Genomic DNA, 53551 nt, shown 5'->3' on the forward strand with positions numbered 1-53551 from the left:
CGCCATCACCGCCTTCGGCCGGGAGATGGCGGTGTTGAAACCCCGGTAGGCGGTGAACATCAGCGCCGCGGGCAAGGCGACCGCCAGCGCCTGCAGGTAGGCCTGCACCTTCCCGGCGACCGCGGGCGATGCATGCGCCAGCGCGAGAAAGGGCTGCGGCATCAGCAGCAGGCCGGCACCGAACACGGTCATCATCAGCGCCAGCCAGATGGCCTGCTCCAGCTGCCGGCCGGCGGCCGGGCGATCCCCCGCGCCATAGAACCGGCCGGCGATGGGCGAGATGGCGAGCAGCACGCCCATCAGCCCGACGAACACGGTGACGTAGGCGGAGGCGCCGATGGCGAGCGCCGCCAGGTCCACCACGTCGTGGCGGGCCAGCAGCACCGTGTCCACCGTGCTGAAGCCCAGCACCGCCACCTGGCCCACCGTCACCGGCCAGGCGAGCGGGAAGATGCGGCGCGCGCTGCCCCGGAGCGAGCTTGGGTCTGTCAAGCGGCGGGTTCCAGCGCCTCCGGTGGAGGATGGTCGCGGCCGGTGGCCAGCCGGGCGCGCTCTGCATAGCGGTTGAAGCGCCAGGCGGTGCCCTCCAGCGTGATGCGGCGCCAGACCGCGCGTTTTTCAGCGGGCGTGAACACCGGCCAGTGCTGCACCTCGTCGAAGCGGCGGCCACAGCCCTTGCACACCGCGTCGCCCTGGGTGGTGGAGCAGATGGCGATGCAGGGCGCATCCGGCGTGCTGGCATACCAGGCCAGCCAGGCCTCGCGCGCCTTGGGCGGCATGCTCTCCTCGTCGCACTCGTCCTCGTGGTAGTACACCATCAGCGCATACACCTCGGCGAGTGCCAGCACCGGCTTGCAGGCGGTGATGCCGTCTGGCGAGGGCGAACGCTCGCGCCACCAGTTGATGGCGTTTTCGATGTCGGTGATGTGGATGCCTGCCACGGCCCGGTCGCGGTTCAGTAGTTCAGCCCCATCGCGGCGCGCACATCCTTCATGGTGGAGCGGGCCACGCTGCGCGCGCGCTCGGTGCCCACCTCGACGATCCAGTGCACGTGCTTGGGGTTCGTGAGGTAGGGCTCCGCACGCTCGCGCCAGGGCTGCTGCTCCTTGAGCACCGCGTCGATCACCGGCTGCTTGCAGTCCAGGCAGCCGATGCCGGCGGTGGTGCAGCCTTTCCAGGCCCAGTCCTTGGTCGGCTGGTCGGAATACACCTGGTGGAACTGCCACACCGGGCAGCGCTCCGGGTTGCCCGGGTCGGTGCGGCGCACGCGCGCCGGGTCGGTGGGCATCTTGCGCATCTTGTCCGTCACCACCGCCGGCTCCTCGCGCATGGCGATGGCGTTGCCGTAGCTCTTGCTCATCTTGGCGCCGTCCAGGCCGGGCAGCTTGGTCACCTCGGTGTGCAGCGCCTGCGGCTCCGAGAGGATGTTCTTGCCGGTGCCGCGCAGGTGGCCCAGCAGCAGCTCTTCGTCGTCCGCCGTCCACTCCGGGTTGGCGGTGGCCTTCTTCAGGATGAATTCGGCCTTGCCAACCGCCTCCTGCGAGCCGCCTTCCTGGAAGGCCTTGCGCTGCTTCTCGAAGTAGCGCGCGTCGTCCTTGCCCAGCTTGGCCAGCGCCGCCTGCACCTTCAAATCGAATCCCGGCACCTTGCCGTACAGGTGGTTGAAGCGCCGCGCCACTTCGCGTGTGAGCTCCACATGGGAGGCCTGGTCCTCGCCCACCGGCACGTAGGCCGCCTTGTAGATCAGGATGTCGGCGGCCTGCAGCAGCGGATAGCCGAGGAAGCCGTAGGTCGCGAGGTCGCGGTCCTTCAGCTTCTCGATCTGGTCCTTGTAGGTCGGCACACGCTCCAGCCAGCCCAGCGGCGTGCCCATCGCGAGCAGGGTGAACAGCTCGGCGTGCTCGGCCAGGCGGCTTTGCAAAAAGATGGTGCAGCGCTCCGGGTCCAGGCCGGCGGCCACCCAGTCGATCACCATGTCGTACACATAGCGCTCCATCACCTCGCGCTCTTCGTAGTGCGTGGTCAGCGCATGCCAGTCGGCCACGAAGTAGAAGCAGTCGTAGTCGTCCTGCAGCCGCACCCAGTTCTTGAGCGCGCCGTGGTAGTGGCCGAGGTGCAGGGCGCCGGTGGGGCGCATGCCGGACAGCACGCGCGATTTGGAGGTGCGCGGCGCGGGCGAAACGTCGGAGGTCATGGTGGGCTCTGAAAGTGAGGCGAGGATTGTAGGAGGGCAGGGCGCCGGAGGCGCCCATCTACACTTGCGCGCCATGACCCCGAAGCGCATCGTCATCCTGATTTCCGGACGCGGCTCCAACATGGAGGCGATCGTCGAAGCGGCGCAGCAAGAGGGCTGGAACGCCGAGGTCGTGGCGGTGCTGAGCAACCGGCCCGAAGCCGCCGGCCTGGCGTTTGCCGCCGCGCGGGGCATTGCGGCACAAGCCGTGGATCACAAGGCCCACGCCTCGCGCGAGGCATTCGACGCCGCGCTGGCCGAGGCGATCGACCGGCATGCGCCGGACCTGGTGGTGCTGGCCGGCTTCATGCGCATCCTGGGCGAGGCGTTTGTGCGGCGCTACGAAGGCCGCATGCTGAACATCCACCCTTCGCTGCTGCCGGCCTTCACCGGGCTGCACACCCATCGCCGCGCCATCGAGGCCGGCTGCAAGGTGGCCGGCGCGACGGTGCACTTCGTCACACCCGAGCTCGACCATGGGCCGATCGTGGCCCAGGCGGTGGTGCCGCTGCTGCCCGGCGACACCGAGGCCAGCCTGGCGCAGCGCGTGCTGGCGCGTGAACACCAGATGTACCCGCGCACGGTGTGCTGGTTCGTGCACGGCGAGCTGAATGTCAGCAACGGCGTGGTCAGCCACACCGGCGGCGAGTCCCAGCTTTTCTAGCCGGGGCGGACGCGGCTCTGGCGAGCCGGTGGCGGGCAGGGCGGGAAGGGATAATTCCGCGATGCATCCCAACGCCCTGCTGGACCTGTGCACCGAGTTGCTGCGCCAAGTCCTCCAATTCGACATGCCGGCCGACAGCGTGGTCTCGGCCTACTTCCGCAAGCACCGCGACCTCGGCCAGCGCGAGCGCCATACGCTGGCCGAAACGGTCTACAACGTGCTGCGCCGGCGCCTGCTGTTCCAGCATCTGGCGCAAGGCGGGCCCGGCTCTGCGGAGCGTCGGTTGGCCATCCTGGGCTGGCAAGGCGGCGAGGGTTTCCTGCGCGGGGCGCTGGCCGAACACGAGCAGCAGTGGCTCGCCAAGGCCCGCGCGGTCGATGTGGCTCAGCTGCAGCCCAAGCTGCGCCACAACCTGCCGGACTGGCTGGCGCAGCCGCTGCAGCAGGCGTTGCCCGCCGAGGAGTTTGACGCCCTCGCCGCCAGCCTCAACGAGCCGGCGCCGCTGGACCTGCGGGTGAACCTGCTCAAGGCCAAGCGGGACGAGGTCCAGGCCGCCCTGGCCGCCGCCGGCATCGACGCGCGTCCCACGCCCTACTCGCCCTGGGGTTTGCGGGTGGACGGCAAGCCGGCACTGAACAAGCTCGACGTGTTCAGCAAGGGCGAGGTGGAGGTGCAGGACGAAGGCAGCCAGTTGCTCGCGCTGCTGCTGGCGCCCAAGCGCAGCGAGATGGTGGTGGATTTCTGCGCCGGCGCCGGCGGCAAGACCCTGGCGCTGGGCGCGGCCATGCGCAACAGCGGTCGGCTGTACGCCTTTGACGTGTCCGGCCACCGGCTGGATGCGCTCAAGCCCCGCCTGGCGCGCAGCGGCCTGTCCAACGTGTATCCGGCGCAGATCGCGCACGAGCGCGACGAGCGCATCAAGCGGCTGGCCGGCAAGATCGACCGGGTGCTGGTGGACGCGCCGTGTTCCGGCCTGGGCACGCTGCGGCGCAATCCCGACCTGAAGTGGCGGCAGTCACCGGCAGCGATCGAGGAACTGCGCGAAAAACAAGGCGCCATCCTCGCCAGCGCGGCCCGGCTCCTCAAGCCAGGCGGCCGGCTGGTGTATGCCACCTGCAGCCTGCTGGCCAGCGAGAACGAGGCGATTGCGCAGGCCTTCGGCGCTGCCCATCCTGACTTCCAGCCGGTGCCCGCAGCCCAGGCGCTGGAGCGCGCCCAGGTGGCCGGTGCCGCCAACCTGGACACCGACGGCCACCTGCGGCTGTGGCCGCACCGGCATGGAACCGACGGGTTTTTTGCCGCCGTCTGGGAAAAGGGCTGATCCGAGCGGGGAACCGACCGGCTCGCCAGGGCTCCAATGCCCGCAGCACGCCGCCGTCTGGGCGGTAAAACGTGCATAAATTCCGGCTTGGCCCCAAACGCCGGTCTTTTACAATCCCTCATTGGCCCCGGTTGGGCTGCAAGGCAGGTATGAACGAACTTTCGATGGTGTGGGACGCGGCGATCCAATGGCTGGCCCACGGAGTGACTGACGCTTCGTGGTGGCAAATTGTGTTGTTCACGCTGGCGACCACCCATGTGACCATCGCTTCGGTCACCATCTTCCTCCACCGCGCCCAGGCCCACCGCGCGCTCGACCTGCACCCGATTCCCTCGCACTTCTTCCGCCTGTGGCTGTGGCTGGGCACCGGCATGGTCACCAAGGAATGGGTGGCCATCCACCGCAAGCACCACGCCAAGTGCGAGACGGAAGAAGACCCGCACAGCCCGCAGACCCGCGGCATCAAGGCCGTGCTGCTGACCGGCAGCGAGATGTACCGCGCCGAAGCCAAGAACCAGGAAACCCTGGCCAAGTTCGGTCACAACACGCCCAACGACTGGATCGAGCGCAACCTATACAGCCGCTTCACCTGGCAGGGCGTGGGCCTCACGCTGATCCTGGACCTGCTGCTGTTCGGCGGTGTCGGCCTCACCGTGTGGGCGGTGCAGATGCTGTGGATCCCGATCACCGCGGCCGGCATCATCAACGGCATCGGCCACTGGTGGGGCTACCGCAACTTCGAAGCGGCGGACGCCAGCACCAACGTGTCGCCCTGGGGCATCCTGATCGGCGGCGAAGAGCTGCACAACAACCACCACACCTACCCCACCAGCGCCAAGCTGTCGGTCAAGCCGTACGAGTTCGACATCGGCTGGATGTACATCCGCGGCCTGGAACTGCTGGGCCTGGCCAAGGTGCGCAAGACGCCGCCGATGCTCAAGCTGGGCAACGTGAAGCCGGTGGCCGACGACAAGACGCTGGAAGCGCTGATCGCCAACCGCTACGAGGTGATGGCGCACTACGCCAAGGAAATGAAGCGCACCTGCAAGGCCGAGCTGGCCCGCCTGAAGGCGCAGGGTGCCAAGAACACCGCCAAGTGGTCGGAGCTGCGCCTGGCCAAGCGCTGGCTGCACCGCGACGACGACAAGATCCCGCCGACCGTCAAGCCCACCATGGCCAATGCGCTGCAGCACAGCCCGCAGCTCGCCAAGCTGGTGCTGATGCGCGAAGAGCTGCGCCAGCTCTGGACCCGCACCAACGTGTCGGCCGATCAGCTGGTGCACGACCTGCAGGCCTGGTGCAGGAAGGCCGAGGAGAGCGGCATCGCCGCGCTGCAGGAGTTCTCGCTCAAGCTGCGGGCCGCGCACGCCTGACGCTCGATGCTTCATGTGAAAGGGCCTGCGATTGCAGGCCCTTTTTCTTTGCGCCGGCGCGTTGTGCCGCTCAGCGGGTGGCGCGGCGGCGCACGCAGTCGAGGTAGGCGTGCCCGTCCGGCGGCAGGCCGCTGCGTTGCGAGGCCCAGATCATCTCGCCCAGGCACTCCATCACCTCGTGCTGGGCATCGTGCATGGAGCCCCGCTTCGCGGCCAGCAGCTCCACCGCCTGCTTGATGCCGCGCGGCTGGTCGATGGACATCTGCTCTTCGATCGTGAGGTGCATGGACAGGTGCAGGAATGGGTTGCTCCTGCCGCCTTCGACCGTGTACTGGGCCGCGAGCGCCGCGTCCACGTCGGCCAGGTCATCGTGGTACTCCGGATGCTGTGCGATCCAGTCCGCCGCGATCGACTCCATCGGTGTCAGCGGCGTGCCTTGCCGGTGCTTGGCGAGGGTGTCGCAGAAGAAGCGGCGGACGTCGTTCTGGTTGGGAGCAAACATCGGACAATTCTCCGTCGCTTCCCAAAGACCCGCTGATGAACGTCACCACCGAACAACTCTTCACCGAGGCCCGCACGCAGAGCGGCTATCTGCCGGACCCGGTGGACGATGCCACCCTGCGCGCGCTGTACGACCTGATGAAGTGGGGCCCGACCTCGGCCAACTGCACGCCGGCGCGCGTCGCCTTCGTGCGCACGCCCGAGGCGAAGGCACGGCTGGTGGAGTGCATGGATGCCGGCAACGTGCGCAAGGTCCAGGAGGCGCCGGTCACGGCCATCATCGGCATGGACATGGCGTTCTACGAGCAGCTGCCGCGGCTGTTCCCGCACACCGATGCACGTTCCTGGTTTGCCGGCAAGCCGCAGAAGATCGAAGAGACCGCCTTGCGCAACAGCAGCCTGCAAGGCGGCTACTTCATCGTCGCCGCCCGTGCGCTCGGGCTGGACTGCGGGCCGATGAGCGGTTTCGACGCGGCCCGGATGGACGCTGCCTTCTGGGCCGGCACCACGGTGAAAAGCAACTTCGTCTGCACCCTCGGGCGCGGCGATGTGTCGCGGCTGCATGCGCGCAACCCGCGCCTGGCCTTCGAGGAAGCCTGCCGCCTGCTCTGACCCACGGCGGCCATGTGCCCCGCTGCGGTCGCCGTCGTGCTACTCCGCCGCGCTCGGTTCCTGCGAGGAGGGTTCGGTTGCGCGCTCGCCGTCGGGCACAGGGCGGTGCCAGCCGCCTCGCGTGAGTCCGCGCGCCGCCTCGGCGCGCTCCTGCGCCCACAACTCCTCCAGCTGCTGCCGCCCCTGCTTGGCCATCGCGATGAGCTTGGCTTCGTCGCGGAAGAACGGCGCCATGCGCTCCAGCTGCTCCACGTTGTGTTGCCTGAAGCGCAGCGCCTGCTGGCGCGCGGCATGGGGCTGCCAGCCCATGAGCTGCAGCACGCTGCGCCCGCTCATCAATGCCGAGTCCAGCGTTTCGCGTTCGACCAGCGTCACGCCCAGGTCGCGCAGCCGGTAGTAGTGGCGCACGTTGCGGGCGCGGGCCACCAGTGCCAGGTGCGGGAAGTGCTCGCGCGCCAGGCGGGCGACCTGCAGGCTCTGGTCGATGTCGTCGATCGCCAGCACCAGCACCTTGGCGCGCTCGGCGCCAGCGGTGCGCAGCAGGTCCAGCCGGGTGGCGTCGCCATAGAAGACCGGCCAGCCGAAGCGACGCACCGCCTCGATCTGCTCGGCGTCGTGCTCCAGCACGGTGGCCTGCAGGCCGTTGGCAAAGAGCAGGCGGCCGATGATCTGGCCGTAGCGGCCAAAGCCCGCGATGATGATGGGCGCATGCTGCGGCTGCTTCAGCTCGTCGGCCGGTTTGGCCGGCGTGCGGTTGGCCAGGCGCGGGGTCAGCCAGCGGTCGGTGACCAGCAGCAGCAGCGGTGTCAGCAGCATGGACAAGGCCACCGCGGCCACCAGCAGCGACGAGGTCGGCGCGTCGATCACCCGGGCCTGCGCCGCGGCCTGGAACACCACGAAGCCGAACTCGCCGCCCTGCGCCAGCAGGATGTTGAACACCGGTCGCTCGGCCAGCGGGATGGGCATGCGCCGCGCCATGGCCCACAGCACCAGCGCCTTCAGCGCCACGAAGGCGGCCACCACGCCGGCCACCACCGCCGGTTTGGCGAGCACCACGCCGAAGTCGATGCTCATGCCCACCGCGATGAAGAACAGGCCCAGCAGCAGGCCCTTGAACGGCTCCAGGTCGGTCTCCAGCTCGCGCCGGTATTCGCTTTCGGCCAGCAGCACGCCGGCGAGGAAGGCGCCCAGCGCCATCGACAGGCCCACGGCCTGCATCAACGCGGCGGTGGCCACCACCAGCAGCAAGGCGGCGGCGGTGAAGATCTCCGGCGTCTTGCTGCGCGCGATCCAGCGCAGCGCAGGGCGCAGCAGCAGGCGCCCGCCCAGCACGATGGTCGCGATGACACCCACCGCCTTGAGCGCGCCCATCCAGCCGTCGCCGTCGTGTTCAGCGGCGGCCACACCCAGCAAGGGAATCAGCGCGAGGATGGGGATGGCGGCGATGTCCTGCAGCAGCGCGACGCTGAGCACCCCCTGGCCGGCGGTGGTGCCCATCAGGTTGCGTTCGTTCAGCACGCCCAGCCCGATGGCGGTGGACGACAGCGCAAGGCCCAGGCCGGCCACCAGCGCCAGCCGCCAGGGCAGGCCGAGCGCCACGCCGGCGGCCAGGATGAGCAGGGCCGAACCCAGCAGCTGCGCGCTGCCCCAGCCGAAGATGGGCCGGCGCATCGCCCACAGGCGCCGCGGCTCCAGCTCGAGGCCCACCAGGAAGAGCATCAGCACCACACCGAATTCGGCGAAGTGCAGGATGTCGGCCGGGTCGGTCACCAGCTTCAGCACGCCCGGCCCGATCACGATGCCGGCGGCCAGGTAGCCAATGATGGAGCCCAGACCCAGCAGCCGGGCGATCGGCACGGCGAGCACGGCGGCGGCCAGGTAGACCAGGCTGGTGGTGATCCAGGGGGTGTGTTCCATCGGCTGGCCCTTCAGTCCACCGGCCGTTCGCCGGCCGGCACTTCGCACTGCACGCACTCGGGCAGCTGCTCGATCTCGGGCCAGTCGGGATAGCTGGCCAGCCGGGTGATAAAGGTGTCCACGTGGGCCTTCAGACCCGCCGCGTCCACCCGGTGCGCACCATGCAGCACCAACGGTGGCAGGAAGCGCATGCCGCACAGGGCGGCCGTCTGGTCGTAGGGCGGCAGGAAGGCGTCGAAGAAGTAGCGGTTGTAGCGGTCCGGGCGGTAGGAGTCCTCGGGCCCGCCGGTGGAGGTGACCAGCCAGAGGTCCTTGCCGCGCAGCGCCGTGCCACCCGGCCCATAGGCCCAGCCGAAGGACAGCACTTCGTCGACCCACAGCTTCATCAGCGCCGGCATCGAGTACCAGTGGATCGGGTGCTGCCACACCACCAGCCGGGCCGGCGCCAGGGCCGCCTGTTCCGCGGCCACGTCGATCAGGTAGTCGGGGTACAGCGCATAGAGGTCGCGATGTTCCACCTGGGCAAGGCCGGTGGCGCCGCAGGCGTCGCTGAGGGACCGGTGCACCTGTGATTGCGCCAGGTCCGGATGGGCGGAAAGGATGAGGATGTCGGCCATGAAGAGGGTGTCGCGCAGGTGGCAGGGCGCTTGGGTTTGCCCGACCCTGGGCCGCTGCGGGCGGGCGCTACCATAACCCGATTTCACTGAGGACGGAGGCGGCATGCCGGTCATCGTGGTGGCCAACCCGAAAGGTGGGGTGGGCAAGAGCACGCTCGCGACCAACCTGGCTGGCGCTCTGGCGCACCGCGGCCACGCCGTCATGCTGGGCGATGTGGACCGCCAGCAGTCCTCGCGCCAATGGCTGGCGCTGCGCCCGGCCCACCTGCCCATCATCCAGGGCTGGGACGTGAAGGAAGACGGCCTGGTGCGCCCGCCCAAAGGCACCACCCATGTGGTGCTGGACACCCCGGCGGGCCTGCACGACAAGCGGCTGGACGAGGTGATGAAGATCGCCGACCGCGTGATCGTGCCGCTGCAGCCCAGCCTGTTCGACATCCAGGCCACGCACGCCTTCATCGCCGAGCTGCTGGCACACCGCCACAGCGCACGGGTGAAGGTGGGGGTGGTCGGCATGCGGGTGCGCGACCACACGCTCGCAGTGGACCAGCTCAGGCACTACCTGGACACGCTGAAGGTGCCGGCGCTGGGCTTCCTGCGCGACACCCAGAACTACGTGCAACTGGCCGCCCGTGGCCTCACCCTCTGGGACGTGGCGCCCAGCCGCGTGGAACGCGACCTGCCGCAGTGGGAATCGATCTTGAAGTGGACCGACGAATGAAGCGTTTCGAGCGACTCGAAGACCTGAAGGCCCTGGTGGGCCATTCCCTGGGCAGCAGCGACTGGATCACGGTGGACCAGCGGCGCATCCAGCTCTTTGCCGATGCCACCGGGGATCACCAGTGGATCCACCTCGACGCCCAGCGCGCGGCGGCGGGCCCGTACAAGACCACCATCGCGCACGGCTTCCTCACCTTGAGCCTGCTGCCGCAGATGTTCGAATCCGCCTTCGAGGTGGGCGACAGCCAGATGGGCGTGAACTACGGCCTCAACCGCGTGCGTTTCCCCGCCCCGGTGCCCTCCGGCAGCCGGCTGCGGGCGCACTTCAAATTGCTCAGCTACGACACCATCGACGGCGGTGCGCAGCTCACCACCGAGGTGACGATCGAGTGCGAAGGCGCGCCCAAGCCGGTGTGCGTGGCGGAGTCGGTGACCCGGCGGTATGTGTGAGCGGTCCCCCTTTAGGGGGTGTCGGCGCGGCGAAGCGCTCCATTAGCATCCCCTTCTCACACACATGAGTTGCGGGCGGTGCTCCCGTGACCATCCGGCTTGAGAGGGCTCCTGCGATGAAAGTGCTGCTGGTCGACGACCATCCCCTGATCCTTTCCGCCTTGCAGACCGTGATCCGCGGCCTGGGGGACGACGTCACCGTGGTGGGCGCCGGCAGCGCGCGCGAGGCGCGCGACACGCTCAAGGCCGACGCCGATTTCGACATGGTGCTGCTCGACCTGCAGTTGGGCGATGCCAATGGCTTCGACGTGCTGGCCGAGCTGCGCGAGGCCTACCCCGCCCTGCCGGTGGTGGTGGTGTCCGCATCCGACCGGGCGAGCGACGTCATCCGGTCGATCGACATGGGCGCCATGGGCTTCGTGCCCAAGCGCGCGTCCAACGACACCTTGTTCGAGGCGCTGCGCCTGGTCATGTCGGGTGGCATCTACGTGCCGCCGATGACCCTGGGCATGGACGGCGGCCGCTCCGGCAGCGAGCCGGTGCCGGACATGATGCGGCACGTCGATGCCTACCAGACCGTGCCCACAGTGGAAGCGCTGGGCCTCACCGCGCGCCAGCATGACGTGCTGCTGCTGCTGTTGCAGGGCAAGCCCAACAAGCACATCGCGCGCGAACTCAATCTCTCGGTCGAGACGATCAAGGACCACGTGGCCGCGGTGCTGCGTGCCCTGGGCGTGAACTCGCGCACCCAGGCCGTGCTGGCGGTCAGCCAGATGATGCAGAAGCAGCCTGGAGGCATGCAGAGCTGGCGCCCCAGCCGCTGAGCGTGCGCTCATGCGCGTCGCGGTCATCTCGGTCTTTGTCGACTACCACCGTCGCGGCGCACACCATCGAGGCGGCCTGCAGCCGCAGATCGGCCCCCTGATCGCGGCGCTGCTGCCGGACTGGTGCGAGGTCGAGATCGTCAACGACACCTGGGACGACCCCGACTGGTCACGGCGCTACGACCTGGTGTTCCTGTCCTGCCTGCACGCGGATTTCGACCGCGCCCGCCAGATCTCGCATTACTTCCGCCGCCGCGGCGCGCTCACCGTGCTGGGCGGTGGCATGGCCAGCACCTATGCGCCGCTGTGCGCCCCCTGGTTCGACGCGGTGGTGATCGGTGATCCGGAGGACACGGTGCCCCGCATCGCCGAGGATGCGCGCCAGCGCCGGCTGCAGCCGGTGTACGCCTCGGCCGGCTACGACGCCGAGCGGGTGCCGGTTCCGCACATCGCGCCGGTGGCGCACAAGCAGATGTTCCCGCTGTCGGTGGAAGCCACCCGCGGTTGCCCCTTTGCCTGCGATTTCTGTGCGCTCACCGCGCTGGGCACCCGCCATGTGCTGCGCCCGGTGGCGTCGGTGGTGCGCGACATCCTGGCCGGCCAGCAGGCCTTGCGGGCCGCAGGCGTGGCGCACTGGAAGCAGCGCCTGATCGTCTTCTACGACAACAACCTCGCCGGCAACCTGAAGTGGTTCCGGCAGCTGTGCCTGGCGCTGAAGCCGCTGGACGTGCGCTGGGGCGCCTGCCTCACCTTCAACGTCATCGCCAACCGCGAGCTGCTGAAGCTGATGTACGACTGCGGCTGCCGCTCGGTGTTCGTCGGCCTGGAGACCTTCAACGCGGACACGCTGGCCGACATCAACAAGCCGCAGAACAGCATCGCCAAGCAGGCCGAGGCGATCGCGCAGGCGCGCGATGAAGGCATCCTGGTGATCGCCGGGCTGATCGTCAGCCCGCTGCATGACGACATCGCCTACATCGAATCACTGCCCGATCAGCTGCGCGCCTGCGGGCTGCACGTGCCCAGCTTCATCTCCTTCGAGACGCCGATTCCCGGCACGCCCTTCTTCGACCGCATGGCGAACTCGGCCGGACCGATGTTCCTGCCTAACGCCAGCCTGTACGACTTCAGCGCCTACACCCTGGTGCTCAAGCCGCACAAGGCGCCGCTGGCGGACTACATCCAGGCCTACTTCGACACCATGCGCCGCATCTATTCGCCCGCCAACCGGTTGCGCAAGCTGGCCGACGACCTGCCCCGGCTGATCCGGCGCGGCTCCTGGACCGCCGCGGTGCTGGACGTGGGCGACATGAGCGTGACCAACTTCGACCCGCCGCCGCAGCGCACCTTCGTGGCGGGCACCGACCTGATGCCGCCGGAAACGGTGCCCTTCGAGCCGGGCGACTTCGACAGCGAGGCGCACCGCCTGGCGCTCACCCGGCCCACGCCGGTGGTGGATGCAGCCGGCCATGTGCTGCCGCACTGGAAGCCGCACCATGTGGTGCACGGGCCCTTGCGCCCGGGTTCGGCCGGGCCCGTGGCGGCCGCTGCGGGCGGTATGCTCGAGCGCGCGTTCTGAGCGCCCGCTGTTTTCGCCACGCCCATGTCTACTTCTCTTTCCGCCGCGGCCGTGCCGCCCGCCACGGCGGCTGCCGAGCCCGCCTCGCATGAGCTGGATGCCAGCCTGGACCAGGTGCGTGCGCTGCATGTGCAGACACCCGCCTCGCTGGCCGGCAACCTGATCGGCCTGACGCTGATCGCCGCCATGTTCTTCAAGCTGGCGCCGGCGGCCACGGTGGCCTGGTGCCTGATGCTGCTGGCGGTGTGGGCCGTGCGCTGGGTGCACTATCGCCGCTACCCCGCCGAGGGCGACCTGCAGGCGCTGCTGCGCTGGCGCGGCCAGTGGAATGTGCTCACGCTGGCCTCTGGCGTGTGCTGGGGCACGGCGGTGTGGCTGTTCTACGGCCGCGGCGCCACCTTCCACACCATCGGCCTCATCCTCATCGTCTACAGCTACTGCCTCGGCTCGGTGCAGCTGCTGGCGCGCCAGTGGCGCATCTACCTCACCTTCATCAGCCTGGGGCTGGTGCCCACCATCGCGCGCATCGCCACCGACACCGACCAGCCCTACCACTGGCAGCTGGCCTTCATCCTCACCTTGCTGTTCCTGGTGACGGCCATCATGGGCCGCACCTACCGCCAGGCCTTCGAACGCACCATCGAGCTCAAGCAGCGCACCGAGCAGCTGCTGGCCCAGCTGCGGGTGGAAAAGGCGGCCGCCGAAGCCGCCCGGCGCGATGCCGAGGTGGCCAATCGTGCCAAGACCCAGTTCTTTGCCGCCGCCAGCCACGACCTGCGCCAGCCGCTGCATGCGCTGGGGCTTTTTGCCGAGGCGCTGCGCTCGCGCAACCAGGACGAGCAGGTGACCCACCTGGTCAACAGCATCAACTCCTCGGTGGACGCGCTGGAGGGCCTGTTCTCCGAGCTGCTGGACATCACCAAGATCGACACCGGCGGCGTGGAGCCGGTGCCGCAGCACTTTGCGCTGGCCGACGTGTTCCGCAAGCTCAAGCTGCATTTCGAGCCCACGGCGTTCGAGAAAGGCCTGGACCTGCGCTTCCGTGGTGCGGCCCACCATGCCTTCGCCGACCCGGTGCTGGTGGAGCGGGTGCTGCGCAACCTGGTGTCCAACGCCATCCGCTACACCAACGACGGCAGCGTGCTCGTCAGCGCCCGCCAGCGCGGCGACACCCTGCTGCTGCAGGTGTGGGACACGGGCGTGGGCATCCGCGAGCGCGAGCAGGAGCGCATCTTCGAGGAGTTCTACCAGGTGCCCGACCAGGCGGTGGCGCTCGATCCGCACCAGCGCAAGGGCCTGGGCCTGGGGCTGGCGATCGTCAAGCGCCTGGCCGCGCTGATGCAGGCACCGCTGCGGCTGCGCTCGCGCCCTGGCCACGGCACGGTGTTCTCCATGGAGGTGCCGATCGGGCGGGCCCAGCCCACCGCCGAAACCAGCATCAAGGGCAAACCGGCGCTGGGGCTCACCCTGGACCATCGGCTCATCGTCATCGTGGAGGACGACGCCGCGGTGCGCAGCGGGCTGGAGGTGCTGCTCAAGGGCTGGGGCGCCAGCGTGTTGAGCTTCGAGAGCGTGGCGGCCTGCGTGGCCTGGGGCCAGATCGCCGACCCGGCCAACCCGGCGCCCGACCTCATCATTGCGGACTACCGGCTCGAGAGCGGCCACACCGGCGTAGAAGCCATCACCATGCTGCGCCAGCGTTTTGGCGAGGGTCTGCCTGCCATCGTGGTCACCGGCAGCCTGATGACGGGGCATGAGCGCGAAGCACAGAACCACAACTTCCATCTGCTGGTCAAACCGGTGGTGCCGAACAAGCTGCGCGCGATGATTGCGTTCAAGCTCGGCGTGCGCTGAAACCACTGGAGGCGCTGCCATGCCCAAGGCCCTGGGCCTCGAGTTCGCGCTGCACGACGGCGAGCGCGGCGAACACGATGCGGCACACGAACAGCCGCCGGTGCTGCGGGTGGACGCGCCGCTGAGCGCCGCTCAGCTGGAGCAGGTGTTCACCGCCCATCGAGGCGAGTGGTTCGCGCCCGACCTCACGCCTTACGTGGACAACATGGCGGCGGTGCTGGCCCAGGAGCGCGCGCTCAGCGTGCAGTGGGAGGGGCTGCCGGGCACCGACCATCCGGCGCACTGGACCGGCGCAGCCGACTGCCTCACCCGGGCCCAGCCGCAGCGCCGGGCGGCCCGGCGCCTGGCGGTGTGGCACCTGCCGCTGGCCTGGGTGATGCCCCTGGTGCGCAAGCGGGCCCGCAGCCTGCAGGTGCGGCTGCCGCTGGCCGGCAGCACCGCGGCGCTGGAAGCGCTGGCGCTTGCGGCGTTGCCGCCGGGCTGGCACGGCCACACCGTGCGCGTGCGGCTGGACGTGGAGACGCGGGTCTACTGGGGCGCCCGTGCCACCCGGCAGGACGGCCAGCATGCGTGGAAGCCCTGCAAGCGCCGCGGTGACGGCATGAGCCACAGCATCGAGCTGTTCGTCTTCAAGCGTGGCAAGGCGGTGCAGGGCACGCTGGACAGCGAGGACATCGCGCCCATGCTGCAGCGCCGCCTGGCCGGCGGCGTGGGCTTGCTGGTGGCGGTGCCGGTGCTCAGCTTCGAACGCGAGGCGCCTTGGCGCCAGGCGCTCGGCCGGTGGTGGCACGCGGTGTGGCGGCGCATCGGCTGGGTGCGCGCCGACGACCGCGACCCTACCTTCGTGCACCGCATGGAGGTCGACGAGCCAGTGTGGAACCGCCGCACCGGCGCGGTACCGATGCGGCCCCGCGCGTGGCGCAAGGCCCTGCGCGACGGCGCGCTCCTGCGCCCGGCCAGCACGCTGGCGGCAGGCTGGCAGGGGGCCGATGCCAGGGTGGGCGACGCGGGATCGCACGTGATGCTGCTGCATGGCGGCCTCAGCTGCACGCGCGGCACCTTCGATGCGCTGCTCGCCGCAGAGCCGGGTGGCGGCGGCCCGCTCTGGCCGGGCATGCCGTTGCTGGACGAGGTGTGCACCTGGCGCTTCGAGCACGACACCTTCCTGCCGATCCGCCACAACGTGCAGCGCCTGGCCCAGTGGCTGCGCAATGAAGTGATCCACAGTGCAGCGACCGGCACGCTGGTGCTGCTGGCCCATTCGCGCGGCGGCAACGTGGCGCGTTTTGCGCTGCCGGTGCTGCGCCAGCGTTTCCCCGGCTGGCACTTCAGTGCCATCACCGCCGGCGCGCCGCACCTGGGCACCGAGGTGTTCAGTCGCATCGGCCGGCGCTGGACCGGCCTGGCGGTGTTGGTGGGTGCGGTGCGCGAGATGACCCAGGGCTGGCTGGGCCGCGAGCAGCTGGCGCAGTTGGTGATCCTGGAGCGCGGCCTGGCCTACCAGGTGCCGCCCGGCTTCCACGACGTGGAGCCTGACGGCGTGCGGCGCCTGGCCGATGGCCATCCTGAAGTGCTGCCAGACGGCTTGTGGCTGTGGGGCTCCGAGTGGGGCCTGGGCGACGGCCACCACCGGGTGGAAGACACCCTGTGGGACTGGCTGGTGGAGGACGTGGGGGGTGCCGAGGTGGGCGGTGACGGCCTCGTGGCAAGGCATTCCGCGCTGGGCGGGCGCAGCGGCGCGGCCGAAGGCGCCCACGATGCATCGCCAGTGTTCCACACGCGCTACTTCGCGCATGCGCCCACCCGCGGGCAGATCGCCGAGCGCCTGGCTCGGTTGCTCGGCCGCTGAGCGTCAAATCTCCAGGTTGTCGATCAGCCGGGTGCTGCCCAACTTGGCTGCGGCCAGCACCACCAGCGCATCGCCCGCGGACGTGGCGGGCTGCAGGTCGGCGCGCCGGCGGATCGCGATGTAGTCGGGCTTCCAGCCCCGATCGGCCAGGTGCTGCATCGCCTGCGCTTCCACGGCGGCATGGTCGCCGGCGCCCTGGACGATGGACTCGCGCACGCCGCGCAGCACACGCGACAGCTGCACCGCTTCGGCCCGCTCCTCCGGGCTCAGGTATCCGTTGCGCGAAGACAGCGCCAGGCCATCGTCCGCGCGCGTGGTGTCGCCGGCCTCCACCCGCACCGGCAGGGCCAGCTGCTGCACCATGCGGCGGATGACCATCAGCTGCTGGTAGTCCTTCTTGCCGAACACGGCCACGGCAGGCTGCACCAGGTTGAACAACTTGAGCACCACGGTGCACACGCCGGTGAAGAAGCCCGGCCGGAAGTGGCCCTCCAGGATGTCGGCCAGCTCAGGCGGCGGCACCACCTTGTAGCCCTGCGGCTCCGGGTAGAGCTCGGCCTCGCTGGGCGCGAACACGATGTCGCAACCGGCCGGTGCCAGCAGTTCGCAGTCGCGTTGCAGGGTGCGGGGGTAGGTGCCGAAATCCTCGTGCGGCGCAAACTGCAGCCGGTTGACGAAGATGCTGGCCACCACCGGCCCGCCCAGCGCGCGCGCCTGCTTCACCAGCGACAGGTGGCCTTCGTGCAGGTTGCCCATGGTGGGGACGAAGGTGGTGCCGCGTGCGCCCGCAAGCGCCTCGCGCAACTCGGCCACCGTGTGGATCACGCGCATGGGGGTCACCTCGGGAATCAATAGCCGTGCAGGGCCGGGTCGGGAAAGCTGCGGTCCTTGACGGCCGCCACGTAGGCACGCACGGCGGCCTCGATGCTGCCGGCGCCCTCGAGGAAGTTGCGCACGAAGCGCGGCAGCTTGCCGCGGGTGGCGCCCAGCATGTCGTGCAGCACCAGCACCTGGCCGGCCGTGCCCGGCCCGGCGCCGATGCCGATGATCATCAGCTGTGGCAGCTCGGCCTGCAGCTCGCTCGCCAGCGCGCTGGGCACCAGCTCCAGCACCAGCATGGTCGCGCCGGCGTCGGCCAGCTCGCGCGCGTGGCGCTTGAGCGTGGCGGCACCTTCGTCATCGCGCCCCTGCACCCGGTAACCGCCCAGCGCGTGCACGCTCTGCGGGGTGAGGCCAAGGTGGGCGCACACCGGGATGCCGCGCTGGGTGAGGGCGTGCACCGTCTCGGTGGTCCAGCCGCCGCCTTCGAGCTTGACCATCTGCGCGCCGGCTTTCATCAGCGCCGCACTGGCGGCCAGGGCCTGCGCCGGGCCCTGCTGGTAGCTGCCGAAGGGCAGGTCGCCGATCAACCAGGCGCTGCGGTTGCCGCGCGCCGCACAGGCGGTGTGGTAGACCATTTCCTCCAGCGTCACCGGCAGGGTGCTGGCATGGCCCTGCAGCAGCATGCCCAGCGAATCGCCCACCAGCAGGCAGTCCACGCCGGCCTCGTCGGCCAGGCGCGCGAAAGTGGCGTCGTAGGCGGTGAGCATCGTGATCGGCTCGCCGCGCTGCTGCATTGCGCGCAGGGTGTGCAAGGTGAGGGGCTTGCGGCCGCTGGCAGCGTCGCTGCCGGGAGAACTGTGAACACTCATGGGCTCATGCCGGCTGGTAGGCCAGGCGCACGTAGATGGGGGCGAAGGCCTCGGCCTGGGTGATCTCGAGCAGGCGCTCGCGCGCGAGCTCCAGCATCGCGATGAAGGTGACCACCACCACCTGCGGCCCGCGCGAGACGTCGAAGAGCTCCTCGAACTCCACGAAGCGGCGGCCCTGCAAGGTGCGCAGCACGATGCTCATGTGCTCACGCACCGACAGCTGCTCGCGTGAGATCTTGTGGTGCTGGTTGAGCTTGGCGCGCTTGAGGATGTCCAGCCAGGCTTCGCGCAGGTCGTCCACATGCACATCCGGGAAGCGTGGGCTGTTGGACTGCTCCACCACCACTTGCGCGCGCAGGAAGTCGCGGCCGATGTGGGGCAGGGCATCCAGGCGCGCGGCGGCCAGCTTCATCTGCTCGTACTCGAGCAGGCGGCGCACCAGCTCGGCACGCGGATCCTCGGGCTCCTGGCCGTCGTCCGTCTTCTTGGGCGGCAGCAGCATGCGCGACTTGATCTCGATCAGCATCGCGGCCATCAGCAGGTATTCGCTGGCCAGCTCCAGGTTGCGCGAGCGGATCTGCTCCACGTAGGCCAGGTACTGGCGTGTCACGTCGGCCAGCGGAATGTCGAGGATGTTGAAGTTCTGCTTGCGGATCAGGTACAGCAGCAGGTCCAGCGGGCCTTCGAAGGCCTCGAGGAACACCTCGAGCGCATCCGGCGGGATGTACAGGTCCTGCGGCATGGCGAACAGCGGTTCGCCATACAGGCGCGCGACGGCGACGTGGTCCACGACCTCGGGCTCCGCCAGTTCCTCGGCGGCCGGCGGCACGGGCGATGCCGGCGCCGGGTCGGCGATCAGGGTGTCGGACACGGCACGACCCGCTTTGGCGGCCCGGATGTTCAGCCCTTGGTCTGGTAGACGTAGGGCTGCTGCGGCACCTTGCCGGCCTGGAATTCAGCCTGCCACTCGGGGTCGATCGGCTTGTCCCACAGCAATGCGCGGCCGGCCCGCTGCTCCTGCTCCAGCGTGGGCTTCTTGGCCTTCAGCTCGTCGAGGAACTGGGTGATCTCGGACTTGTAGGGCTTCCAGAACAGAGGCATGGCAGCAGCGCATGCCAGGGCAGCGCCCTGGCGGGGGAAAGACGGAGGAAGGCGGATTTTAAGGCGAGCCGGTGGGCGGCCGTTGAGGTGGCCGCCTCAGCAGCCGGTACGGCGCAGGTTCTGCACGCCGTCCAGCAGGCGATGCGGCTGCCCGGCCAGCCAGCGCGCCAGCTCGTCCAGCCGGGCGGCGTCGAGCTGGTGGGCCGCCAGCTCGAACGACAGGCCTTCCAGGCCGTCCACGTTCTGGACGGCGAACACGACCATGGCCCGTTCATGCTGGGGGGTCAGGCGCACGCTGGCGCGGAAGTCAGCCTCCACGCGGTACCGCACCTCGATCAGCTTGCCGTTGTCGGGGTTACGTACCACCTCCCGCTCCATCGGCACGGCGGCCTGGTGCAGCCGGGCTTCCAGGCGCTCGATGTCGGGCGGGAAGTCCTTCACGAGCTGCTGCACTGGCCGCTCTTGAGCTGCCAGTGCAGCAGGATGTAGTCGAAACCGGGTTCGCCGCCGACCTCCTTCTTGCGCGCGTCCGCGTAGAAGTCGCTCATGCGCAGATCGGTGAAGCTGTGTTGCCGGTCCAGCACGTAGCGCGCAGGGCTCACCGGGCGAAGCACCTCCAGCTGGTCGGCCAGGGCCTTGATGTAGACCAGCGCCGCACCGCAGGCCTGCTCGGTGATGGCGATGCTGCGCTGCAGGGCGGCGCTGTCGTTCGATTGCTGGTCGCGCAGCGCGTCGGCCTGGCGTTTGAGATCGTCGAGGAAACCCACGGTGGTACTGCGGCGCAAAGACAAACGGGCGGCCAGAATACCGCAGTCTTTTGTAACGTCTGCCGCCCTGCCTAGGGGGTGCTGCGCTCCAGAATCAGGGCTTGTTCCTGGAGCCTTCACATGTGGAAACTGCCTGCCGTTCTGGTGTTCGCCGTGGCGGCACTGGCCGCCTGCGACCAGCGCCGCATCGACCAGCTGGAAGAAGGCCTGGCCACCGAGGCGGATGTCAAGCGCCAGTTCGGCGAGCCGGCCAGCGTGAGCACGGAGCCTGACGGCAGCCGCACGCTGGAATATCCACGCCAGCCCGAAGGCCAGACCAACTACTTCATCACCATCGGCTCCGACGGCAAGATGAGCGCGCTGCGCCAGGTGCTCAAGGAGTCGAACTTCGCCAAGGTGGGGCCCGGCATGGACAAAGCCGAGGTGCGGCGCCTGCTCGGCCGGCCGGCGCGGATGCAGGCTTATGCGCTGAAGCAGCAGGAAAGCTGGGACTGGCGTTATGCCAGCGGCGGCGAGGCCAAGGTCTTCAGCGTCACCTTCGATGCCCAGGGCAGGGTGCTCAACAGCAACAGCACGCCGGATCCCAAGGGCACCGAGGGTCGTTGACGGCGCGGCGCTGGCGGAGCGGCCGGCGCCGCCAGCCCGGTATCAGCCCGAGGCTTTGCGCACGGCGTTAGCTCAGCAGCGGCCGGCCCGTCAGGCGTTCCAGGGTGCGCAGCGGCGAAGTGTGCGGCTGCAGCTGGTGCTCCACGTCGAGGTACAGCGTCTGCTCCAGCATGTACTGCCCGCTCATGGCGGCGTGCAGCACCTGATCGCTGAACACCAGCCACGTGGTGCCCGGCGCGAAGTTGATCGCGCGTTGCGATGCCGAGCGCTGGTAGCCCATGTCGGCCTTGACGTGGTCATGGAGCTGCAACATCAGGTGGTCGTATTCGCTGCGTTGCGCCTTGGTGACACCCAGCCGATGCAGCAGCCAGGCGCTGCCCGGCAGTGGACGACGGGTGGTGGGAAGGAAGCGGCGCGCGAACGCCTCAAACGGCTCGCCAACCCGCCATGCGCGCGGCTCACCATGTGGGTTGAGGTTGTGGAACACCCGCAGCAGGCGCACGCCCCGTGTCGGGTTGGACGGAAAAGCGTCCACGTGCAGCCGGGTGTCATCCTTGCGCCAGCTGGTCACCCGGCCGGCCACCTGCACCGGCCGATAAGTCGTATGCCCCGGGCGCAGGAAGCCCCGGTAATGCGGAAACAGGCGGTCGACCAGCGCATTCGCCTGATCGCGGAAGCGCTCGATCATCGCCTGCAGTGCCTGCACGTCCTGCCGGGCGCCGGCCGCACCGCGCAGCTCGCCGGTGCCGGCCCGCAAGGTGATGTTCTTGGCCTTGCCATCGGCCCATGCCGGATCGAGGAAGCGCTGTTCGTCGGCGGTGAGGCCGAAAACCAGCTGCGGGAACACCAGGACATGGCCTTGTTCCAGCTCGGCTTCCACTGCGCCGGTGAGCGCTCCAGGTTGCCCGGCCGCCCAGGCCGTGTCACCGTGCTGTCGCAGCACGTCCAGCGAGCCAGCCATCAGCGCACGCGCATGCCGGCTTGAGCCCCGGGCACCGGCTCCAGCACGTAGATGCCCGGGTGGGCCTTTTCGTTCGCATGGCTGGCGGCCAGCACCATGCCTTCGCTGACGCCGAACTTCATCTTGCGCGGCGCCAGGTTGGCCACCATCACGGTGAGCTTGCCGATGAGGTCGGCCGGTGCGTAGGCCGACTTGATGCCGCTGAACACGTTGCGGTGCCGGCCTTCGCCCACGTCCAGCGTCAGGCGCAGCAGCTTGTCGGAGCCCTCCACATGCTCGGCGTTCACGATGCGCGCAATGCGCAGGTCGATCTTGGCAAAGTCCTCGATGGTGATGGTCTGGGCCAGGGCTTCGCCGCCGGGCAGGTCCACCTCGATCGATGCGGTGGCTGCGGACGCTGCCGCTGCCGCAGGCGGCTCGAACAGCGCGTCCAGCAGCTTGGCGTCCACCCGCTGCATCAGGTGCTGGTAGGCGCCGATGGCGTGCGCACCCAGGCGAGCGTCGGCATCGGCAAACTTCAGCGGCGCCACCTGCAGGAAGGCCTCCACCTTGGCGGCCAGCGCCGGCAGCACCGGTTTCAGGTAGATGGTGAGCAGGCGGAAGGCCTCGATGCAGACGCTGCACACGTCCTGCAGGCGCGCGTCGGAGTCGGGCTGCTTGGCCAGCTCCCAGGGCTTGTTCTGGTCCACGTATTCGTTCACGCGGTCGGCCAGCAGCATGATTTCGCGCAGCGCCTTGCCGTAGTCGCGCTCGTTGTACAGCCGCTGCACCTCGGCCGACGCCGCACGCAGGCCCAGCAGCAGCGCATCGCCATCAGCGGCAATCGCGTCAGTGAGCCGGCCGCCGAAGCGCTTGGCGATGAAGCCCGCGGCGCGGCTGGCGATGTTGATGTACTTGCCCACCAGGTCGCTGTTGACCCGCGCCATGAAGTCCTCGGGCGTGAAGTCCACGTCCTCGACCTTGGCGTTGAGCTTGGCGGCCAGGTAGTAGCGCAGCCATTCCGGGTTCAGGCCCAGCTCCAGGTACTTCAGCGGCGAGATGCCGGTGCCGCGGCTCTTGCTCATCTTCTCGCCGCCGTTGACGGTGAGGAAGCCGTGCACGAACACGTGGTTGGGCACCTTGCGGCCGCTGAAGTGCAGCATCGCGGGCCAGAACAGCGTGTGGAAGTAGGTGATGTCCTTGCCGATGAAGTGCACCTGCTCCACCTTCGGGTCGTCCATGAAGGCGTCGAAGTCCAGGCGCTTCTTGCCGAAGTAGTTCTTCAGCGAGGCCAGGTAGCCGATGGGCGCGTCCAGCCAGACGTAGAAGTACTTGCCCGGCGCATCGGGGATCTCGATGCCGAAGTAGGGCGCGTCGCGGCTGATGTCCCAGTCGGCCAGGCCGCCAGCGCCATCCTCGTCGGTGGTGAACCACTCCTTGATCTTGTTCAGCACCTCGGGCTGCAGGCGGCCGGGCGTGTTGGTCCATGCCTGCAGGAACTCGATGCAGCGCGGCGAGGACAGCTGGAAGAAGTGGTGCTCGCTCTTCTTCAGCACCGGCGTGGCGCCCGACAACGCCGAATACGGGTTCTTCAGCTCGGTGGGCGAATACACCGCGCCGCACACCTCGCAGGAATCGCCGTACTGGTCCTTGGCGCCGCACTTCGGACATTCGCCCTTGATGTAGCGGTCGGGCAGGAACATGCTCTTGACCGGATCGAAGAACTGCTCGATCTCGCGCACGAAGATCAGGCCTTCCTTGCGCAGCGCGCGGTAGATGTCCTGCGCCAGCTGATGGTTCTCCGGCCCGTCGGTGGAATGCCAGTTGTCGAAGCTGATCTGGAAGCCGTCCAGGTACTGCTGGCGGCCGGCGGCGATCTCGGCCACGAACTGCTGCGGCGTCTTGCCGGCCTTTTCCGCCGCGATCATGATCGGCGCGCCGTGCGCGTCGTCGGCACACACGAAGTGCACTTCGTGTCCCTGCATGCGCTGCGTGCGCACCCAGATGTCGGCCTGGATGTACTCCATCATGTGGCCCACATGGAACGGCGCGTTGGCGTAGGGCAGGGCGGTGGTGACGAAGAGCTTGCGGGTCATGGGTGGCTCGCGGGACGGCAGGGGGAACCTTTGATTCTAGGCCGGCTCTCCTTCAGGGGCAGAGTGCTGCGCTAGACTGCCCCGCCCCCGGGAACGCCCCTTCCACACCCACCATGCCGCTCACCGAATCCAGCCTGCACGACGCGCTCAAGACCGTTGCCGATCCGGCCACTGGGCAGGTGCTCGTGTCGGGCAAACAGCTGAAGAACCTGCACATCGGCAACGACGGCGCGGTGTCCTTCGACGTGGTGCTGGGCTACCCGGCCCAAAGCCAGTGGCCGGCGTTGCGTGAGGCCCTTGCCGCCGCCGCGCGCCGCGTAGCCGGCGTGACTTCCGTGGACGTCCGTTTCCAGACCGAGGTGGTGGCCCATGCCGTGCAGCGCGGCGTGCAGCTGCTGCCGGGTGTGAAGAACATCGTGGCGGTGGCCTCCGGCAAGGGCGGCGTGGGCAAGAGCACCACGGCAGTCAACCTGGCGCTCGCGCTGGCCGCCGAAGGCGCACGCGTCGGCGTGCTGGACGCGGACATCTACGGCCCCAGCCAGCCCACGATGCTGGGTGTGAGCGGCCGGCCGGAGAGCGCCGATGGCAAGACCATGGCGCCCTTGATGGCCCATGGTGTGCAGGTCATGTCCATCGGCTTCCTGGTGGACGCCGACCAGGCCATGATCTGGCGCGGCCCCATGGCCACCCAGGCGCTGGAGCAGCTGCTGCGCCAGACCAACTGGGACAACCTCGACTACCTGATTGTCGACATGCCGCCCGGCACCGGCGACATCCAGCTCACGCTCAGCCAGCGCGTGCCGCTCACCGGCGCGGTGATCGTCACCACGCCGCAGGACATTGCGCTGATGGATGCGCAGCGCGGCTTGAAGATGTTCGAGAAGGTGGGCGTGCCCATCCTCGGCATCGTCGAGAACATGGCGGTGCATGTGTGCTCGAACTGCGGGCATGCCGAGCACATCTTCGGCGCCGGCGGCGGCGAGCGCATGGCGCTGCAGTACGGCGTCGAGCACCTGGGGGCCCTGCCGCTGGCACTGAAGATCCGCGAGCAGGCCGACACCGGCCGCCCCACCGTGGTGGCGGAGCCGGACAGCGAGGAAGCGCGCATCTACAAGGCGGTGGCGCGCCGGGTGGCGGTGAAGATCGCGGGCGCGGCCAAGGACTACTCGGCCAAGTTCCCCACGATCACCATCTCGAAGACGAGCTGACGCCGTTCAGCGCGTGGCCGGGCTGGTGAGGTCACGCATCACCGTGGGGCCGGCGCGGCGCTCGATCTCCTGCAGCAACGCCGGGTTCCAGCCGGCGGCGAACATGGCTTCGGCGGTGACGAACATCGGGCCCACCAGCAGGCCGGTGAGGTCGTCCACGAACGCCGGCTTGCGGCCTTCGTAGTAGTGGCCCACGAACTGGATGATCCAGCCGACCACGAAGCTGACGATGCCCCAGGCGAGCCAGGTGGTGGTGCTGCTGCCCTCGGTGACCCGCTGGGCCGCCAGCAGCAGCACGGCGGTGGCCACGCTCACGGCCATGCCCAGCGCCACGCTGCCGCGCGTGAGCCACCACAGCGCGGTGAGCGCAAACACGATCCACGCCGGCGTGAGCTGCCAGCCGCCCAGTTCGAAGGCGGGGCGGGAGAGCAGCACACCGACCGCAAACACGATCATCGGCACGCCCACGAAGTGGGTGGCGATGTTGCGCCGGTCGCGGTGGTATTCGGCGTACTGGGTGAGCAGTTCATTGGCACGGCGCATGGTGTCTCCTTGCATGGGATGCTGCCGAAGATCCTAGTGTGAAGCCATCGGGCCGACTGTCAAAATCCCGACACTCGATGTCGCCGAAGACACCCCCGCCCCCCAGCCTGCTGCCCGCCCTGCGCAGCAACGCCTGGTTCGGCGCGTGCCCGGCCGCCTTCCAGCAGGCCTTGCTGGAGCGCGCCTGCCTGTGGCAGCTGCAGCCGGGCGAGGCGCTGTTCGAACGCGGCGAGGAGGCCGAGGGCCTGTGCTGCGTGGTCTCCGGTGCGCTGCATGCCGGCGCAGTGCATGCCGACGGCACGCGCACCCTGCTGGCCCACCTGGAGCCGTACCAATGGTTCGGCGAGGTCTCCATGCTGGACGACCTGCCGCGCACCCATGATGCGGTGGCCGACAGCGCCGCCAGCGTGCTGGTGGTGCCGCGCGCTTCGCTGATGCACTGGCTGGCCGAACACCCCGCCGACTGGCAACACCTGGCGCGGCTGGCCTGCGCCAAGCTGCGGCTGGTGTTCACCGTGCTGGAGGACATCCAGCGCCTGCCGCTGGAGCAGCGCCTGGCCAAGCGCCTGTGGCTCACCGCGCACGGTTATGACAGCGACGCGCCCCAGGCGCCGCCACGGCGCCAGATCCGCGTGCCGCAGGAGCAGCTGGCGTTGATGCTGGGCGTCTCGCGCCAGAGTGTGAACAAGGCGCTGCGCCAGCTGGAAGTGCAGGGCCTGCTGGGGCTGCGCTATGGGTCCATCGAGCTGCTGGACCTGCCCGCACTGCAGCGCTTGTTCGCGGCCTGAAGGCGGCACGCGCCGCTACAGTGAGCGAACAACGATCCAGGGAGCATCCGATGGAGGAGGCCGTCGCCGTCAGCGCCAGCGTGCCGCGGCATGAACCGTTGCAGCCGGGTGCCGTCGCCCCGTGGCTGCGCGAGGGCGCCCGCGCCGCGCTGGGCCAACCGCCGCGCTGGAGCGGGCTGCAGGCGCATCCGATGGTGGTGCTGGCACTGGTGGCGCTTCAGTGCCTGCTGGCCGTGCTGCTGCAGCGGCTCTACATCCCAGGGCCGGCGCGTTTCTATGGCGCGGCCGTGCTCTGCGGCTGGGTGGCCACCGCCGCGATGGCCTGGGTGAGCCAGCTCCTGCGAGTGCCTTCGCAGGCCCAGCCAGGTGGTCCGCCAAGCGCAACGCACCTGTTCTGCCTGCTCGCCGCCCAGGCGCTGGCGGTGAGCGCTGCCTGCGGCGGCGTGTTCGTGGCGCTGGTGCATGCCGGCGCAGGCGCCTGGCTGGGCGGCGGTGGGTGGATGGCGCTCACGCTGGCCTGCTGGGGCTGGCTGGCGCTGGTGCAGCTGGTGCTGCTCAACCGCAGCGCGCCGGGTCGCCCGCTGGCGGCGCTGGGCGGCGCCTTGGTGCTGCTGGCCGCGTCGCTGGGTGTGCAGTGGTGGCAGCCCGCCCGTTTCTGGTACCCCGACATGCCGGCCGATGAGCTGCCGCCGGAGCCGCAACTGCGCCTGGACCAGACCACCATGGAAGCCCAGCCGCGCCTGCTGGCCGAGCGCCTGGAGGCCCTGCAACCGGGGCGCCCCGGCGTGGTCGATCTCTATGCGATCACCTTCGCACCCTATGCGGAGGAGGACGTGTTCAGCCGCGAGAGCGAGATGGTGGCGTCGGTGATGGCGCAGCGTTTCGATGCCGCCGGGCGCAGCCTGCAGCTGGTGAACCATGTGGACACCTTGGCGCAATGGCCCTGGGCCACGCCGCTGAACCTGCAGCGCAGCATCCGGCGGATCGCGCAGCGCATGAACCGCGACGAGGACGTGCTGTTCATCCACCTCACCTCGCACGGCGCGCGCAACGGCCAGCTGGCCGCCAGCTTCCCGCCGATGGCGGTGGACGAGGTGACGCCGCAGCAGCTGAAGGCCTGGCTGGACGAAGCCGGCATCCGCTGGCGCGTCATCTCGATCTCGGCGTGCTTTTCGGGCAGCTGGATTGCGCCGCTGGCGGGCGAGGGCACGCTGGTGATGACGGCCGCGGATGCGGACCACACCTCCTACGGCTGCGGCCGGCGCTCGCCGCTCACCTTCTTTGGCCGCGCGATGTACGACGAACAGCTGCGCGGCCAGACCCGCTCCTTCGAGCAGGCGCATGCGGCGGTGCGGCCAGTGATCGAGCAGCGCGAGAAGGAGGCGGGCAAGTCCGACGGTTATTCCAATCCGCAGATCTCCGTCGGCGCGGCGGTGCGCGAACCCCTGCGCCGTCTGGAGGCGCGGCTCCATGGGCATGGAGGGGCGCTCACTACAATCCCGCGATTCCCCGAGGGCAGCGCGCAATGAGCATCAAGAGCGACAAGTGGATCCGCCGCATGGCCGAGCAGACCGGCATGATCGAGCCCTTCGAGCCCGGCCAGGTGCGCCATGCGCCCGACGGCCACAAGATCGTGAGCTACGGCACCTCCAGCTATGGCTACGACATCCGCTGCGCGCCGGAGTTCAAGGTGTTCACCAACATCCACAGCACGGTGGTGGACCCGAAGAACTTCGATGAAAAAAGCTTCGTGGACATCGAGGCCGATGTCTGCATCATCCCGCCCAACAGCTTTGCGCTGGCGCGCACGGTGGAGTACTTCCGCATTCCGCGCAACGTGCTCACCATCTGCCTGGGCAAGAGCACCTATGCCCGGTGCGGGATCATCGTGAACGTGACGCCCTTCGAGCCCGAATGGGAAGGCTACGTCACCCTGGAGTTCAGCAACACCACGCCGCTGCCCGCCAAGATCTACGCTGGCGAAGGCTGTGCCCAGGTGCTGTTCTTCGAAAGCGACGAGGTCTGCGAGACCAGCTACAAGGACCGCGGCGGCAAATACCAGGGCCAGCGCGGCGTGACGCTGCCCAAGACCTGAGTCCCGTCCGGGCGCGGCACTGCTGCTCAAAACTGGGGCAGCTTTCCTGGGCTGATCGGCCCATCGGCACCACCGCGAGCGCGCACCATGAAGCAACCGAATGTTTCTTCGGTGTGTTGGATGGAGGCCCGCATGCTGCCGCTGCCCCAAGTGACCGAGCTCGACGAGCTCCCGCCCGAATTCCTGGCCGACGAGCTGTGGCCGGGCATTGGCATCCGCCGATCGCTGCCGTCGGGGGTGCACCTGAGCGTGGGCGTGCTGCTGCAGTTCCGGCAGATGATGGGGCTCGAACACTGGCCGGTGCAGCTGGCCCGCATGTGCTACGACCGGCTCTACGCCTATGAGCGCATCGCCCAGGCGCATGCCAGCGCCAGCCCGGCGTTGCGCGACATCGCGCTGCAGCTGTTCCATGCCTACCACCGGCTGGACCAGGCCGAAGCCACCAGAGGCCGCCCGCCGCTGCACTCCTGAGGCCGCCGCACTCGGAACGCCGCTTGCCTACCTCAGGCAGGTTGCCAACTTTCGGAGTGCTGCATGAGCCTGGTCAGTTTTTTCAAGGATGCCGGTGAACGCCTGTTCGGCCACAAGGACGCCCCTGCCGCCAAGGCGCCTCCCGCAGCCCCGGCCGCCGCACCGCAGGACGAGCGCAGCGTGCAGGACAAGGTGGCCTCGCTCAACGCCGAGGCCGGCGCCGCGATCAAGCGCTACATCGAGCAGCAGGGCCTGAAAGCCGACAACCTGGCCGTCACCTTCGACGGGGCGAGCGGCACCGTGACAGTGGCCGGTGTGGCGCCGGACCAGGCCACCAAGGAAAAGATCGTGCTCTGCTGCGGCAACGTCAACGGCGTGGCCCAGGTGAACGACCAGCTCACCGTGCCCCAGGCGGCCGAGAAGCCGGCACGCTTCCACACGGTTGAAAAGGGCGACACCTTGTCCAAGATCGCGCAGCAGGCCTATGGCAACGCCGCGCAGTATCCGAAGATCTTCGAAGCCAACAAGCCGATGCTGACCCACCCGGACAAGATCTATCCGGGCCAGGTGCTGCGCATCCCGGACTGACCATCATGCGCTGGGAAGGCCAACGCGAAAGCAGCAACGTCGAGGACCGGCGCGCCGGTGGTGGCGGCATGGGCGGTTTCGGCCTGGGTGGCAGGTCCATCGGCGTGGGCACCGTGGTGGCCGCCTTGATCGGCGGCTGGATCTTCGGCATCAACCCGCTCACCATGCTGGGCATGCTCACCGGCAGCGGTGGCGGCACCGAGGTGCAGGCGCCGGCCCAGGCGCCGCCGCCCGGCGACAAGGCGGCCGGCTTCGTGTCCACCGTGCTGGCCAGCACCGAGGATGTGTGGGGCCAGATGCTGCAGGGTGCCAACGGTGGCTACCAGGCGCCCAAGCTGGTGCTGTTCCGCGGCACCACGCCCACGGCCTGCGGCCGCGGGCAGGCCGCGATGGGGCCCTTCTACTGCCCCAGCGACCAGAAGGTCTACATCGACCTGGACTTCTTCGACGTGCTGAGCAAGAAGCTGGGTGCGCCGGGCGACTTTGCCCAGGCTTACGTGGTGGCGCACGAGGTGGGCCACCATGTGCAGACGCTGCTGGGCATCACCCAGCGCGCCGACCAGCTGCGCAGCCGCGGCTCCCAGGCGCAGGGCAACGCCGTGTCCGTGCGAGTGGAACTGCAGGCGGACTGTTTTGCCGGTATCTGGGCCCACCATTCCCAGCAGGCCAAGCAATGGCTCGAAGCCGGCGACGTGGAGGAGGGCCTCAACGCCGCCTCCCGCATCGGCGACGACGTGCTGCAGCAGCAGTCGCGCGGCACGGTGGTGCCCGAAAGTTTTACCCATGGCACCAGCGCGCAGCGGGTGGCCTGGTTCCGCCGCGGCCTGCAAAGCGGCAGCCTTCAACAATGCGACACCTTTGCCGCGAGCGAGCCCTGAATGCGAACCCTGTTGAGATCCGGTGCCCTGATCGAGTCGTGGTTCGACATGCTCACCGACGAGCAGCGGCCGATCGCGCGCGCGCTGCATGCGGCGGTGACCGCGGCGGCGCCCTCGCTGCATGCCACCGTGCGCTGGGGCAACATCGTCTACCAGCATGAAGGCACCAACGCGCTGGCCATCGTGCCGCACAAGAGCCATGTGAACCTGCAGCTGTTCCGCGGGGCCGCGGTGGCGCCGATGTACCCGCAGCTCGAAGGCAGCGGCAAGGGTGTGCGGCACCTCAAGCTGCGCGCGCCGGAAGCGGTGAACGCCGATTTCATCGCACGCCTCACGGCCGCTGCCATCGACGCGCTCGACGTGCCGGAGCCGCACTAGGGGCTCACAGGCCTTCAGCGGGGCAGCGCGTCCAACCAGTCGCAGCGCAGACGCCCGCTCGCATGCAGGTGCCGGCGCAGCTTGACGTAGCCGGCCGGCACCAGCATCAGCCCGGTGCAGGCCACCAGGCCGTAGAGCTGCCACAGCAGCAGCTCCGCCGGCACGCCCAGCCAGCCCATCAACCACAAGGTGAGCACCGCGTCCCAGGTGTGGAACTCGATCGGCCGCTCGCGCTTGTGCGACACGTGCCATTGCTTCACGGCGGACAGTTGATGAAGGGTCATGGCGCTTCTCCACGAGGCTGCCGACGCCATCGATGGTAGGCGCCTGTCAGCTTGGTGTCAGCAAACTTCGCACCTTGACCCGCCCTGTCAATTCGCCACAGTGAAACGGCGGCGCGAGTGCCGCGGTGTCTCCAGTTCGTCGACGATGGCCACCGCCAGGTCCTGCACCGAGATGCCGGCCGGCTGCGCGCCATTCATCAGCAGCTGGTCACCGCCCAGGCGGTACTGGCCGGTGCGCTGGCCCGGCTGCAGCAGCGCCGGTGGCGAGACGAAGGTCCAGTCGAGTTCGGTCTCTTGCGCGATGGCGGTCAGGGCGTCGCGCGCGGCGCGGGCACCCGGCACCACCTCGGGCGGCACGTGCTTCGGGAAGTCGGGCGTGTCCACCAGTTGCAGTCCCGGTGCCACGTAAAGGCTGCCGGCACCGCCCACGACCAGCAGGCGCTTCACGCCGGCGCGCTTGACACCCAGGGTGATGGCGGCGCTGCCGCGCAAGAAGCTGTCGTAGAGGTCCGGTGCGCTCCAGCCCGGGTTGTAGGCGCTGATCACCGCCTCATGGCCTTCCACCGCCTGGGCCACCTGGGCGGCGTCCTGCGCGTCGGCCTGCACCGGATGCAGCCGGTCCTGCGCCGCCAGCTTGCCGGGCTGGCGCACCAGCGCCGTGACGGTGTGCCCACGCTGCAGCAGTTCTTGCAGCAGCGCCGAACCGACGAACCCGGTGCTGCCAATCAGTGCGACCTTCATGTGATGTCCTTGTTGGAAGAGGAGTCGCAACATTAGGTGGTTCACAATGCGGCCACTAGCCGGGCTCTGAAGACAACTTCGTTAACTCCAGCTTCACAATGGACGACTTCAAGCGCATGGCGGTGTTTGCCGCGGTGGTGCGACAGCGCTCGATGAGCGCGGCGGCGCGCCAGCTGGGGCTGAGCACATCGGCCGTCAGCCAGCAGATCCGGCGGCTGGAGCGTTCGGGTGCGGTGACGCTATTGCACCGCTCCACCCGCAAGCTCACCCTCACCGACGCCGGGGAGCGCTTCTACGCCGAATGTGCTGCCATGGTGGAGGCGGCCGAGCGGGCCCAGCACCAGCTGCAGGCCTCGCGCGATGCCCCCAGCGGCGAGCTGCGGCTGTCAGCCCCGGTGGGTTTTGCGCGCCACGTGGCGCCGGCCCTCGGCGGGCTGCTGGCGGCGCACCCGGCGCTCACGCTGCGGCTGCAGGTGGACGACGCCCACATCGACCTGATCGAGGCGCGCATCGATCTCGCAGTGCGCTTCGGCCGGCTGCCTGATTCCACCTGGGTGGCGCGCCGGCTGTGCCACTTCGCCTTGTGGCTGTGCGCGTCGCCCGCCTACCTGCGCGAGCATGGCGAGCCCACGACCCCGCAAGATCTGCTGTCCCATCACTGGCTGGGCTTTGCACGCGAGCGCGGGCCGATGCTGCTGCAGCTGGGCGGCCCGGACGCCGCGGCGCAGGTGCTGCGCCTGGAGCCGCGCATCACCAGCAACAACCAGCTGTCGCTGCAGCAGATGTGCGCGGCCGGACTGGGCCTAGCGGTGATGGGCAGCCTTGACGTGCAGGACGACCTGCAGGCCGGCCGGCTGGTGCGGGTGCTGCCCGACTGGAAGGTGCCGCCGCTGGATGTGTGGGCGGTCACGCCGCAACGCGACGCGCAGCCCGCCAAGGTGCGGCATGCCGTCACCGCGCTGCACGACTACCTGCTGGCGCAGCCGGGCGTCGAGTGACTACACGCTGAACAGCTCCGGCGTGGGATAGGTGCCGGGCAGCAGGATGCTCTTGTCCACCTGCCGGATGTCGGTGCGGCCGCAGAAGGCCATGGTGAGGTCCAGCTCCTTCTGGATGATCTGCAGCGCTGTGCGCACCCCTTGTTCACCCATGGCGCCCAGGCCGTAGAGGAAGGGCCGGCCGATCAAGGTGCCCTTGGCGCCCAGCGCCACGGCCTTGAGCACGTCCTGCCCCGAGCGGATGCCACCGTCCATCCACACCTCGATCTGCGAGCCCACTGCGTCCACGATGGCCGGCAAGGCATTGATCGATGAAGGCGCGCCGTCGAGCTGGCGCCCGCCGTGGTTGCTGACGATCAGCGCATCGGCGCCGGAGTCCACCGCCAGGCGCGCGTCCTCCGGGTCGAGGATGCCCTTGAGCACCAGCTTGCCGCCCCAGCGCTTCTTGATCCATTCCACGTCGCCCCAGTTCAGGCGCGGGTCGAACTGCTGGGCCGTCCAGGTGGACAGCGACGACATCTCCGTCACGCCCTTCACATGGCCCACGATGTTGCCGAACTGGCGCCGCTTGGTGCCCAGCATGCCCAGGCACCAGCGCGGCTTGGTCGCCATGTTGAGCAGGTTGGCGACGGTGAGCTTGGGCGGCGCCGACAGGCCGTTCTTCAGGTCCTTGTGGCGCTGGCCGAGGATCTGGAGGTCCAGCGTGAGCATCAGCGCGGAGCACTGCGCGGCCTTGGCGCGGTCGATCAGGCGCTCGATGAAGTCGCGGTCGCGCATCACGTAGAGCTGGAACCAGAACGGCGCCTTGGTGTGCGCCGCGATGTCCTCGATGGAGCAGATGCTCATGGTGGACAAGGTGAACGGCACACCGAGCGATTCGGCCGCGCGTGCGGACAGGATCTCGCCGTCGGCGTGCTGCATGCCGGTGAGCCCGGTGGGCGCGAGTGCTACCGGCATGGCGACGTCCTGGCCCACCATCTGGGTGCGCAGGCTGCGGCCTTCCATGTTCACTGCCACGCGCTGGCGCAGCTGGATGCGTCGGAAGTCGTGCTCGTTCGCTCGGTAGGTGCTCTCGGTCCAGGAGCCGGAATCGGCGTAGTCGTAGAACATGCGCGGCACGCGGGCCTTGGCCAGCAGGCGCAGGTCTTCGATGGTGGTGATCACCGGCATGGGGCTTGTCTCCTCGTCAGTCGCTTGAAGGCGATGCTATCGAGGCGGGCCGGCCCGCAGGCGGAAAAATCCTCAGGCCGCGCCGGAAAGCCGCGCCTGCAGCAGCGCGAGCGCCTCGGCGGCGCTGCGTTCGCAATGCGCGGTGAGCCATTCGCAGAAGGCGTCTGCGGCTTCGGAGGCGCCATGCTTGAGCAGCACGTACTGCTGCCGGGGCACCGCGGTGATGTCGAACAGCGGCCGCAGCGTGCCGCTGCCCAGCCAGTGGCGAGCCAGCGTGGGGCGGGCCAGCGCCACGCCCTGGCCGCTGACCGCGGCCTCCAGCGTGAGGCCCAGGTCCACCAGCTTCGGCCCTTGCGTGGGCTCCGGCCAGTCCAGCCCGGCTGCCTGGAACCAGGGTGTCCAGGGTTCCAGCGGGGTGCGCAGCAGCGGCGCCGCGCTCAGGTCGGACGGCCGGCGCAGCGGTGGCAGGCGGGCCAGCAGGCCCGGCGCGGCCACCGGCACCACCACGTCACGCATCAGCGGGCTGGCGCCCTCGGGCAGCTGGCGCAGGTCGGCCGTGCGCACCTCCACATCGGCCTGCGGGCCCGCGCTGTCCAGGAACGGAATGGAGAGCACCACCTCCAGCTCGATGTGGCCGTGGTTCGCGGTGAACGATTCGAGCTGCGGCACCAGGATCTGGCGGGCGAAGGTGGGCGTGGCGCGAACGCGCAGGCGCTGCTGGCGCTGCACGTCGCGCCGGTGCAGGGGCACGGCGGCCAGCAGGCCGAGCGCAGCACCCACCTGCTGAAGGTATTCCTTGCCCGCCGCGGTGAGCGCCAGGGCCTTGGCGCTGCGGCTGAGCAAGGCGGTGCCCAGCAGCTCTTCCAGCGTGCTGATGCGCTTGCTCACCGCGCTGGCGGTGACGTGCAGTTCCTCGGCCGCGCGCTCGAAGCTGCCCAGCCGCGCCGCCGCTTCGAAGGCGCGCAGCGCGTCGATGGACGGGTAGCGCACGTCAGGGGCCGGCATGCGCGCACTCTATCCCAGGGCGCCGGGCGTCAAGGTGTGTTGACGATGTCGCGGTGCATGGGCGCCAGCCTGGCGAGCAGCCGGTTCTGCGCGCTGAACGGGATGCCTTGGTCGTCCATGGACCGCTGCAGCACTTCCACCAGTGCATTGAAGGCCGCGCGGTCGATCGCCAGGTGCTCGTGCACCTGCTTCATCGGCGGGCCCTTGAGCTCGCACGGGCCGCCGGCCAGCTGGCACACCTGGTCCACCAGCTGAGCCTTCACATGGGCCTGGTTCACGTCCTTGAAGAAGGGTCTGGTGCGTGGGTCGGCGAGCAGGCGCAGCATGAAGTCGTCCATCAGCAGGGCCACTCCGCGCTGGCCGCCCAGTGCCTGGTACAGCGTGTCGTCAGCCGGCGTGGCCTGGGCAAACGCCTGCGGGCCGGCCAGGCCCAGGGCCAGGGCGAACAGCAGCGCTCGAAGATGCAAGACGGTGCGCATGGGGGTGGACCTCACAAGGCGACCTGCAGCGACAGATAGCCGCCGCGCTGGTGCGGGTGGCCAACGATGTTCCCGAGATCCAGGTATGCGAGCGTCAGCGACAGGTGCTTGCTGGGCGCCCAGGCGATGAACACATCCTTCCAGTCGTCCTCCCGGAAGGCCGGGCCGGCGAACGCCAGGTTGTCGGGCTTGAAGCGATATTCCGCGCCCAGCGCCAGGTCGCGTCGCAGCAGCCAGGCGGCGGACACCTCCGGCTGCAGCCGGTAGCCGCTGTGCTGCGTACTGCCGAAGCCCAGCAGCCCGTTCTGGTTGGCCCGCGTGGCGCGCAGGGTGCCGTTGAGCAGCAGGCCTTGCGCCAGCAGCAGCTTGGTGGCGCTGGCGTAGAGCTCCGCACCGCTGCGTCGGGCGTTCACGCTGTCCAGCACGCCACCCACGGCGGCACCCGGCGACAGGTGCTTGTAGAGCGCACCGATGGCCAGCTGGGGCATCCAGCGGTCGCTGTCCAGGACGGCATCACCCGCGACGCGCCACTTGGCGCCCACGATGGTCTGCCGCAAAGTACTGCCCGGCACCACCACGCCGGCGTCAAAGGACTGCTGGGCCAGCGACAGCTCGAGCCGGTCGTTCCAGCCGACGGCGACACCGGCCGTGTTGAGCGCGTAGTCGCGCGTCACCGCGCGGCTCCCATGCACGGTGGCGCCCAGTTCGCCCTCGGTGGCGTAGCTGGCGGTGGTGGCCCAGGGGGTGAGGCCGCCGCCAGCGGCCCCGTCGATGCTGCTGACACCGCCGGTCAGCAGCAGCTTGCCCTGGCCACCGATGCGCAACGGCGACGCGTTGTTGTCGCCTCCCGCCAGCGCTTGCGGTGGCGCGGCCAGGCCAAGGCACATTGCGGCCGCCAGCGTGCAGCGGCGCAGGGCAAGGGGGCTGGGCGTCATGGGCAATCCCGGGTGAATGGAGGTCTCAACCGCGGTACGTGCGCCGCACCGCGCTGGATGCACCTTGGGCGCGGCTGGCGGTGGCGGGTGTGCGGTTGTACCGATCCGGACGCTGACGCCTTGGTCAGCGGCTCGGCTTCAGTAGTTGTTGCTGTCGCGCGCCGCGGGGGTGTTGTTGCGGCGGCGGGGGGTGAAGTTGAGCTTGGCCTCCGCGCTCAGCGGCGCCGCAGCCACCTGCACCTGCACCGGCGCCTGGTCGGTCAGCTGGTCGGGATGCCACAGCCGCAGCTCGGCCTGGCCTTCGGGCACACCCTCCACGGTGGCACGGCCGTTGGCATCGGTCACCGCGTACCACGGTGTCAGGCTCACGAAGACATGGCCGCGCATCGAACCGTGCAGGTGGCAGCCGAGCGCGATGACACCCGGCACGTCCATCTTCAGGTCGTTGCTGGCTTCCTTGCCGCCGGCGGCGGCCGGCATGCGGATCTCGAACTGCTTGGCCGGCGCCACCGTGCCCAGCGGGCCGCCGGGCAGGGAGCGCACATGGTGGTCGTAGGCGTCCTTGTTGACGAAGCGCACCGTGCCGCCCACCGGCACCACCGACACGTAGGGCATGAACTTGATGTCCTTCTGCGCGATGACAGCGGGCGCTGGCAGCGGCTGGGGCGTCCACGACGCGGTGGGCTGCAGCAGCACAACCGTGTCGGCCACCGGCTTGCCGTCGGCGGACTTGACGGTGACTTGCACCGACCCGGCCATTGCGGCGGTGGCGCCACAGGCCAGGAGCAGGCTGGAGACAAGGCGGTACTGGTGGGTGTTCATGCGCGGCGATCATACGGAGCAGCCTGCCCAGCGGGCAGGGTGGAACTCCGTGCATCCAGCCGGCGTGTGAAATCGTGGCGGTATCCGGGTGGGGCTCAGAACAGGGGCAGCTCCGGGTCGGGCTCGCGCACTGCATGGGCGGTGGCCGCGCTGTCCGCGCTGGCGTAGGCCTCCAGCGTGCGGGTGCGCCGCGCCAGCGAACCGGCGCGCACGCCCAGCAGGCGAAGGCGGCGGCTCAAGTCCACACGCTTGAGGCACTGGCCGGCCGCGCGGCGGATGGCGGGCAGGTCGCACACCGGCTGGGGCAGGGTGAGGTCGCGCGTGACGGTCTTGAAGTCGTCGAAGCGCAGCTTGATGCCGATGGTGCGGCCCATGTAGCCCTTGCGCTGCAGGTCGCCGGCCAGCTCCTCGCACAGCTCGGTGAAGATGCGCGACAACGTGGCCCGGTCGCGCACCGCATGCAGGTCGCGCTCGAAGGTGGTTTCCCGGCTCATGGACACCGGCTCGCTGTGCGTGACCACCGGGCGGTCGTCGATGCCATGCGAGGCGTCCCACAGCCAGGCGCCGTAGCTGCGGCCAAAGCGCTCCACCAGCCAGTGGCGCTCGCAGGCGGCCAGGTCGCCGATGCTCCGGATGCCCAGCGCGGCCAGCTTGTTGCCGGCCTTGGGACCGATGCCGTTGATGCGGCGCACCGGCAGCGGCCAGATGTGGCGCTGCAGGTCCGCCGCAGTGATGAGCGTGAGGCCGTCGGGCTTGTCCAGGTCGGAGGCGATCTTGGACAGCAGCTTGTTGGGCGTGACGCCGATGGAGCAGCTCAGGCCCGTGGCACGGTGCACGCTGTTCTTGATCTCCTGCGCCACCGCGCGCACACCGCCCAGCCGGTCGTGGCCCACTGCCTCACGCACCCCGGGCACGTCGGTGAGGTCGATGTAGATCTCGTCGATGCCGCGGTCCTCGATCAGCGGCGCCACCTCGGCCACCGCGGCCTTGAACAGGCGCGAATAACGCCGGTATTCGTCGAAGTCGGTGGGCAACAGCACGGCGTCGGGCGCGAGCGCGGCGGCCTTCATCAGCCCCATGCCGGAGTGCACGCCGAGGTCGCGTGCCGGGTAGGTGGCGGTGGTGATCACGCCGCGGCCGGTGTAGTCGCGCAGGCGGGCGAAGCGCCGGCTGCCGTCGGCCTGCAGCTCCGGCTGGTGGCGCCGGCCGCCGCCAATGACCACCGGCTGGCCCCGCAGCTCGGGATAACGCAGCAGCTCCACCGAGGCATAGAACGCATCCATGTCCAGGTGCGCGATCCAGCGCGTACCGGACGTGGGTGCAGGCGGGTTCATGCGCGCATTCTGAGCGCTGCGCGGGCAGGCGGTGCCTGCGGGCGGCCACTGCCGACGCGCGCCACGCGCCAGGGCGCGGCCGGCTCCTCCACACCGCCGGACCGTGGCAGGCCGGTCCATCCCAGCTGGCGCGCCAGCGTGTCGTCGTCGTCGTCCGTCGGCGGCAGGGCGTCGTGCACACTGCGCCGCCGATAGGCGCGCACATGCCGCGGCGCCGGTGCGCTGACCTCATCCGGGGGCGCGGTGGTGGGCTCCGCTGGTGGCTGCCCCATGCCGGGCGGCGCTGCATGGGCGGCGTGGGCCTCGCGCAGTGTGTGCGCGCTGGCGCGCTGGCTCAGGCCGCAGCGCGCCATGGCGGACGCAAGATCGCGCACAAACCGCGCTTCATGCAGGTGCTGGCGCCGTGGCCCGCCGCGGCGCGGGTCGCGCGAAACCACCGGGGACGGAAACAACCACTGGGTGGCCCAGGGCGCGGCCGGGTGATGCGGCTGGGGCTGCCACAGGTGCGTCGGAGCCGGCTCCACCTGCGGCCGCTCGGCACGCCAGCGCCACTGGACCGCGGCACACTGGGTGCCCAGCAAGCCGTGCAACGCGGGCGGCAGGGGCAGCTCCCGATGGGCCATGCCGGTGCTGTCGCGCAGTGTGATCACCTGACGGTCGAAGTCGATGTCCTGGATGCGCAGGCGCACCGCCTCGGCCAGCCGCATGCCGGTGGCGTAGAGCAGCCGGGCCAGCACGGCGCTCTCGCGACAGCTGGCGCCACCCGGCCGCGCCAGGGTCTGCAGCACGCGCTCCACGTCTTGCACGCTCAATGCGTGGGGTTGGTGGGCTGGCGGAAGGGCGGGGCCCTTGTTCACTGGGAGGTTTCCTCGTGTACTGTATTTGCATCCAGTTTATCGGCGGCATGCCTGGCCCGCAAGCACGCTGGTGAAGCCGCACGCGCATCAGAGTGAACCGATTCCGCGGCGCGAGGTCGACGTTCCATGGCCGCTCAAAAGCCTCCTCACGCCGACACGCGCAAGTACCGTTTCGTGCCATACCCGCGCGGCGGCGACGACACTGGCGTGATCGCCTGCGCCATCGCGGACGATGCCATCTGCGTCCAGTTCAGGAACGGCGTGGGCTACGTGTACTCGTACGCCTGCCCGGGCCGTGTGGAGGTGGAGCAGATGAAGATGCTGGCGCGCGCCGGCACAGGGCTCACGACGTTCATCTCCCAGCAGATCCAGCGTCGTTACGAAGCCACCTGGGAGAAGGCGGAGGTGGAGCGGCTGTTGCGTGCCAGCCGCCGTTCACGCGCCGTCGCGTGAGCCCTTGTCCTGGCCGCCCTGACACGCCCGTTTGTCACTACCATCCGGCGACCTCGTCAACGGCCGGAGATTCCCATGACACTGATCCGTCGTTCGCTATTGGGCGCTGCCATCGCGGCCTGGGCGCTGGCGGCCTCCGCGCAGGACAAACCCGTGGACACGCAGGCCTTGCGCCAGCAGGTGTTTGCCGCCGAGCGCGCCTTTGCCAAGACCATGGCCGACCGCGACCTGAAGGCCTTCGCGAGCTTCGTGGCCGAGGACACGGTGTGGTTCTCCGGCCCGACGCCCTTGCATGGCCGGGACGCGGTGGTGGCGTTCTGGAAGCGCTTCTTCGAAAAGCCGCAGGCGCCGTTCTCGTGGGAGCCGGACCAGGTGGAAGTGCTGGACTCCGGCACGCTGGCCCACAGCAGCGGGCCGGTGCGCGACCCCGAGGGCAAGGTCTTCAACCGCTTCAACACCGTGTGGCGGCAGGAATCGCCCGGCGTGTGGCGTGTGGTGTTCGACCGCGGCGACACGCCCTGCGACTGCGCCGCGAAGAAGCCCTGAGCCGGCGCGCGGCCCTCGGGTCGCCTTACTTGGCGAGCAGCTGGTTCACCGCGCCCAGGTCGCCGGGCGTGAGCGTGCCGGCCGCCTGGCGCAGCTGCAGCTCGCGCATCAGCACGTCGTAGCGGGCCTTCGCGAGGTCGCGCTGGGTGACGAAAAGCTGGTTCTGCGCGTTCAGCACATCCAGGTTCACGCGCACGCCGACCTTGTAGCCGAGCTGGGTGGCTTCGAGCGCCAGCTTGCTGGACGACTCCGCCGCTTCCAGCGCCTTGACCTGCGCGATGCCGGACTGCACGCCGAAGTAAACGGTGCGGGTGCGCTGAGCGGCGTCGCGGCGGGCGGCTTCGAGGTCCTGGCGCGCCTTTTCTTCCAGGCTCAGGCTTTCCTTCACTTGGTTCTGCACGGAGAAGCCGGAGAAGATAGGAACGTTCAGCTGAAGTCCCAGGGTGGCGTTCTTGGTCGTGCCGGCTGAGTTCTGGATGTTCGGGGCGGACCCCCAGGCGTGGTTCGTCCCCGCGTTGGCCACCAGGGCGACCGTGGGCAGGTGCCCGGCGCGGGCCTTGTCGGTCTCCAGACGCGCCACTTCCACATCCAGCGTGGAGCGCCGGATTGCAGGATTGGACGCGGATGCCATGCCGACCCACTGCTCCGGATCGTTCGGCACCACGGCCGGCAGCACGGCGGGCACCGCCAGCGGCTTGGGCGTGACGTTGCTGCGGCCGACCAACTGGTCGAGCGCGATGCGTTTGGTCCGCAGGTCGTTGTCGGCCACGATCTCCTGCGCCGTCGCCAGGTCGAACCGGGCCTGCGCTTCGCGGGTGTCGGTGATGGTCGCGGTGCCCACTTCGAAATTGCGCTTTGCGGACGCCAGCTGCTCGGTGATCGCTGTGCGGTTCGCGCGTGCGGTGGTCAGCGCATCCTGCGCCCCCAGCACATCGAAGTACGCCTGCGACACCCGCACGATGAGATCCTGTTCGGCGGCGTCCAGCGCGATCCGCGCCTGCTCGCGGCGCCTGTCGGCCTGCTCGATGGTCACGCTGGCTGCGCGATTGAACAATGCCTGGCTGCCGCTGATGGTCACGGCCGTGGAATTGGTATTCAAGCGGTCCGGAGTCGTGACCCCAGGCGCCACCGTCTTGGCGGTATCGAAACTTTCAGTGCGGCCGGCCGAGGCGGTGCCGTTGATGTTGGGGCGCAGCGCTGCCTTGGACCGCTCCGCCGCAAACTCCGCCGATTCCGCCTGCGCCCGCACCGACAGGTACGTCGCATCAAAGGCCCGCGCCGCGTTGTACAGCTCGACCAGGTCCTCCGCCTGCACGGTGGTCTGCAGCCCACCCAGCGTGAGGGCGAGCGCAAGGGGCAGCAGCCGTGCGGACAGCACGCGGGAACGCTTCAGCGACATGGGTTTTCCTTCGGGGCTTTGTTTGTCTTGGGGTAGCGTGACGGCGGGCCGACCTCCATCGACCCTGGGGATCCGTGCCGCCGGCGAGGTTATAGACGCACTCCCGGCCGCGTCGCACCCGGAATGCGACAGCCTGCCGACTTGGCGCCCCGTGATGACAAATACCGGCGATGGGCTGCGCCCGGGCGGGACGGTGGCGTCATTCAGAACTTGAACCGCGACGGTTCGGCAAAACCATGCAGGCGCGGCCCGACGGTGTCGAACAGCACCTTGTGCTCGAAGGTGGCCTCGCCGGTGCGGGTGATCAGCACCGCGCGCATCACCGGCTCGAAGCCGACGATGGCGGCCAGCCGCCCGCCCTGCTTGAGCTGCTGCAGCAGCGCGGCGGGCACCTCGGCCACCGAGCCGGAGAGCAGGATCGCGTTGAAAGGCGCCTCGCCTGGCAGCCCCTGCGCACCGTCGGCCTCGTGCACCTGCACGTTGAAGACGGCCGCACGCTTGAGGTTGTGGCGCGCCAGCTCGGCCAGTGCCGGCTTGCACTCCAGCGTGTGCACCTGCTGTGCGCGGTGGGCCAGCAGCGCGGCCATGAAACCGGAGCCGGTGCCGATCTCCAGCACCTTCTCATGCCGGGCGACCTTCAGTTCCTGCAGCAGGCGGGCTTCCACCTTGGGGGCCAGCATGCACTCGCGTTCAGGCAGCGGCACCTCGGTGTCCACGAAAGCCAGGGCCCGGTAGGCGTCAGGCACGAAGTCCTCCCGCTTGACCGCCGCCAGCAGCTGCAGCACGCCGTCGTCGAGCACGTCCCACGGACGGATCTGCTGCTCGATCATGTTGAAGCGGGCTTGTTCGATGTTCATGTGAATCCTCGTGTCCTCGGGCGGGGTGGCGTCAATCGCAACCCGCCATTTTATTTCGCGCCCTCGACGGCACCGGCCGGGCGCGGCAGCTCCAGGCCGCGCAGCACCAGCTGCATCTGGGTCTGGATGAAACTCTCCGCGTCCATCTCCATGCCCTCCAGGCCGCACGCACCCAGGGAGTGCTTGTGCATGGCCAGGAACAGCACCGGCGCGATCAGCGCATGCACCACGTCGCGCGCGGGCAGGGGGCGGAACTCGCCGCGCCGCATGCCACGCTCCACCGTGCGGCCGAGCAGGGCCTGCGAGGGCTTGACCACCTCGTCGACGTAGAACTGGGCCAGCTCGGGGAAGTTGCGCGCCTCGGACATCATGATCTTGAAGATGCCCGACGCCGGCGTGTTGCCCACCCGGTTCCACCAAGCTTCCATCAGGCAGGAGAGCAGATCCGAGGTGCTGCCTTCGAAGCCGTCGACCAGGCCCTGGCCCTCGGCGATCAGGGTGGACAGGTTCTGCCTCACCACGGCCTTGAACAGCTCCTCCTTGCTGGGGAAATAGAGGTACAGCGTGCCCTTGGACACGCCCGCGCGCATGGCCACCTCTTCGGAGCGGGTGGCGGCAAACCCCTTTTCAACGAAGAGCGCGAGCGCCGCCTCCAGCAGCTCCTGCGGGCGCGCCTCCTTGCGGCGCTGGCGGGCGGTGCCGGCCTGGGCGTCGGTGGAGGGGGGCGGCGGGGGTGTGGGCAATGCGGACATGGATCATCTTACTGACTGACTGGTCAGTAATGTAGCAACCGAGTGCATCGGGGTCAACGGCTGCGCGCGGCGCCGCGTGGAGCTGGCATGCCCATCCCTTGCGCCGCCTCCAGTGCCCTGCCTGGCATCACGCCTGACAGTCCGCATCCGAACCTGCACCGGCGCTGGCTGTGTGCGGCCCCGCTCTCGGCGCTGCTGCTGGCGAGCGCCGGCTGTGCCAGCTTCGCGCCGCGCAGTTTCACCCTGAGCGAGGCGGAACTCACCCGCCTGCTGGCGGGCCACTTTCCGCTGACCCAGCGCCTGGCGGAGGTGGTGGATGTCACGGTGACCTCGCCGCGCGTCTGGCTGATCCCCGAGCGCAACCGCCTGGGCGGCAGCTTCGACGTCCATGCATTGGAGCGCCTGTTCGGCCGCGCGGCGCAGGGCAAGCTGGCGATGGACTGTGCCCTGCGCCTGGAGCCGGCGGACGACTCCATCCGGCTCACGCAGGTGCGGGTGCAGCAGCTGCAGATGGAAAGTGGTGGCGCGGCCCTGCCGATGCAGGCCCAGCGCATCGGCACGCTGCTGGCGGAGCGGGTGCTGGACGAGATGGCGGTCTACCGCCTCAAGCCCCGGCAAGCCGAGCGCCTGCATGCCGCCGGCCTGCGCGCTGGGGCCATCACCGTCACCGCGCAAGGGGTGGAAGTCGCGCTGGCTGCGCGCTGAAGTGGCCCTCATGCCGCGTCGGTATCATCCGGCGCTTCGCGTCGTACGGGAGTGGTGGTGGATCTGATCTTGCTGGCCAAGGCGGCCGTGATGGGGCTGGTGGAAGGGTTCACCGAGTTCCTGCCGATCTCCTCCACCGGGCACCTGATCCTGGCCGGTGCCTTGATGGACTTCAACGACGAACGCGGCAAGCTGTTCGAGATCGTGATCCAGTCGGCCGCCATCCTGGCCGTGGTGTGGGAGTTCCGTGCCCGCATCGCCGGCGTGCTGGGCGGCCTGGGCAGCGATCCCAAGGCGCGGCAGCTGCTGGTCAACGTGGGCATCGCCTTCCTGCCGCTGGCGGTGTTGGGCCTGGTGTTCGGCAAGTTCCTCAAGGCGCATCTGTTCAACGCCCCCACCGTGGCCGTCACCTTCATCCTCGGTGCCTTCGTCATCCTGTGGGCCGAACGGCGCCACCACGCCGTGCGCGTGCAGACGGTGGATGAGATGAGCTCCCTGGACGCGCTCAAGGTGGGCATCGCGCAGTGCTTCGCGCTCATTCCCGGCACCAGCCGCTCCGGCGCCACCATCATCGGCGGCATGCTGTTCGGGCTGTCACGCCAGGTGGCCACCGAGTTCACCTTCTACCTGGCGATCCCCACGCTGGGCATCGCGTCCATCTACTCGCTGTACAAGGAGCGCGCGCTGCTGACGGCCGATGACCTGGGCATGTGGGCGGTGGGCATGCTGGCCGCGTTTGTGTCGGCCTTCCTGTGCGTGCGCTGGCTGCTGCGCTACATCGCCACCCACACCTTCGTGGCGTTTGCCTGGTACCGCATCGCCTTCGGCCTGATCGTGCTGGCCACCTGGTGGACCGGAACGGTCGTCTGGGCGGACTGAAGAAGGCGCGCCTTCAGCGCTTCTCGAACACCAGGTCCCACACGCCGTGGCCCAGCTTGAGGCCACGGTTCTCGAACTTGGTGAGTGGCCGGTAGTCGGGGCGGGGTGCATAGCCGTCTGCGGTGTTGCGCAATGCCGGCTCGCCGCCCAGCACCTCCAGCATCTGCTCGGCATAGGGCTGCCAGTCGGTGGCGCAGTGCAGGTAACCACCGGGCGCAATGCGTGTCACCAGTGCGGCCACGAAGCCCGGCTGCACCAGGCGCCGCTTGTTGTGCTTCTTCTTGTGCCACGGGTCGGGAAAGAAGATGTGCACGCCGGCCAGGGACTGCGGCGCGATCATCTTGTCCAGCACCTCCACCGCGTCGTGCTGCACGATGCGCAGGTTGGCGAGGCCGCGCTCGCCGATGTGCTTGAGCAGCGCGCCCACGCCCGGCGTGTGCACCTCCACGCCGATGAAGTCGGTGTCGGGCCGCATGGCGGCGATCTGCGCCGTGGCATCGCCCATGCCGAAGCCGATTTCCAGCACCACCGGCGCCGTGCGGCCGAACACGGCCGGCAGGTCCAGCGGCTCGGCCTGGAACGGCAGCACGAAACGCGGCCCCAACTCCGCCAGCGCCCGCTGCTGGCCCGTGCCCATGCGGCCCGCGCGCAACACGAAGCTGCGGATCGCACGCGGGTGGGCTACAGAGGGCGGCGCTGGATCGGTCATGCAACAAAAACGGCCCCGAAGGGCCTGCGATCTGGAGCGGGTGAAGGGAATCGAACCCTCGTATGAAGCTTGGGAAGCTGCCGTTCTACCATTGAACTACACCCGCATTGGGCGCAGATTATAGGCAGAGGGCCGCACAATGGCGGCTCGAAGACCGCACAGGCCCGCCCATGTCCACCGAACTGTCCGCTCCCAAGCCCTTGCGCCTGCTGTGCGTTGTCACACGGGCCGACGCGGCCTGGGCGGCCCGCCTGGCCGCACTGGAAACCTCCCCCTGGGGGCCTTTCGTGCTGGAGCGCTGCGCCGACCACGAAAGCGCGGCCGAGCGCCTGGCGCAGGCGCCGGTGGATGCGGTGCTGGCCGGCCTGCCGGTGGCCAGCTGGCCGGGCCTGCCGCAGACCGCGCTCAACGCGGCGGTGGTGCTGGTGGCGCCCGAAGCACCGCAGCCCCATGCCGTCACCCGCCTGCTGAGCCAGGGGGTGCAGGACGTGTTGCCGGTGGCCGAACTGCACGGCGATGCACTGCCACGCGCCCTGCGCCTCGCGGTGGAGCGCAAGCGCATCGAGCGCGAGGCGCGCAAGGCCTACGCCACCGACCTGGCCACCGGCCTGCCCAACCACATGCAGCTGGCCGAACACATGAGCCACCTGCTGGCCCTGCGCGAGCGCGAGCCCGCACCCATGGCCTTGCTGGTGCTGCGGCTTGAAGGCCTGGCCACCACCGAGGCGCGGCTGGGGCGCGAGTCGGCCAACGTGCTGCGGCGCAAGGTGGCGGTGCGGCTGCGCGCCGGTGTGCGGGCCTCGGACGTGGTGGCCTCGCTTGGCATCGATGCCTTCGCGGTGCTGCTGTCGGCCATTGAGGAGCCTTCGCATGCGCACCGGGTGGCGCAGAAGCTCGCCAATGCGCTGCACCAGCCCTTCAACGTGGCCGGCCACAGCGTGGGTGTGGCGGTGGGTGTGGGCGCGGCGCTGTATCCCGCCGACGGCAAGCAGGCGGACGCCCTGCTGCGCCGTGCCAGCGGCGCCGCTGCCATGACACCGGCGGTGGGGCGTGCCGGTTTCGCCAACCACGGTGAAAGCGGCACGCTGCCCCAGGCCGCCAACGACGACGACGGCTCGCTGGCCTGAAGCCCTGCGAGGGATTGCCCTCGCCATGGCGCCACGTTATATCGGCCCCATGGACCAAGCACCTGCCGCGCCTTCGCCGGATGCCGCGCCGGCGTTCCCGGCCGACCTGTATCGCCAACTGCGCATCCTGGCGCGCGCACGCCTGCGCCATGGTGGCCGGCAGACGCTGCTGGATACCACGGCGCTGGTGCACGAAGCCTATTTGCGCATGAGCGCGGCCGGCCTGGCCGCGTCGGAGCGGCGCGCGCTGCTGGCGTATGCCGGCCGCACCATGCGCTCGGTGATCGTGGACTTCGCCCGCAAGCGCCAGGCGGACCGCCGGGGCGGCAGCGCAGGGAGGGTGACGCTCACCGAAGGGCAGGCGCCTGCCGCGCCCACGGCCGCCGAGCAGGTGCTGCACGTGCACGAGGCCCTGGTGGCGCTGGAAGCACTGGACGAGCGCCTGGCGCGGGTGGTGGAGCTGCGCTACTTCGTGGGCCTGTCCGAGGCCGAGATCGCGCAGGCGCTCGAGGTGTCGGAGCGCACCGTGCGGCGCGATTGGGAAAAGGCCCGGCTGCTGTTGCAGCGCGAGCTCCTCGTCTGAGCGGCTGCACCACGTCCCCAACCATGGGGATGGTGGGGTAGCGGCTGCGGGCGTACACCGGCTGGCGCCTCACCGCCGCGCCCGCACCCCACCCGCTCGATGAACGCCCGCTTCGGCATCGACGCCGCCACCTGGTCCCGCCTGAGCCCGCTGCTGGACCAGGCGCTCGACCTGCCCGCCGCCCAGCGGCCCGCATGGCTGCAGGCCCTGCCCACCGAGTCGGGCGCGCTCAAGCCCCTGCTGGCCGAGCTGCTCGCCGCGCACGAGGCCGGCGCGGCATCAGGCCTCAGCACATTGCCCCCGCTGGACGGGGCCTCGCAGCACCAGGCCGGTGACACGGTGGGCGGCTACCGGCTGCGCCGGCCGCTGGGGGCCGGTGGCATGGGCGAGGTGTGGGAGGCCGTGCGCGTGGATGGGCTGATCGACCGGCCGGTGGCGCTGAAGCTGCCGCATGCCGGCAGCGACCGCCATGCACTGGCCGCCCGCATGGCGCGTGAGCGCAGCATCCTCGCCGCGCTGGACCATCCGCACATCGCGCGTTTGTACGACGCCGGCATCGCGGCAGACGGCCAGCCCTTTCTTGCACTGGAGCTGGTGCAAGGCGAGCGCATCGACCGCTGGTGCGACAGCCGGCAGCTGGACATGCCTGCGCGCCTGCGCCTGTTCCTGCAGGTGGCCCATGCGGTGGCACACGCTCACGCGCAGCTGGTGGTGCACCGGGACCTGAAGCCGTCGAACCTGCTGGTGGACGAGGGCGGCCAGGTGAAGCTGCTCGACTTCGGCATCGCCAAGCTGCTGGAAGCGCCGCAGGACGAATCGCAAGCCCTGACGCAGCAGGGCCGCCGGCCCTTGACGCCCGAATACGCGTCGCCCGAGCAGATCGGCGGCGCGGCGGTGGGCACCCGATCGGACATCTATTCCCTCGGCGTGGTGTTGTGCGAGCTGCTCAGCGGGCAGCGGCCGTATCGCCTGCGCCGCGGCACGCGTGCCGAGCTCGAACAGGCGGTACTCGAGGCCGAGCCGGCGCGGCCCAGCGACCTGGCGCACGGCCCGTCCCGCCGGGCGTTGCGCGGCGACCTGGACACCATCGTGCTGATGGCGCTGAAGAAGGATCCGGCGCAGCGTTATGCCACCGTGGACGCGATGGCGGCGGACATAGCGCGCCACCTTGCCGGCCGCCCGGTGCTGGCGCGCGCCGACAGCACCTGGTACCGCACCTCCAGGTTCGTGGCCCGCAACGCGGTCGCGGTGGCGGTGGGCGCGGCCGCGTGCGCCGCGCTGGTGGCCGGTGCCGGTATCGCGGTCTGGCAGGCGCGCGAGGCCCGTGCCGAAGCGCGCCGGGCCGACGAGGTCAAGCGCTTTCTCGCCGCCCTCTTCAAGGAAGCCAACCCCTACCTCGGCGGCAAGGCACCCAGTGCGATGGACCTGGTGAAACAGGCCGATCGCAAGCTCGGGCGTTTCATGGTGGCCCAACCGGCCGTGCGCGTGGAGCTGGGCACCATGCTCGGTGAAAGCCTGATGATGCTGGGCGACCTGGACGCGGCCGAGGCGGCCATCGACCGCGCCGCCACGCAGGCGCGCCAGCTCCTCCCCCAGCACCATCCGCAGGCCCTGCATGCCCGGCTGCTGCAGGTGCAGGTGGACCGGCTGCGCGGGCGCGCCGCCCAGGCCCGCCAGGCCCTGGACACCCTGGTGCCGCAGCTGCGCCGGGACGACACATTGCCGGAAGACCTGGTGGTGGCCCTGCAGGCCCAGGCCCTGCTGCTGATCGACGTGGGCGACTACTCCGGCGCCTCCCGCGTGGCCGTGGAATCAGCCCAGCTGGCCCTGCAGCGCCTGGGCCGCCAGCATCCCGACACCGTGGGCGCCGCCATCCTCCTGGGCCTGGCGCACCGCTATGACAAGCGCTTCGACGCTGCGCGCGAGGCGGCGGGCCAGGCCCTGTCCCTGGCGCTGGAGGCCTATGGCGCGGACGGGCCGCATCCGCGCGTGATCGAGGCGCGGGCCACCTACGGCCGCGCCCTCGCCGACACAGGGGACTTGGCCGGCGGCATCGCCCAGCTGCAGCATGCGGTGGCCGATGCACGCACCTTGCTGGGCAACAACAGCCACCTCACCGGCGTGCTGCTGCAGAACCTGGTGGCCTACCAGATCGACCTGGGTGAGCTGGCGCAGGCCGAGCGCAACAGCCAGGAGGCCCTGGCGATCCTCGGTGCCCAGGTCGAAAAGGAGTCGTTCACCTATGCCGGCACGCTGGCCGCGCACGGGCTGGCCTTGCTGGCGCAGTACAAGGCCGGCCGCGCGGCCCCTGTGCTGACGGAAGCGGTGCAGATCCTGCAGCGCGTGCTGGGGCCCCAGCACGAGGCCACCCTGACCGCGCGCAGCCACTTGGCCCTGGCGCAGGCCCTGAATGGGGAGCTCGCGCAGGCGCGCGCCGGCATCGAGGCCGTGGCCACGCAGTTGGCCGGCACCCGGGTGGCGCCCGCCGTGCAGGCCCGCGCGGCGTATGTGCGGGCCCTCGTGCTGCGCCGGTCCGCGCAGCCGCTGCCCGGCGCGCTGCTGGAGGGGCTGGTCGAATCGACCGACATGTCACCCAAGCTGCAGCGCGAGCGCATGCGCGCCGGCGCCGAGCTGGGCGCTCTGCTCGCAGCCCAGGGAGACCAAGCCGGTGCCGCGCGCCGGCTCGGCGACGCCCTGGCCGCCTTTGCCAGGCTGGAACGCCAGCTGACACCCCCCCATGCCGAGGCGCTGGTCGCGATGGCCAAGCTGCACCTGGCGCAGGGCCGCGCGCAGGAGGCGCTGCCGCTGCTGGAGCGGGCCCATGCCTACTGGCAGGCTGCCGACGCGCCGGGGCCCTGGGCCGAAGCGGCCGCGGCGGCGCTGGCGCAATGCCGGGCGGCGCTGCGCCACACCCCCTAGATCGAAGACGATCGTTGCGCCCAGGCGTGGCCGCTTGGCGGGCCGGACCGCGTCTGTACAGGGGTCTCGACACTTTTTTGGAGGACCCCACGATGCGCACATCACCCATTGCCATCGCGCTGCTCGCGGCGCTGGCCACCACCGGCGCGTGCGCCGGCCCGGCGCTGGCCGAACGCGAGTCGGTCGCGCAGGTCAGCTATTTCGGCGCCTTCTCGACGCTCAGCGATTCGGGCAGCGACGGCTCGCCAATCCCTGTCACCTCCCTGGACGCCAACCGGTCGCTGGCCCTGAACGGCTTGCACCACTGGGACGACAGCTTCTCGATGTGGAGCTTCTCCTACGACGTCGCCTGGTCGGTGCAGCAGGCGTTCAGCCTGCAGCCCGGCGTGGGCGGGCTGCGCTCGCTCAACGCCGAGGGGCACACCGCACTGGGCCTGGCCTCCGAGCTGATCTTCCTGGGCCAGCCGGCCGGTGGCATCAGCTCGTACATCGAGGCGGTGAACGACCAGGCCTTCGTGTTCACGCTCGATGCGGCGAGCCGCTTCGAGCTGGAGGGCGACACCGGCGGCGGCCAGTTCATCAAGCTGCAGCGCTGGGACGACCCGCAGGCGCGCTGGATGGACACCGGCACCGTGTCCCACCTGAACACGCTGGACATGGCGTTCGATATCGACGGGCAGCTTGCGGCCGGCCGGTACCGATTGCTCAACCGGCTGCAGGACGACCGGGCCGATGGCGCGCCGCCGCAGATCGATGCGCACTGGAACTATGGACTGGTGTTCACCGACGTGGCGCCGGTGCCGGAGCTGCCGACACCCGCGCTGCTGCTGGCCGGGCTGAGCGCGGCCAGCTGGTTGGCGCGGCGCCGCCCCCGTGGCCTGGCACACGACGGACAGCGGCCGTGATCGACCTCGTCGGCTATGTCGCTTCCGGTCTTGTGCTGGCGACCTTCTGCATGCGCGACATGGCCGCCTTGCGGCTGCTGGCCATGGCCAGCAATCTGGCCTTCATCGCCTATGGCGCGGGCGCCGGCATTGCGCCTGTGCTCACCCTTCACCTGCTGCTGCTGCCGATGAACGCCTGGCGCTGGCTGCAGCAACGATCCTATGGAGATCTGCACCATGACTCACACCTCGCTCCACACGGCCCGGCTGGCCGCCATCGTGGCACTCCTGGCCGGCGCCAACGCGCACGCCGCCCGGCCCGCCAACCTGGCCGGCACCACCTGGACCGCCCGCATCGACAACGGCACGGAACAGCTGGTGATCCAGCGCCAGGGCGGCCCCGGCACGGCCGGCGGCCCCGACTGCCTGATGGTGGAGGGCACCATCGGCCCGGCGCCCGTGCGCGGCTGGTACTGCCCGGCCACTGGTCGGCTGCACCTGCGGCACAGCAACATGGCGACCGGCGTGACGGTGAGGGTGATCGACGCCCATGTCAGCACCGAAGTGACCGGCCAGCCGCTGTACCTGGGCGGCACGGTGGCGGTGGACGATGCGGCCTTCGGCGCGCTGGGCGTCTACAACTTTTCGGCGGTGAAGTGAGGGCTGCAGCGAGAGCTCAGCGCTGGATGTCGCCCAGGCAGAGGTACTTCACCTCGAGGTAGTCGGCGATGCCGTGGTGCGAGCCTTCGCGCCCCAGGCCGGATTGCTTGACGCCGCCGAAGGGCACTTCGGCGGTGGAGATCAGGCCGGTGTTCACGCCCACCATGCCGTACTCCAGCGCTTCGCCCACGCGGAAGATGCGGCCGATGTCGCGGCTGTAGAAGTAGCTCGCGAGGCCGAACTCGGTGTCGTTGGCCAGGCGGATGGCTTCTTCTTCGGTCTTGAAGCGGAACACCGGCGCCACCGGGCCGAAGGTCTCTTCGCGGGCGCACAGCATGTCGGACGTGGCGTCGGCCAGCACGGTGGGCTCGAAGAAGCGCTCGCCGATCTTGTGGCCGCCCACCACCACGCGGGCGCCCTTGGCCACCGCATCGGCCACGTGGCGTTCCACCTTGGCCAGGCCGTCCTGGTCGATCAGCGGCCCCTGGTTCACGCCCGGCTCGAAGCCGTTGCCCACCTTGATGCCGCGGGCTTTTTCAGCGAGCTTGGCGATGAAGGCGTCGTACACGCTCTCCTGCACGTAGAGCCGGTTGGCGCACACGCAGGTCTGGCCGGCGTTGCGGTACTTGCTCACCAGCGCGCCTTCGGCCGCACTGTCGAGGTCGGCATCGTCGAACACGATGAAGGGTGCGTTGCCGCCCAGCTCCAGGCTGAGCTTCTTGATCGTGGGCGCGCATTGCTTCATCAGGATGCGGCCCACCTCGGTGGAGCCGGTGAAGGAGAGGTGGCGCACCAGGTCGCTGTCGCACAGCACCTTGCCGACCTCGATGGAGTTGGCACCGTCGGCGGTCACCACGTTCAACACACCCGGCGGCATGCCGGCGCGCTGTGCCAGCTCGGCCACGGCCAGCGCCGACAGCGGCGTCTGCTCCGCCGGCTTGATGACCACCGGGCAGCCGGCGGCCAGCGCCGGCGCCACCTTGCGCGTGATCATCGCGATCGGGAAGTTCCAGGGTGTGATGGCCGCGCACACGCCCACCGGCTGCTGGATGACGAGGTAGCGCTTGTTGTTGTCGGTGGTGGGCACCGTTTCGCCGTAGACACGGCGGGCCTCTTCCGCAAACCATTCGATGAAGCTGGCGCCGTAGCTCACTTCGCCCTTGGCTTCGGCCAGCGGCTTGCCCTGTTCGGCGGTCATGATGGTGGCCAGGTCGTCGGCATGCTGGTGCAGCAGGTGGAACCACTTCATCAGGATGGCGCCGCGCTCCTTGGCCGTCTTGCGCGCCCAGGGCGCCCAGGCCGCATGCGCTGCCTTCAGCACGGTGCGGGCGGCCTCGGCATCGATGTTGGCCACATCGGCCAGCAGCGCGCCGGTGGCCGGGTCGTGCACCTCGAAGCGCGCCGCGCCACGCAGCCACTCGCCGTTGGCCAGCGCATCGGTCTTGAGCAGCGTGGGGTCCTTCAACTGGGCGAGCGGAGAGCGGGACATGCGGGGGCCTTTCAAGGTCTGGAGGTTCGTTTCACTCTACTGCGCCGGGGCCGGCCCATGCGCGGTGTCAGGCTTCAGCGGTAGTGCACGCCGGGCAGCACGCACAGCATCTCGTACAGCAGGTTGGCACCCAGCAGCGCGGTGTTGCCGCTGGGGTCGTAGGGTGGCGACACCTCGACCAGGTCACCGCCCACCAGGTTGAGGCCGCGGCAGCCGCGGATGATCTCCAGCGCCTGCGGCACAGTGAGCCCGCCGATCTCCGGCGTGCCGGTGCCGCCGGCATACGAGGGGTCGATGCCG

General features: G+C 69.6%; 59 protein-coding genes and 1 tRNA gene (2 of these 60 running past the window's edge). 29 read left to right on the plus strand and 31 right to left on the minus strand.

What is annotated here, in order from left to right:
* The 3 genes in view from VPH43_RS17955 to VPH43_RS17965 are tightly spaced (at most 14 nt apart) and all read right to left on the minus strand, a layout consistent with a single transcriptional unit that may run on beyond the window.
* Positions 1–492, minus strand: partial view of an MATE family efflux transporter gene (locus VPH43_RS17955; RefSeq protein ID WP_328579108.1) — the beginning only. 903 nt of this gene lie to the left of the window's left edge; the window shows 492 of its 1395 coding nt (coding positions 1–492); it begins with the start codon at positions 490–492; its stop codon lies off the left edge, out of view.
* The gene (locus VPH43_RS17960) at positions 489–941 is read right to left on the minus strand and encodes a DUF3717 domain-containing protein (protein WP_328579109.1); all 453 of its coding nucleotides are present in this window, start codon (positions 939–941) and stop codon (positions 489–491) included. The genes VPH43_RS17955 and VPH43_RS17960 overlap by 4 nt, the downstream gene beginning before the upstream one ends.
* A 14-nt stretch (positions 942–955) precedes the next feature.
* Positions 956–2194 (minus strand): tryptophan--tRNA ligase, encoded by a 1239-nt coding sequence (locus tag VPH43_RS17965; protein ID WP_328579110.1) that lies wholly within the window; start codon positions 2192–2194, stop codon positions 956–958.
* Between the two features lie 73 nt (positions 2195–2267).
* Here VPH43_RS17965 and purN point away from each other — a divergent pair, with 73 nt between their 5' ends.
* The 3 genes from purN (at position 2268) to VPH43_RS17980 (ending at position 5591) form a co-directional block, all read left to right on the plus strand.
* A complete protein-coding gene (purN, locus tag VPH43_RS17970) occupies positions 2268–2897 on the plus strand; it encodes a phosphoribosylglycinamide formyltransferase (RefSeq protein ID WP_328579111.1) in 630 nt (209 codons plus the stop codon).
* A 61-nt stretch (positions 2898–2958) separates the two neighbouring features.
* The gene (locus VPH43_RS17975) at positions 2959–4218 is read left to right on the plus strand and encodes an RsmB/NOP family class I SAM-dependent RNA methyltransferase (RefSeq protein ID WP_328579112.1); all 1260 of its coding nucleotides are present in this window, start codon (positions 2959–2961) and stop codon (positions 4216–4218) included.
* Positions 4219–4367: 149 nt separating this feature from the next.
* A complete protein-coding gene (locus VPH43_RS17980) occupies positions 4368–5591 on the plus strand; it encodes a DesA family fatty acid desaturase (protein ID WP_328579113.1) in 1224 nt (407 codons plus the stop codon).
* Positions 5592–5661: 70 nt separating this feature from the next.
* Here VPH43_RS17980 and VPH43_RS17985 read toward each other — a convergent pair whose 3' ends face one another.
* On the minus strand, positions 5662–6093 hold the full coding sequence (locus VPH43_RS17985; protein WP_328579114.1) for a DUF1841 family protein: 432 nt from the start codon (positions 6091–6093) through the stop codon (positions 5662–5664).
* A 35-nt stretch (positions 6094–6128) separates the two neighbouring features.
* Here VPH43_RS17985 and VPH43_RS17990 point away from each other — a divergent pair, with 35 nt between their 5' ends.
* On the plus strand, positions 6129–6704 hold the full coding sequence (locus VPH43_RS17990) for a malonic semialdehyde reductase (RefSeq protein WP_328579115.1): 576 nt from the start codon (positions 6129–6131) through the stop codon (positions 6702–6704).
* A 39-nt stretch (positions 6705–6743) separates the two neighbouring features.
* Here VPH43_RS17990 and kefC read toward each other — a convergent pair whose 3' ends face one another.
* Both kefC and kefF read right to left on the minus strand, forming a co-directional pair.
* Entirely contained in the window at positions 6744–8621 is a 1878-nt protein-coding gene (kefC, locus tag VPH43_RS17995; RefSeq protein WP_328579116.1) for a glutathione-regulated potassium-efflux system protein KefC, read from the minus strand.
* Between the two features lie 11 nt (positions 8622–8632).
* The gene (kefF, locus tag VPH43_RS18000) at positions 8633–9238 is read right to left on the minus strand and encodes a glutathione-regulated potassium-efflux system oxidoreductase KefF (protein ID WP_328579117.1); all 606 of its coding nucleotides are present in this window, start codon (positions 9236–9238) and stop codon (positions 8633–8635) included.
* Between the two features lie 103 nt (positions 9239–9341).
* On the opposite strand from kefF, the gene VPH43_RS18005 reads away from it, so the two are divergent.
* The 6 genes from VPH43_RS18005 to VPH43_RS18030 all read left to right on the plus strand — a co-directional run bounded on the left by VPH43_RS18005 (position 9342) and on the right by VPH43_RS18030 (position 16514).
* Complete coding sequence (locus tag VPH43_RS18005; protein ID WP_328579118.1) at positions 9342–9959, plus strand: ParA family protein; 618 nt, start codon at positions 9342–9344, stop codon at positions 9957–9959.
* A complete protein-coding gene (locus VPH43_RS18010) occupies positions 9956–10408 on the plus strand; it encodes a MaoC family dehydratase (RefSeq protein ID WP_328579119.1) in 453 nt (150 codons plus the stop codon). The genes VPH43_RS18005 and VPH43_RS18010 overlap by 4 nt, the downstream gene beginning before the upstream one ends.
* Before the next feature lie 116 nt (positions 10409–10524).
* A complete protein-coding gene (locus VPH43_RS18015) occupies positions 10525–11232 on the plus strand; it encodes a response regulator transcription factor (RefSeq protein ID WP_328579120.1) in 708 nt (235 codons plus the stop codon).
* A gap of 10 nt (positions 11233–11242) precedes the next feature.
* Positions 11243–12811: a B12-binding domain-containing radical SAM protein gene (locus tag VPH43_RS18020; RefSeq protein ID WP_328579121.1), complete on the plus strand. Its 1569-nt coding sequence runs from the start codon at positions 11243–11245 to the stop codon at positions 12809–12811.
* A 24-nt stretch (positions 12812–12835) separates the two neighbouring features.
* On the plus strand, positions 12836–14665 hold the full coding sequence (locus VPH43_RS18025; protein ID WP_328579122.1) for an ATP-binding response regulator: 1830 nt from the start codon (positions 12836–12838) through the stop codon (positions 14663–14665).
* Between the two features lie 19 nt (positions 14666–14684).
* A complete protein-coding gene (locus VPH43_RS18030) occupies positions 14685–16514 on the plus strand; it encodes a hypothetical protein (protein ID WP_328579123.1) in 1830 nt (609 codons plus the stop codon).
* 3 nt (positions 16515–16517) lie between these two features.
* On the opposite strand, the gene panC is transcribed toward VPH43_RS18030, so the two are convergent.
* The 6 genes from panC to VPH43_RS18060 form a co-directional block, all read right to left on the minus strand.
* Positions 16518–17345 carry a pantoate--beta-alanine ligase gene (gene panC / locus VPH43_RS18035; protein ID WP_328579124.1) on the minus strand — a complete coding sequence of 276 codons (828 nt, stop codon included), beginning with the start codon at positions 17343–17345 and terminating at the stop codon, positions 16518–16520.
* A gap of 17 nt (positions 17346–17362) precedes the next feature.
* Entirely contained in the window at positions 17363–18205 is an 843-nt protein-coding gene (gene panB / locus VPH43_RS18040; protein WP_328579125.1) for a 3-methyl-2-oxobutanoate hydroxymethyltransferase, read from the minus strand.
* Positions 18206–18209: 4 nt separating this feature from the next.
* Positions 18210–19061, minus strand: a complete 852-nt coding sequence (locus VPH43_RS18045) for a segregation and condensation protein A (RefSeq protein WP_328579314.1) — start codon at positions 19059–19061, stop codon at positions 18210–18212.
* Positions 19062–19105: 44 nt separating this feature from the next.
* On the minus strand, positions 19106–19306 hold the full coding sequence (locus tag VPH43_RS18050) for a DUF3460 family protein (protein WP_328579126.1): 201 nt from the start codon (positions 19304–19306) through the stop codon (positions 19106–19108).
* A gap of 96 nt (positions 19307–19402) precedes the next feature.
* The gene (locus VPH43_RS18055; protein ID WP_328579127.1) at positions 19403–19759 is read right to left on the minus strand and encodes a hypothetical protein; all 357 of its coding nucleotides are present in this window, start codon (positions 19757–19759) and stop codon (positions 19403–19405) included.
* A complete protein-coding gene (locus tag VPH43_RS18060) occupies positions 19744–20073 on the minus strand; it encodes a hypothetical protein (protein ID WP_328579128.1) in 330 nt (109 codons plus the stop codon). The genes VPH43_RS18055 and VPH43_RS18060 overlap by 16 nt, the downstream gene beginning before the upstream one ends.
* Before the next feature lie 120 nt (positions 20074–20193).
* Here VPH43_RS18060 and bamE point away from each other — a divergent pair, with 120 nt between their 5' ends.
* Positions 20194–20679 (plus strand): outer membrane protein assembly factor BamE domain-containing protein, encoded by a 486-nt coding sequence (gene bamE / locus VPH43_RS18065; protein ID WP_328579129.1) that lies wholly within the window; start codon positions 20194–20196, stop codon positions 20677–20679.
* 67 nt (positions 20680–20746) lie between these two features.
* Here bamE and VPH43_RS18070 read toward each other — a convergent pair whose 3' ends face one another.
* Positions 20747–21640 (minus strand): Kdo hydroxylase family protein, encoded by an 894-nt coding sequence (locus tag VPH43_RS18070; protein WP_328579130.1) that lies wholly within the window; start codon positions 21638–21640, stop codon positions 20747–20749.
* On the minus strand, positions 21640–23715 hold the full coding sequence (gene metG, locus VPH43_RS18075; protein WP_328579131.1) for a methionine--tRNA ligase: 2076 nt from the start codon (positions 23713–23715) through the stop codon (positions 21640–21642). The genes VPH43_RS18070 and metG overlap by 1 nt, the downstream gene beginning before the upstream one ends.
* A 113-nt stretch (positions 23716–23828) precedes the next feature.
* On the opposite strand from metG, the gene apbC reads away from it, so the two are divergent.
* Positions 23829–24923 (plus strand): iron-sulfur cluster carrier protein ApbC, encoded by a 1095-nt coding sequence (gene apbC, locus VPH43_RS18080; protein ID WP_328579132.1) that lies wholly within the window; start codon positions 23829–23831, stop codon positions 24921–24923.
* 6 nt (positions 24924–24929) lie between these two features.
* Here apbC and VPH43_RS18085 read toward each other — a convergent pair whose 3' ends face one another.
* Positions 24930–25466, minus strand: a complete 537-nt coding sequence (locus tag VPH43_RS18085; RefSeq protein ID WP_328579133.1) for an Mpo1 family 2-hydroxy fatty acid dioxygenase — start codon at positions 25464–25466, stop codon at positions 24930–24932.
* A 77-nt stretch (positions 25467–25543) separates the two neighbouring features.
* On the opposite strand from VPH43_RS18085, the gene VPH43_RS18090 reads away from it, so the two are divergent.
* The 7 genes from VPH43_RS18090 (at position 25544) to VPH43_RS18120 (ending at position 30664) form a co-directional block, all read left to right on the plus strand.
* Positions 25544–26254: a Crp/Fnr family transcriptional regulator gene (locus VPH43_RS18090; RefSeq protein ID WP_328579134.1), complete on the plus strand. Its 711-nt coding sequence runs from the start codon at positions 25544–25546 to the stop codon at positions 26252–26254.
* Between the two features lie 50 nt (positions 26255–26304).
* Entirely contained in the window at positions 26305–27783 is a 1479-nt protein-coding gene (locus VPH43_RS18095; protein WP_328579135.1) for a C13 family peptidase, read from the plus strand.
* On the plus strand, positions 27780–28349 hold the full coding sequence (dcd, locus tag VPH43_RS18100) for a dCTP deaminase (protein ID WP_328579136.1): 570 nt from the start codon (positions 27780–27782) through the stop codon (positions 28347–28349). The genes VPH43_RS18095 and dcd overlap by 4 nt, the downstream gene beginning before the upstream one ends.
* A 132-nt stretch (positions 28350–28481) precedes the next feature.
* The gene (locus tag VPH43_RS18105; RefSeq protein WP_328579137.1) at positions 28482–28820 is read left to right on the plus strand and encodes a hypothetical protein; all 339 of its coding nucleotides are present in this window, start codon (positions 28482–28484) and stop codon (positions 28818–28820) included.
* Between the two features lie 63 nt (positions 28821–28883).
* Entirely contained in the window at positions 28884–29408 is a 525-nt protein-coding gene (gene lysM / locus VPH43_RS18110) for a peptidoglycan-binding protein LysM (RefSeq protein ID WP_328579138.1), read from the plus strand.
* A gap of 5 nt (positions 29409–29413) precedes the next feature.
* The gene (ypfJ, locus tag VPH43_RS18115) at positions 29414–30286 is read left to right on the plus strand and encodes a KPN_02809 family neutral zinc metallopeptidase (RefSeq protein ID WP_328579139.1); all 873 of its coding nucleotides are present in this window, start codon (positions 29414–29416) and stop codon (positions 30284–30286) included.
* Between the two features lie 12 nt (positions 30287–30298).
* A complete protein-coding gene (locus tag VPH43_RS18120) occupies positions 30299–30664 on the plus strand; it encodes a DUF1801 domain-containing protein (RefSeq protein WP_328579140.1) in 366 nt (121 codons plus the stop codon).
* Positions 30665–30678: 14 nt separating this feature from the next.
* On the opposite strand, the gene VPH43_RS18125 is transcribed toward VPH43_RS18120, so the two are convergent.
* Positions 30679–30948, minus strand: coding sequence for a hypothetical protein (locus VPH43_RS18125; RefSeq protein WP_328579141.1), 270 nt, complete (start codon positions 30946–30948; stop codon positions 30679–30681).
* Positions 30949–31035: 87 nt separating this feature from the next.
* On the minus strand, positions 31036–31689 hold the full coding sequence (locus VPH43_RS18130) for an NAD(P)-dependent oxidoreductase (RefSeq protein WP_328579142.1): 654 nt from the start codon (positions 31687–31689) through the stop codon (positions 31036–31038).
* Between the two features lie 98 nt (positions 31690–31787).
* Between VPH43_RS18130 and VPH43_RS18135 the strand changes: the two genes are divergently transcribed.
* Positions 31788–32687 (plus strand): LysR family transcriptional regulator, encoded by a 900-nt coding sequence (locus VPH43_RS18135; protein WP_328579143.1) that lies wholly within the window; start codon positions 31788–31790, stop codon positions 32685–32687.
* Here the strand turns inward: VPH43_RS18135 and VPH43_RS18140 are convergent, their stop codons facing one another.
* From VPH43_RS18140 to VPH43_RS18170, 7 genes are all read right to left on the minus strand, one after another.
* Positions 32688–33857: an alpha-hydroxy acid oxidase gene (locus tag VPH43_RS18140; protein ID WP_328579144.1), complete on the minus strand. Its 1170-nt coding sequence runs from the start codon at positions 33855–33857 to the stop codon at positions 32688–32690.
* Between the two features lie 72 nt (positions 33858–33929).
* Positions 33930–34862 (minus strand): LysR substrate-binding domain-containing protein, encoded by a 933-nt coding sequence (locus VPH43_RS18145; protein WP_328579145.1) that lies wholly within the window; start codon positions 34860–34862, stop codon positions 33930–33932.
* Positions 34863–34891: 29 nt separating this feature from the next.
* On the minus strand, positions 34892–35341 hold the full coding sequence (locus VPH43_RS18150; RefSeq protein WP_328579146.1) for a group I truncated hemoglobin: 450 nt from the start codon (positions 35339–35341) through the stop codon (positions 34892–34894).
* An 11-nt stretch (positions 35342–35352) separates the two neighbouring features.
* The gene (locus tag VPH43_RS18155) at positions 35353–36276 is read right to left on the minus strand and encodes a DUF3034 family protein (RefSeq protein WP_328579147.1); all 924 of its coding nucleotides are present in this window, start codon (positions 36274–36276) and stop codon (positions 35353–35355) included.
* A gap of 138 nt (positions 36277–36414) precedes the next feature.
* Positions 36415–37098, minus strand: coding sequence for a plastocyanin (locus VPH43_RS18160; protein WP_328579148.1), 684 nt, complete (start codon positions 37096–37098; stop codon positions 36415–36417).
* A 95-nt stretch (positions 37099–37193) separates the two neighbouring features.
* Positions 37194–38432 carry a DNA polymerase IV gene (gene dinB / locus VPH43_RS18165; RefSeq protein ID WP_328579149.1) on the minus strand — a complete coding sequence of 413 codons (1239 nt, stop codon included), beginning with the start codon at positions 38430–38432 and terminating at the stop codon, positions 37194–37196.
* Positions 38429–39238 (minus strand): tyrosine-type recombinase/integrase, encoded by an 810-nt coding sequence (locus VPH43_RS18170; protein WP_328579315.1) that lies wholly within the window; start codon positions 39236–39238, stop codon positions 38429–38431. The genes dinB and VPH43_RS18170 overlap by 4 nt, the downstream gene beginning before the upstream one ends.
* Before the next feature lie 177 nt (positions 39239–39415).
* Between VPH43_RS18170 and VPH43_RS18175 the strand changes: the two genes are divergently transcribed.
* Both VPH43_RS18175 and VPH43_RS18180 read left to right on the plus strand, forming a co-directional pair.
* Positions 39416–39742, plus strand: coding sequence for a hypothetical protein (locus VPH43_RS18175; protein ID WP_328579150.1), 327 nt, complete (start codon positions 39416–39418; stop codon positions 39740–39742).
* A gap of 75 nt (positions 39743–39817) precedes the next feature.
* Positions 39818–40288, plus strand: a complete 471-nt coding sequence (locus VPH43_RS18180; protein WP_328579151.1) for a YybH family protein — start codon at positions 39818–39820, stop codon at positions 40286–40288.
* Positions 40289–40313: 25 nt separating this feature from the next.
* Here VPH43_RS18180 and VPH43_RS18185 read toward each other — a convergent pair whose 3' ends face one another.
* The 3 genes from VPH43_RS18185 to VPH43_RS18195 all read right to left on the minus strand — a co-directional run bounded on the left by VPH43_RS18185 (position 40314) and on the right by VPH43_RS18195 (position 43296).
* A complete protein-coding gene (locus VPH43_RS18185; RefSeq protein ID WP_328579152.1) occupies positions 40314–41687 on the minus strand; it encodes a TolC family outer membrane protein in 1374 nt (457 codons plus the stop codon).
* Positions 41688–41890: 203 nt separating this feature from the next.
* A complete protein-coding gene (locus VPH43_RS18190) occupies positions 41891–42544 on the minus strand; it encodes a protein-L-isoaspartate O-methyltransferase family protein (protein WP_328579153.1) in 654 nt (217 codons plus the stop codon).
* A 50-nt stretch (positions 42545–42594) separates the two neighbouring features.
* Positions 42595–43296 carry a TetR/AcrR family transcriptional regulator gene (locus VPH43_RS18195; RefSeq protein WP_328579154.1) on the minus strand — a complete coding sequence of 234 codons (702 nt, stop codon included), beginning with the start codon at positions 43294–43296 and terminating at the stop codon, positions 42595–42597.
* A gap of 87 nt (positions 43297–43383) precedes the next feature.
* Here VPH43_RS18195 and VPH43_RS18200 point away from each other — a divergent pair, with 87 nt between their 5' ends.
* Positions 43384–44001: a hypothetical protein gene (locus tag VPH43_RS18200; RefSeq protein ID WP_328579155.1), complete on the plus strand. Its 618-nt coding sequence runs from the start codon at positions 43384–43386 to the stop codon at positions 43999–44001.
* 57 nt (positions 44002–44058) lie between these two features.
* Positions 44059–44880, plus strand: a complete 822-nt coding sequence (locus tag VPH43_RS18205) for an undecaprenyl-diphosphate phosphatase (protein WP_328579156.1) — start codon at positions 44059–44061, stop codon at positions 44878–44880.
* A 13-nt stretch (positions 44881–44893) separates the two neighbouring features.
* On the opposite strand, the gene trmB is transcribed toward VPH43_RS18205, so the two are convergent.
* Positions 44894–45589, minus strand: a complete 696-nt coding sequence (gene trmB / locus VPH43_RS18210; RefSeq protein WP_328579157.1) for a tRNA (guanosine(46)-N7)-methyltransferase TrmB — start codon at positions 45587–45589, stop codon at positions 44894–44896.
* Between the two features lie 32 nt (positions 45590–45621).
* Positions 45622–45695 (minus strand) — tRNA-Gly (locus VPH43_RS18215).
* Between the two features lie 64 nt (positions 45696–45759).
* On the opposite strand from VPH43_RS18215, the gene VPH43_RS18220 reads away from it, so the two are divergent.
* The 5 genes from VPH43_RS18220 to VPH43_RS18240 all read left to right on the plus strand — a co-directional run bounded on the left by VPH43_RS18220 (position 45760) and on the right by VPH43_RS18240 (position 51762).
* Complete coding sequence (locus VPH43_RS18220) at positions 45760–46716, plus strand: GGDEF domain-containing protein (protein ID WP_328579158.1); 957 nt, start codon at positions 45760–45762, stop codon at positions 46714–46716.
* Between the two features lie 49 nt (positions 46717–46765).
* Positions 46766–47299 carry an ECF-type sigma factor gene (locus VPH43_RS18225; RefSeq protein WP_328579159.1) on the plus strand — a complete coding sequence of 178 codons (534 nt, stop codon included), beginning with the start codon at positions 46766–46768 and terminating at the stop codon, positions 47297–47299.
* Between the two features lie 99 nt (positions 47300–47398).
* Positions 47399–50218, plus strand: a complete 2820-nt coding sequence (locus tag VPH43_RS18230) for a serine/threonine-protein kinase (RefSeq protein WP_328579160.1) — start codon at positions 47399–47401, stop codon at positions 50216–50218.
* 92 nt (positions 50219–50310) lie between these two features.
* Positions 50311–51123 carry a hypothetical protein gene (locus VPH43_RS18235; protein ID WP_328579161.1) on the plus strand — a complete coding sequence of 271 codons (813 nt, stop codon included), beginning with the start codon at positions 50311–50313 and terminating at the stop codon, positions 51121–51123.
* 216 nt (positions 51124–51339) lie between these two features.
* Positions 51340–51762 (plus strand): hypothetical protein, encoded by a 423-nt coding sequence (locus VPH43_RS18240; protein WP_328579162.1) that lies wholly within the window; start codon positions 51340–51342, stop codon positions 51760–51762.
* Between the two features lie 16 nt (positions 51763–51778).
* On the opposite strand, the gene VPH43_RS18245 is transcribed toward VPH43_RS18240, so the two are convergent.
* Together VPH43_RS18245 and speB are read right to left on the minus strand one after the other, a co-directional pair.
* On the minus strand, positions 51779–53251 hold the full coding sequence (locus VPH43_RS18245) for an NAD-dependent succinate-semialdehyde dehydrogenase (protein ID WP_328579163.1): 1473 nt from the start codon (positions 53249–53251) through the stop codon (positions 51779–51781).
* 74 nt (positions 53252–53325) lie between these two features.
* Positions 53326–53551, minus strand: the 3' portion of a protein-coding gene (speB, locus tag VPH43_RS18250) for an agmatinase (RefSeq protein WP_328579164.1). The gene runs 722 nt beyond the window's last position; 226 of the gene's 948 nt are visible here — the last part of the coding sequence; its start codon lies beyond the right edge, outside the window — the gene reads right to left on this strand; it ends in the stop codon at positions 53326–53328.

The sequence above is a fragment of the Ideonella sp. BN130291 genome (assembly GCF_036231905.1).
GTDB lineage: Bacteria > Pseudomonadota > Gammaproteobacteria > Burkholderiales > Burkholderiaceae_C > CAMLIZ01.

What these genes read in the sequence shown, in the direction of transcription:
- VPH43_RS17990 (WP_328579115.1), top strand. Translation starts at nt 6,129, where the DNA reads ATGAACGTCACCACCGAACAACTCTTCACCGAGGCCCGCACGCAGAGC.
- VPH43_RS17980 (WP_328579113.1), top strand. Translation starts at nt 4,368, where the DNA reads ATGAACGAACTTTCGATGGTGTGGGACGCGGCGATCCAATGGCTGGCC.
- VPH43_RS18105 (WP_328579137.1), top strand. Translation starts at nt 28,482, where the DNA reads ATGCTGCCGCTGCCCCAAGTGACCGAGCTCGACGAGCTCCCGCCCGAA.
- VPH43_RS18155 (WP_328579147.1), bottom strand. Translation starts at nt 36,276, where the DNA reads ATGACGCCCAGCCCCCTTGCCCTGCGCCGCTGCACGCTGGCGGCCGCA.
- VPH43_RS18030 (WP_328579123.1), top strand. Translation starts at nt 14,685, where the DNA reads ATGCCCAAGGCCCTGGGCCTCGAGTTCGCGCTGCACGACGGCGAGCGC.
- VPH43_RS18180 (WP_328579151.1), top strand. Translation starts at nt 39,818, where the DNA reads ATGACACTGATCCGTCGTTCGCTATTGGGCGCTGCCATCGCGGCCTGG.
- VPH43_RS18090 (WP_328579134.1), top strand. Translation starts at nt 25,544, where the DNA reads ATGTCGCCGAAGACACCCCCGCCCCCCAGCCTGCTGCCCGCCCTGCGC.
- panB (WP_328579125.1), bottom strand. Translation starts at nt 18,205, where the DNA reads ATGAGTGTTCACAGTTCTCCCGGCAGCGACGCTGCCAGCGGCCGCAAG.
- panC (WP_328579124.1), bottom strand. Translation starts at nt 17,345, where the DNA reads ATGCGCGTGATCCACACGGTGGCCGAGTTGCGCGAGGCGCTTGCGGGC.
- VPH43_RS17975 (WP_328579112.1), top strand. Translation starts at nt 2,959, where the DNA reads ATGCATCCCAACGCCCTGCTGGACCTGTGCACCGAGTTGCTGCGCCAA.
- VPH43_RS18085 (WP_328579133.1), bottom strand. Translation starts at nt 25,466, where the DNA reads ATGCGCCGTGCCAATGAACTGCTCACCCAGTACGCCGAATACCACCGC.
- VPH43_RS18190 (WP_328579153.1), bottom strand. Translation starts at nt 42,544, where the DNA reads ATGAACATCGAACAAGCCCGCTTCAACATGATCGAGCAGCAGATCCGT.
- dcd (WP_328579136.1), top strand. Translation starts at nt 27,780, where the DNA reads ATGAGCATCAAGAGCGACAAGTGGATCCGCCGCATGGCCGAGCAGACC.
- VPH43_RS18150 (WP_328579146.1), bottom strand. Translation starts at nt 35,341, where the DNA reads ATGCGCACCGTCTTGCATCTTCGAGCGCTGCTGTTCGCCCTGGCCCTG.
- VPH43_RS17965 (WP_328579110.1), bottom strand. Translation starts at nt 2,194, where the DNA reads ATGACCTCCGACGTTTCGCCCGCGCCGCGCACCTCCAAATCGCGCGTG.
- kefC (WP_328579116.1), bottom strand. Translation starts at nt 8,621, where the DNA reads ATGGAACACACCCCCTGGATCACCACCAGCCTGGTCTACCTGGCCGCC.
- VPH43_RS18160 (WP_328579148.1), bottom strand. Translation starts at nt 37,098, where the DNA reads ATGAACACCCACCAGTACCGCCTTGTCTCCAGCCTGCTCCTGGCCTGT.
- apbC (WP_328579132.1), top strand. Translation starts at nt 23,829, where the DNA reads ATGCCGCTCACCGAATCCAGCCTGCACGACGCGCTCAAGACCGTTGCC.
- VPH43_RS18130 (WP_328579142.1), bottom strand. Translation starts at nt 31,689, where the DNA reads ATGAAGGTCGCACTGATTGGCAGCACCGGGTTCGTCGGTTCGGCGCTG.
- VPH43_RS18010 (WP_328579119.1), top strand. Translation starts at nt 9,956, where the DNA reads ATGAAGCGTTTCGAGCGACTCGAAGACCTGAAGGCCCTGGTGGGCCAT.
- VPH43_RS18125 (WP_328579141.1), bottom strand. Translation starts at nt 30,948, where the DNA reads ATGACCCTTCATCAACTGTCCGCCGTGAAGCAATGGCACGTGTCGCAC.
- VPH43_RS18225 (WP_328579159.1), top strand. Translation starts at nt 46,766, where the DNA reads ATGGACCAAGCACCTGCCGCGCCTTCGCCGGATGCCGCGCCGGCGTTC.
- VPH43_RS18145 (WP_328579145.1), bottom strand. Translation starts at nt 34,862, where the DNA reads ATGCCGGCCCCTGACGTGCGCTACCCGTCCATCGACGCGCTGCGCGCC.
- VPH43_RS18135 (WP_328579143.1), top strand. Translation starts at nt 31,788, where the DNA reads ATGGACGACTTCAAGCGCATGGCGGTGTTTGCCGCGGTGGTGCGACAG.
- dinB (WP_328579149.1), bottom strand. Translation starts at nt 38,432, where the DNA reads ATGAACCCGCCTGCACCCACGTCCGGTACGCGCTGGATCGCGCACCTG.
- VPH43_RS18095 (WP_328579135.1), top strand. Translation starts at nt 26,305, where the DNA reads ATGGAGGAGGCCGTCGCCGTCAGCGCCAGCGTGCCGCGGCATGAACCG.
- VPH43_RS18175 (WP_328579150.1), top strand. Translation starts at nt 39,416, where the DNA reads ATGGCCGCTCAAAAGCCTCCTCACGCCGACACGCGCAAGTACCGTTTC.
- VPH43_RS18070 (WP_328579130.1), bottom strand. Translation starts at nt 21,640, where the DNA reads ATGGCTGGCTCGCTGGACGTGCTGCGACAGCACGGTGACACGGCCTGG.
- VPH43_RS17985 (WP_328579114.1), bottom strand. Translation starts at nt 6,093, where the DNA reads ATGTTTGCTCCCAACCAGAACGACGTCCGCCGCTTCTTCTGCGACACC.
- VPH43_RS18020 (WP_328579121.1), top strand. Translation starts at nt 11,243, where the DNA reads ATGCGCGTCGCGGTCATCTCGGTCTTTGTCGACTACCACCGTCGCGGC.
- VPH43_RS18025 (WP_328579122.1), top strand. Translation starts at nt 12,836, where the DNA reads ATGTCTACTTCTCTTTCCGCCGCGGCCGTGCCGCCCGCCACGGCGGCT.
- VPH43_RS18240 (WP_328579162.1), top strand. Translation starts at nt 51,340, where the DNA reads ATGACTCACACCTCGCTCCACACGGCCCGGCTGGCCGCCATCGTGGCA.
- trmB (WP_328579157.1), bottom strand. Translation starts at nt 45,589, where the DNA reads ATGACCGATCCAGCGCCGCCCTCTGTAGCCCACCCGCGTGCGATCCGC.
- ypfJ (WP_328579139.1), top strand. Translation starts at nt 29,414, where the DNA reads ATGCGCTGGGAAGGCCAACGCGAAAGCAGCAACGTCGAGGACCGGCGC.
- VPH43_RS18140 (WP_328579144.1), bottom strand. Translation starts at nt 33,857, where the DNA reads ATGCCGGTGATCACCACCATCGAAGACCTGCGCCTGCTGGCCAAGGCC.
- VPH43_RS18050 (WP_328579126.1), bottom strand. Translation starts at nt 19,306, where the DNA reads ATGCCTCTGTTCTGGAAGCCCTACAAGTCCGAGATCACCCAGTTCCTC.
- VPH43_RS18245 (WP_328579163.1), bottom strand. Translation starts at nt 53,251, where the DNA reads ATGTCCCGCTCTCCGCTCGCCCAGTTGAAGGACCCCACGCTGCTCAAG.
- VPH43_RS18235 (WP_328579161.1), top strand. Translation starts at nt 50,311, where the DNA reads ATGCGCACATCACCCATTGCCATCGCGCTGCTCGCGGCGCTGGCCACC.
- kefF (WP_328579117.1), bottom strand. Translation starts at nt 9,238, where the DNA reads ATGGCCGACATCCTCATCCTTTCCGCCCATCCGGACCTGGCGCAATCA.
- VPH43_RS18220 (WP_328579158.1), top strand. Translation starts at nt 45,760, where the DNA reads ATGTCCACCGAACTGTCCGCTCCCAAGCCCTTGCGCCTGCTGTGCGTT.
- VPH43_RS18230 (WP_328579160.1), top strand. Translation starts at nt 47,399, where the DNA reads ATGAACGCCCGCTTCGGCATCGACGCCGCCACCTGGTCCCGCCTGAGC.
- VPH43_RS18015 (WP_328579120.1), top strand. Translation starts at nt 10,525, where the DNA reads ATGAAAGTGCTGCTGGTCGACGACCATCCCCTGATCCTTTCCGCCTTG.
- VPH43_RS18005 (WP_328579118.1), top strand. Translation starts at nt 9,342, where the DNA reads ATGCCGGTCATCGTGGTGGCCAACCCGAAAGGTGGGGTGGGCAAGAGC.
- bamE (WP_328579129.1), top strand. Translation starts at nt 20,194, where the DNA reads ATGTGGAAACTGCCTGCCGTTCTGGTGTTCGCCGTGGCGGCACTGGCC.
- lysM (WP_328579138.1), top strand. Translation starts at nt 28,884, where the DNA reads ATGAGCCTGGTCAGTTTTTTCAAGGATGCCGGTGAACGCCTGTTCGGC.
- purN (WP_328579111.1), top strand. Translation starts at nt 2,268, where the DNA reads ATGACCCCGAAGCGCATCGTCATCCTGATTTCCGGACGCGGCTCCAAC.
- VPH43_RS18185 (WP_328579152.1), bottom strand. Translation starts at nt 41,687, where the DNA reads ATGTCGCTGAAGCGTTCCCGCGTGCTGTCCGCACGGCTGCTGCCCCTT.
- VPH43_RS18195 (WP_328579154.1), bottom strand. Translation starts at nt 43,296, where the DNA reads ATGTCCGCATTGCCCACACCCCCGCCGCCCCCCTCCACCGACGCCCAG.
- metG (WP_328579131.1), bottom strand. Translation starts at nt 23,715, where the DNA reads ATGACCCGCAAGCTCTTCGTCACCACCGCCCTGCCCTACGCCAACGCG.
- VPH43_RS18200 (WP_328579155.1), top strand. Translation starts at nt 43,384, where the DNA reads ATGCCCATCCCTTGCGCCGCCTCCAGTGCCCTGCCTGGCATCACGCCT.